Origin of the sequence: Pseudomonas sp. UBA6753, from assembly GCF_002453565.1 — a bacterium.
Lineage (GTDB): Bacteria > Pseudomonadota > Gammaproteobacteria > Pseudomonadales > Pseudomonadaceae > Aquipseudomonas > Aquipseudomonas putida_Z.
Genome location: NZ_DKHD01000007.1, coordinates 1 through 52068 on the forward strand (window position 1 = coordinate 1; position 52068 = coordinate 52068).

General features: G+C 64.2%; 41 protein-coding genes. 22 read left to right on the top strand and 19 right to left on the bottom strand.

What is annotated here, in order from left to right; translation table 11 throughout:
• Nucleotides 1-35: 35 nt before the first annotated feature.
• Nucleotides 36-1100, bottom strand: coding sequence for a 23S rRNA (cytidine(2498)-2'-O)-methyltransferase RlmM (gene rlmM / locus B2790_RS04345; protein ID WP_085693043.1), 1065 nt, complete (start codon nt 1098-1100; stop codon nt 36-38).
• 216 nt (nt 1101-1316) lie between these two features.
• On the opposite strand from rlmM, the gene acnA reads away from it, so the two are divergent.
• From acnA to B2790_RS04360, 3 genes are all read left to right on the top strand, one after another.
• Nucleotides 1317-4058 (top strand): aconitate hydratase AcnA, encoded by a 2742-nt coding sequence (acnA, locus tag B2790_RS04350; RefSeq protein WP_286918334.1) that lies wholly within the window; start codon nt 1317-1319, stop codon nt 4056-4058.
• 158 nt (nt 4059-4216) lie between these two features.
• Entirely contained in the window at nt 4217-4993 is a 777-nt protein-coding gene (locus tag B2790_RS04355; RefSeq protein ID WP_025338304.1) for a CPBP family intramembrane glutamic endopeptidase, read from the top strand.
• Between the two features lie 198 nt (nt 4994-5191).
• Nucleotides 5192-6757, top strand: a complete 1566-nt coding sequence (locus B2790_RS04360; protein WP_025338303.1) for a methyl-accepting chemotaxis protein — start codon at nt 5192-5194, stop codon at nt 6755-6757.
• A gap of 241 nt (nt 6758-6998) precedes the next feature.
• Here the strand turns inward: B2790_RS04360 and B2790_RS04365 are convergent, their stop codons facing one another.
• From B2790_RS04365 to B2790_RS04385, 5 genes are all read right to left on the bottom strand, one after another.
• Nucleotides 6999-7883, bottom strand: coding sequence for a pseudouridine synthase (locus B2790_RS04365; protein ID WP_286918335.1), 885 nt, complete (start codon nt 7881-7883; stop codon nt 6999-7001).
• 51 nt (nt 7884-7934) lie between these two features.
• A complete protein-coding gene (locus B2790_RS04370; protein ID WP_004376097.1) occupies nt 7935-8243 on the bottom strand; it encodes a hypothetical protein in 309 nt (102 codons plus the stop codon).
• A gap of 65 nt (nt 8244-8308) precedes the next feature.
• Nucleotides 8309-8740, bottom strand: a complete 432-nt coding sequence (locus B2790_RS04375; RefSeq protein ID WP_286918336.1) for a D-Ala-D-Ala carboxypeptidase family metallohydrolase — start codon at nt 8738-8740, stop codon at nt 8309-8311.
• 108 nt (nt 8741-8848) lie between these two features.
• Nucleotides 8849-9088, bottom strand: a complete 240-nt coding sequence (locus tag B2790_RS04380) for a glutaredoxin family protein (RefSeq protein ID WP_019096182.1) — start codon at nt 9086-9088, stop codon at nt 8849-8851.
• A gap of 71 nt (nt 9089-9159) precedes the next feature.
• Nucleotides 9160-10368 carry an ammonium transporter gene (locus B2790_RS04385; protein ID WP_025338299.1) on the bottom strand — a complete coding sequence of 403 codons (1209 nt, stop codon included), beginning with the start codon at nt 10366-10368 and terminating at the stop codon, nt 9160-9162.
• 313 nt (nt 10369-10681) lie between these two features.
• Here B2790_RS04385 and B2790_RS04390 point away from each other — a divergent pair, with 313 nt between their 5' ends.
• The 8 genes from B2790_RS04390 (at nt 10682) to dacB (ending at nt 19973) form a co-directional block, all read left to right on the top strand.
• Nucleotides 10682-10996: a DUF883 family protein gene (locus tag B2790_RS04390; protein ID WP_025338298.1), complete on the top strand. Its 315-nt coding sequence runs from the start codon at nt 10682-10684 to the stop codon at nt 10994-10996.
• Between the two features lie 9 nt (nt 10997-11005).
• Nucleotides 11006-11380, top strand: a complete 375-nt coding sequence (locus B2790_RS04395) for a phage holin family protein (RefSeq protein WP_025338297.1) — start codon at nt 11006-11008, stop codon at nt 11378-11380.
• Entirely contained in the window at nt 11377-11706 is a 330-nt protein-coding gene (locus B2790_RS04400; protein WP_286918337.1) for a hypothetical protein, read from the top strand. The genes B2790_RS04395 and B2790_RS04400 overlap by 4 nt, the downstream gene beginning before the upstream one ends.
• A gap of 189 nt (nt 11707-11895) precedes the next feature.
• Nucleotides 11896-13227 (top strand): deoxyguanosinetriphosphate triphosphohydrolase, encoded by a 1332-nt coding sequence (locus B2790_RS04405; protein ID WP_013971681.1) that lies wholly within the window; start codon nt 11896-11898, stop codon nt 13225-13227.
• Nucleotides 13228-13510: 283 nt separating this feature from the next.
• Nucleotides 13511-14128 carry a response regulator transcription factor gene (locus tag B2790_RS04410; protein WP_075044199.1) on the top strand — a complete coding sequence of 206 codons (618 nt, stop codon included), beginning with the start codon at nt 13511-13513 and terminating at the stop codon, nt 14126-14128.
• 8 nt (nt 14129-14136) lie between these two features.
• Nucleotides 14137-17769, top strand: a complete 3633-nt coding sequence (locus tag B2790_RS04415) for an ATP-binding protein (RefSeq protein ID WP_286918338.1) — start codon at nt 14137-14139, stop codon at nt 17767-17769.
• 41 nt (nt 17770-17810) lie between these two features.
• Complete coding sequence (locus B2790_RS04420; RefSeq protein ID WP_004376110.1) at nt 17811-18155, top strand: YggL family protein; 345 nt, start codon at nt 17811-17813, stop codon at nt 18153-18155.
• A gap of 360 nt (nt 18156-18515) precedes the next feature.
• Nucleotides 18516-19973: a D-alanyl-D-alanine carboxypeptidase/D-alanyl-D-alanine endopeptidase gene (gene dacB / locus B2790_RS04425; RefSeq protein ID WP_046616276.1), complete on the top strand. Its 1458-nt coding sequence runs from the start codon at nt 18516-18518 to the stop codon at nt 19971-19973.
• Between the two features lie 136 nt (nt 19974-20109).
• On the opposite strand, the gene B2790_RS04430 is transcribed toward dacB, so the two are convergent.
• Nucleotides 20110-22500, bottom strand: coding sequence for a sensor domain-containing diguanylate cyclase (locus tag B2790_RS04430; RefSeq protein ID WP_286918339.1), 2391 nt, complete (start codon nt 22498-22500; stop codon nt 20110-20112).
• A gap of 94 nt (nt 22501-22594) precedes the next feature.
• Nucleotides 22595-24787 (bottom strand): bifunctional 23S rRNA (guanine(2069)-N(7))-methyltransferase RlmK/23S rRNA (guanine(2445)-N(2))-methyltransferase RlmL, encoded by a 2193-nt coding sequence (gene rlmKL / locus B2790_RS04435; RefSeq protein ID WP_075044197.1) that lies wholly within the window; start codon nt 24785-24787, stop codon nt 22595-22597.
• 561 nt (nt 24788-25348) lie between these two features.
• Here rlmKL and rmf point away from each other — a divergent pair.
• Nucleotides 25349-25564 carry a ribosome modulation factor gene (gene rmf, locus B2790_RS04440; RefSeq protein WP_003248687.1) on the top strand — a complete coding sequence of 72 codons (216 nt, stop codon included), beginning with the start codon at nt 25349-25351 and terminating at the stop codon, nt 25562-25564.
• 183 nt (nt 25565-25747) lie between these two features.
• Here the strand turns inward: rmf and B2790_RS04445 are convergent, their stop codons facing one another.
• Nucleotides 25748-26770: a quinone-dependent dihydroorotate dehydrogenase gene (locus B2790_RS04445; protein ID WP_025338291.1), complete on the bottom strand. Its 1023-nt coding sequence runs from the start codon at nt 26768-26770 to the stop codon at nt 25748-25750.
• 388 nt (nt 26771-27158) lie between these two features.
• Here B2790_RS04445 and B2790_RS04450 point away from each other — a divergent pair, with 388 nt between their 5' ends.
• From B2790_RS04450 to cobA, 5 genes are all read left to right on the top strand, one after another.
• Nucleotides 27159-28373, top strand: a complete 1215-nt coding sequence (locus B2790_RS04450) for a CmpA/NrtA family ABC transporter substrate-binding protein (protein ID WP_274120146.1) — start codon at nt 27159-27161, stop codon at nt 28371-28373.
• Between the two features lie 12 nt (nt 28374-28385).
• Nucleotides 28386-28961: an ANTAR domain-containing response regulator gene (locus tag B2790_RS04455; protein WP_025338289.1), complete on the top strand. Its 576-nt coding sequence runs from the start codon at nt 28386-28388 to the stop codon at nt 28959-28961.
• Nucleotides 28962-29281: 320 nt separating this feature from the next.
• Nucleotides 29282-30493 (top strand): nitrate/nitrite transporter, encoded by a 1212-nt coding sequence (locus tag B2790_RS04460; protein WP_274120144.1) that lies wholly within the window; start codon nt 29282-29284, stop codon nt 30491-30493.
• A gap of 9 nt (nt 30494-30502) precedes the next feature.
• Nucleotides 30503-32173: a bifunctional protein-serine/threonine kinase/phosphatase gene (locus tag B2790_RS04465; RefSeq protein ID WP_085617185.1), complete on the top strand. Its 1671-nt coding sequence runs from the start codon at nt 30503-30505 to the stop codon at nt 32171-32173.
• Nucleotides 32174-32200: 27 nt separating this feature from the next.
• Nucleotides 32201-32941, top strand: a complete 741-nt coding sequence (gene cobA, locus B2790_RS04470; RefSeq protein WP_286918341.1) for a uroporphyrinogen-III C-methyltransferase — start codon at nt 32201-32203, stop codon at nt 32939-32941.
• Between the two features lie 144 nt (nt 32942-33085).
• Here cobA and B2790_RS04475 read toward each other — a convergent pair whose 3' ends face one another.
• The 8 genes from B2790_RS04475 to ppsA form a co-directional block, all read right to left on the bottom strand.
• Nucleotides 33086-34123, bottom strand: a complete 1038-nt coding sequence (locus B2790_RS04475) for an OmpA family protein (RefSeq protein WP_004376136.1) — start codon at nt 34121-34123, stop codon at nt 33086-33088.
• A gap of 111 nt (nt 34124-34234) precedes the next feature.
• On the bottom strand, nt 34235-34801 hold the full coding sequence (sigX, locus tag B2790_RS04480; RefSeq protein ID WP_003248665.1) for an RNA polymerase sigma factor SigX: 567 nt from the start codon (nt 34799-34801) through the stop codon (nt 34235-34237).
• Between the two features lie 112 nt (nt 34802-34913).
• The gene (locus B2790_RS04485) at nt 34914-35738 is read right to left on the bottom strand and encodes a mechanosensitive ion channel family protein (protein WP_004376138.1); all 825 of its coding nucleotides are present in this window, start codon (nt 35736-35738) and stop codon (nt 34914-34916) included.
• Between the two features lie 2 nt (nt 35739-35740).
• Nucleotides 35741-36013: a hypothetical protein gene (locus B2790_RS04490; protein ID WP_004376140.1), complete on the bottom strand. Its 273-nt coding sequence runs from the start codon at nt 36011-36013 to the stop codon at nt 35741-35743.
• 205 nt (nt 36014-36218) lie between these two features.
• The gene (locus B2790_RS04495; RefSeq protein WP_063913854.1) at nt 36219-37214 is read right to left on the bottom strand and encodes a zinc transporter ZntB; all 996 of its coding nucleotides are present in this window, start codon (nt 37212-37214) and stop codon (nt 36219-36221) included.
• Nucleotides 37215-37241: 27 nt separating this feature from the next.
• Nucleotides 37242-37733 carry a ribonuclease E activity regulator RraA gene (rraA, locus tag B2790_RS04500; protein WP_021785500.1) on the bottom strand — a complete coding sequence of 164 codons (492 nt, stop codon included), beginning with the start codon at nt 37731-37733 and terminating at the stop codon, nt 37242-37244.
• Nucleotides 37734-37952: 219 nt separating this feature from the next.
• Nucleotides 37953-38945 carry an alpha/beta fold hydrolase gene (locus B2790_RS04505; protein WP_274079801.1) on the bottom strand — a complete coding sequence of 331 codons (993 nt, stop codon included), beginning with the start codon at nt 38943-38945 and terminating at the stop codon, nt 37953-37955.
• 102 nt (nt 38946-39047) lie between these two features.
• Nucleotides 39048-41423: a phosphoenolpyruvate synthase gene (ppsA, locus tag B2790_RS04510; protein ID WP_075044190.1), complete on the bottom strand. Its 2376-nt coding sequence runs from the start codon at nt 41421-41423 to the stop codon at nt 39048-39050.
• 177 nt (nt 41424-41600) lie between these two features.
• On the opposite strand from ppsA, the gene ppsR reads away from it, so the two are divergent.
• The gene (ppsR, locus tag B2790_RS04515) at nt 41601-42419 is read left to right on the top strand and encodes a posphoenolpyruvate synthetase regulatory kinase/phosphorylase PpsR (protein WP_024086557.1); all 819 of its coding nucleotides are present in this window, start codon (nt 41601-41603) and stop codon (nt 42417-42419) included.
• A gap of 163 nt (nt 42420-42582) precedes the next feature.
• Here the strand turns inward: ppsR and B2790_RS04520 are convergent, their stop codons facing one another.
• Nucleotides 42583-47448, bottom strand: coding sequence for an NAD-glutamate dehydrogenase (locus B2790_RS04520; protein ID WP_286918342.1), 4866 nt, complete (start codon nt 47446-47448; stop codon nt 42583-42585).
• A gap of 274 nt (nt 47449-47722) precedes the next feature.
• Between B2790_RS04520 and B2790_RS04525 the strand changes: the two genes are divergently transcribed.
• Nucleotides 47723-48076, top strand: coding sequence for a hypothetical protein (locus B2790_RS04525; protein ID WP_013971664.1), 354 nt, complete (start codon nt 47723-47725; stop codon nt 48074-48076).
• Nucleotides 48077-48236: 160 nt separating this feature from the next.
• Here the strand turns inward: B2790_RS04525 and B2790_RS04530 are convergent, their stop codons facing one another.
• A complete protein-coding gene (locus B2790_RS04530; RefSeq protein WP_286918343.1) occupies nt 48237-49142 on the bottom strand; it encodes a LysR family transcriptional regulator in 906 nt (301 codons plus the stop codon).
• A 124-nt stretch (nt 49143-49266) separates the two neighbouring features.
• Here B2790_RS04530 and lysA point away from each other — a divergent pair, with 124 nt between their 5' ends.
• The 3 genes from lysA to B2790_RS04545 all read left to right on the top strand — a co-directional run bounded on the left by lysA (nt 49267) and on the right by B2790_RS04545 (nt 51983).
• Nucleotides 49267-50499 carry a diaminopimelate decarboxylase gene (gene lysA / locus B2790_RS04535; RefSeq protein WP_286918344.1) on the top strand — a complete coding sequence of 411 codons (1233 nt, stop codon included), beginning with the start codon at nt 49267-49269 and terminating at the stop codon, nt 50497-50499.
• Between the two features lie 244 nt (nt 50500-50743).
• Nucleotides 50744-51187 (top strand): acetyltransferase, encoded by a 444-nt coding sequence (locus B2790_RS04540; RefSeq protein WP_039614895.1) that lies wholly within the window; start codon nt 50744-50746, stop codon nt 51185-51187.
• Between the two features lie 58 nt (nt 51188-51245).
• On the top strand, nt 51246-51983 hold the full coding sequence (locus B2790_RS04545) for a GntR family transcriptional regulator (protein WP_286918345.1): 738 nt from the start codon (nt 51246-51248) through the stop codon (nt 51981-51983).
• Nucleotides 51984-52068: the final 85 nt, after the last annotated feature.

Here is a 52068-nt window from a genome sequence, read left to right on the forward strand (position 1 = left end):
CAAGAGCAAGAGCAAGAGCAAAGCGGTTCGCTGTGCTAGCGCGGCTTCAAGTCCAACCGGCGCAGATGGCAGGTCACTTCCTCGCGGTCGTGATACAGCTGCTTGCAAGCAATCGATACCTTGATCTTGCGCGCCTTGAAGGTCGCCTCCATGCGGTCGAGCAGCCGGCGTACTTCGGCATAGCGCTGTTTCATCGGCAGCTTCAGGTTGACCACAGCTTCACGGCACAACCCCTCGCCCAGCCAGGTCTCGATCAGCGAGGTAGTACGCGCCGGTTTCTCGACGATGTCGCACACCATCCAGTCCACCGGCTGCTTCGGTTGCCAGGTGAAACCATCGGCCATCAGGTGCTGAACCAACCCGGTGTCCATCAGGCTTTCGGCCATTGGCCCGTTGTCGATGGCGGTCACCAGCATGCCCCGGCGCACCAGCTGGTAGGTCCAGCCACCCGGCGAGGCCCCCAGGTCGACACCGGTCATGTCATCGCCCAGGCGCTGCTCCCACTGCTCGCGCGGGATGAATTGGTGCCAGGCCTCTTCCAGTTTGAGCGTCGAGCGGCTGGGCGCCTCGCGGGGGAATTTCAGGCGCGGGATGCCCATGGGCCACAGCGCACTGTTGTTGGCCGGGGCAACACCGGCAAATACCCGGCGGCCGCTGATGAAGGTGAGCAGCAGGCGTGGGCGGCTGGGGTCGTCGACCAGGCGCCCGGCCTTTTCCAAAGCCTTGCGCAGCGGCACCTCGAACTTGCGGCAGAAGGTGGACAGTTCCTTGCCTTCGTTGCTGTCCAGCACCTCCAGCCACAGGCTACCGAATACCGGGAACCCAGCCAGGTGCGCCAGCAGCACACTGATGCGGTCGCTTTCCGGCAGCTCGACATAACCGCCACAGGCCCACTGCCGCGGGAAAATCAGCTGGTTGAAGCGCAGTTCCCCCATCAACCGCTCGGCACCGCCCTCCTCGCTACAGACAAACTCGGCACTGGCACTTTGCGGCTTGCCTTTGGCATAGCCGGCAACACCCAGGCGGGCGGCATGTTCGCTGATTTCGGCGCACACCTCACCCTCGAAACCGGGCCGGCAATGCATGAACAGGGTATTCATCTCTCACTCCACTACGGCTGGCGCGCCACAGGCGCCGGCAGGGCGGCGATGATAAAGGAAGATCGGAACCTGCGACACGCCCCGCCGGTCCAGAAAAGGGTCAGGTAGCGCAAAGCGGTCTAACCTGACCTTTCAGCCAGGTCCGTGCCGTGCGGATCGATACAGAGCGGTGCCACCGGCAGATCTTGCCAGGCACCGGCGCAGAAGGAGTTGGCAATGCCCTCGCTCGATAGCCTGAATACCCTCAAATCCCTACAGGTCGGCGACAAGACCTACCACTACTTCAGCCTCACCGAGGCCGCCCGCCAACTGGGCGACCTGCAGCGCCTGCCCATGTCGCTGAAGGTGCTGCTGGAAAACCTGCTGCGCTGGGAAGACGGCAAGACCGTCACCGGCGACGACCTGCGCGCCCTCGCCCAATGGCTGGGCGAGCGACGCTCCGACCGCGAGATCCAGTACCGCCCGGCGCGGGTGCTGATGCAGGACTTCACCGGTGTGCCGGCCGTGGTCGACCTGGCCGCCATGCGCGCAGCCATGGCCAAGGCCGGCGGCGACCCGCAGCGGATCAACCCGCTGTCACCCGTGGACCTGGTGATCGACCATTCGGTGATGGTCGACCGCTACGGCACGCCGCAGGCCTTCAGCGAGAACGTCGACATCGAAATGCAGCGCAACGGCGAGCGCTATGCCTTCCTGCGCTGGGGCCAGAGCGCCTTCGACAACTTCCGCGTGGTACCGCCGGGCACCGGCATCTGCCACCAGGTCAACCTCGAATACCTTGGCCGCACCGTCTGGACCCGTGAAGCCGATGGCCGCACCTACGCCTTCCCCGACACCCTGGTCGGTACCGATTCGCATACCACCATGATCAACGGCCTGGGCGTGCTCGGCTGGGGCGTGGGCGGCATCGAAGCGGAGGCAGCCATGCTCGGCCAGCCGGTGTCGATGCTGATCCCCGAAGTGATCGGCTTCAAGCTGACCGGCAAGCTGGGCGAAGGCATCACCGCCACCGACCTGGTGCTGACGGTGACGCAGATGCTGCGCAAGAAGGGCGTGGTGGGCAAGTTCGTCGAGTTTTATGGTGATGGCCTGGCCGAGCTGCCCTTGGCCGACCGTGCGACCATCGCCAACATGGCCCCGGAATACGGCGCCACCTGCGGCTTCTTCCCGGTTGACCAGGTGACCCTGGACTACCTGCGCCTGTCCGGCCGCCCCGAGGCGACCGTGCAACTGGTCGAGCAGTACTGCAAAGCCCAGGGCCTGTGGCGGCAGCCCGGCCAGGAGCCACTGTTCAGCGACAGCCTGGCGCTGGACATGCATGAGGTCGAGGCCAGCCTGGCAGGGCCCAAGCGGCCGCAGGACCGGGTAGCCCTGGGCCAGGTCAGCCAGGCCTTCGACCACTTCATCGAACTGCAACCCAAGCCGCTGGCCAAAGAGGTCAGCCGCCTGGAAAGCGAAGGTGGCGGCGGCGTGGCGGTGGGCAACGCCGACCAGGCCGGGGAGATCGACTACAGCCATCAAGGCCAGACCCACACCCTGCGCGATGGCGCCGTGGTGATTGCCGCAATCACCTCGTGTACCAACACCTCCAACCCCAGCGTGATGATGGCCGCCGGGCTGGTGGCGAAAAAGGCCCTGGAAAAAGGCCTGCAACGCAAACCCTGGGTCAAGAGCTCGCTGGCGCCGGGTTCCAAGGTGGTCACCGACTACTTCAAGGCCGCCGGGCTCACCACCTATCTGGACCAATTGGGGTTCGACCTGGTCGGCTATGGCTGCACCACCTGCATCGGCAACTCCGGCCCGCTGGATGAAGCGATCGAAAAAGCCATCGGCAGCGCCGACCTCACGGTGGCTTCGGTGTTGTCGGGCAACCGCAACTTCGAAGGCCGCGTGCACCCGCTGGTCAAGACCAACTGGCTGGCCTCGCCGCCGCTGGTGGTGGCCTATGCCCTGGCCGGCAGCGTGCGCCTGGACCTGACCCGCGACCCGCTGGGCACCGGCAAGGATGGCCAGCCGGTGTACCTGCGCGATATCTGGCCCAGCCAGCAGGAAATCGCCGCTGCCGTGGCCAAGGTCGACACGGCGATGTTCCACAAGGAGTACGCCGAGGTGTTCGCCGGCGATGCACAGTGGCAGGCCATTGAGGTACCGCAGGCGGCCACCTACGTGTGGCAGGCCGACTCCACCTATATCCAGCATCCGCCGTTCTTCGACGACATCGGCGGGCCACCCCCGCAGATCACCGACGTCCAAGGTGCGCGGATCCTGGCGCTGCTGGGTGACTCGGTGACCACCGACCACATTTCCCCGGCCGGCAACATCAAGGCCGACAGCCCAGCCGGGCGCTACCTGCGTGAGCAGGGCGTGGAGCCCCGCGACTTCAACTCCTACGGCTCGCGGCGTGGCAACCATGAAGTGATGATGCGCGGCACCTTCGCCAACATCCGCATCCGCAACGAAATGCTGGCGGGCGAAGAAGGTGGCAACACCCTGCACGTGCCCAGTGGCGAGAAGCTGTCGATCTACGACGCGGCCATGCGCTACCAGCAGGAAGGCACGCCGCTGGTGGTGATCGCCGGCCAGGAATACGGCACCGGCTCGAGCCGCGACTGGGCCGCCAAGGGCACCAACCTGCTGGGGGTCAAAGCGGTACTGGCGGAAAGCTTCGAGCGCATTCACCGCTCCAACCTGGTAGGCATGGGCGTACTGCCGCTGCAGTTCAAGGCCGGGCACAACCGCAAGCAACTGGGGCTGACCGGCAAGGAGAAGATCGATGTGCTTGGCTTGAACGGCGCACAGATCCGCCCGGGCATGAACCTGCCCTTGCGCATCACCCGCGAGGATGGGCAGCAGGAGCAGATCGAGGTGCTGTGCCGGATCGATACCGTGAATGAGGTGGAGTACTTCAAGGCCGGGGGAATTCTGCATTATGTGTTGCGTCAGCTGATTGCTGGTTGAGGCGGGTATGCTTGGGGCTGCTGTGCAGCCCATCGCCGGCAAGCCAGCTCCCACAGGTAAAGTACAGCCCTTAGTCTTGATGCTATCCCTGTGGGAGCTGGCTTGCCGGCGATGGGCCGCGCAGCGGCCCCAATATTGTTCAACGAGAAGGACCCCTCGTGCCTCGCTTCCACCTGATCGCACTTTCACTCCTGGCACTCGGCTACACCCTCGCCCTGAGCCAGGGCAACCTCGGCATCACCACCCTGCCCACCTTTCTCGCCCTGCTTGCCAGCGCCTTGCTCGCTCGCCGCCCCCAGCGCTGGCAACAAGCCCTCGGCCACACGTTGTTCATCCTCCTGGCCATCGCCCTGGCATTGCACTGGCTGCCCGGCTTCAACGCAGCCAAGGTCATCGACGGCGTTGTCCTCAGCCCCGGCGCCCTGCCCTTCACGATGTACCTGAACCTGGACAAACCGCTGATCGGCGCCTGGCTGCTGCTGGCCTGCCCTTGGCTGTTCCTGTGGCGCAGCCAGGGCCTGGCGACCAGCCTGCTGTACGCCCTGCCCCTGACCCTGCTCGCCTGCCTGGGCGGCGCCTGGGCACTGGGTATGCTGGCCTGGGCCCCTAAATGGCCCGACCAGGCCTGGCTCTGGCTGCTGAACAACCTGCTGCTGGTAAGCCTGACCGAAGAACTGTTGTTCCGCGGTTACATCCAGGCCGGCCTGCAACGGCTGCTGCGCCACCAAGGGTTGGCGTTGTTCGCCGCCGCCTTGCTGTTCGGCCTGGCCCACCTGGGGGCCGGCTGGCAATGGGTGTACCTGGCCACCCTTGCCGGTATCGGCTACGGCCTGGCGTACCGCTGGGGCGGCGTGGCGGCGGCGGTGCTCTGCCATTTCGGCCTGAACCTGGTGCACTTCACCCTGTTCAGCTATCCGATGCTGGCTCTTGGCTAGCTAATCGGTCATCATTCGACTTATACGTCATGAAACAGCAGTAAAAACGCAATAATGACGCCAACTTGCTTGAACGTGCTCGCTAGCTAACCCAGATCAAGTGATGGCTTATTGCCGCAGATCAGGCACATTAATTATTCATTCAATAAAACCAGCGGCTTGCCGATACCTGTCGAAAGCCCTGCGGACTATCAACCCATGCGTAACAACCAGCCGATTACCCAGAGAGAACGGACTTTCCCTGCCCAGCAGCGGTTGATCTCCACCACCAATGCCAAAGGTGTGATCACTTACTGCAACGATGCCTTCATCGAGATCAGTGGTTTCACCCGCGAAGAGCTGACCGGTGCGCCGCACAACCTGGTGCGCCACCCCGATGTGCCGCCAGCGGTATTTGCCCACATGTGGCAAACCCTCAAGCAGGGCCAGCCGTGGATGGGTATCGTCAAGAACCGCTGCAAGTCCGGCGACCACTACTGGGTCAACGCCTATGTCACGCCGATCTTCGACAACAACCAGGTGGTCGGCTTCGAGTCGGTGCGGGTCAAGCCTACCGCCGAGCAGGTCCGCCGCGCCGAGGCGCTGTACCAGCGCATCAACCAGGGCAAGCCGCCGGTACCACGCCGGGACAAGTGGCTGCCGGTGCTGCAGGACTGGTTGCCGTTCATCCTGATCAGCCAGGTGGGCTTCCTGATCGGCAACTGGCTGGGCCATTCCTGGGGCTTCGCCCTGGCTGCCGGGCTTTCCGTACCGCTGGGCCTGCTGGGCCTGAGCTGGCAGCAGCGCGGCCTCAAGCGCCTGCTGCGCCTGGCCGAACAGACCACTTCCGACCCGCTGATCGCGCAAATGTACACCGACAGCCGTGGCGTGCAGGCGCGCCTGGAAATGGCCATGCTCAGCCAGGACGCGCGCATGAAAACCTGCCTGACCCGCCTGCAGGACAGCGCCGAACACCTCAGCGAACAGGCGCGCCAGTCCGACGAGCTGGCGCACAAGAGCTCTTCGGGCCTGGAGCGCCAGCGGGTGGAGACCGAGCAGGTTGCCGCTGCGGTCAACCAGATGGCCGCCACCACCCAGGAAGTGGCCAACCACGTGCAGCGCACCGCCGATGCCACCCAGGAAGCCAACCGCCTGACCAGCCAGGGCCGGCAGATTGCCGGTGAAACCCGCGAGGCCATCGAGCGCCTGTCGGCGGCGGTGGGCGAGACCGGCCAGACGGTGACGCAACTGGCCAAGGACAGCGACGAGATTGGTGGCGTGGTCGATGTGATCAAGGGCATCGCCGACCAGACCAACCTGCTGGCGCTGAACGCGGCCATCGAAGCGGCACGTGCCGGTGAAATGGGCCGAGGCTTTGCCGTGGTGGCCGACGAAGTACGCCAGCTGGCCCAGCGCACTGCCGAATCCACCGGGCAGATCCACGGCTTGATCGCCAAGCTGCAACAAACCGCCAGCAATGCCGTGCTGACCATGGAAACCGGCCATCGCCAGGCGCAGGAAGGCGTCGACCGTGTGATGCAGGCCGACGAGGCACTGGTGGGCATCAGTGAAGCGGTGGCCAACATTACCGACATGGCCACCCAAATTGCTGCGGCGACCGAGGAGCAGACTGCAGTGGCTGACGAGATCAGCCGCAACATCAGCACCATCGCCGACCTGGCCGACCAGACTGCCGAACAGGCCCAGCACTCGGCGCTGCTCAGCGAAGAGCTGACCAGCACGGCGGGTACCCAGTACTCGCTGGTGGAGCGGTTCAACCGCTAGGGCGGCTTCCACAGGTACGGCATGCACTTTATACCTGCGCCGTACCTGTGGGAGTAATTGTCTTGCTCAAAATCCAAAAGATTGCGCGATCACTGTGGGAGCGGGTTCACCCGCGAACACCGGCGAAGTCGGTGCCATCCGGCGCACTGGCTTCTTCGCGGGTGAACCCGCTCCCACAGGGGGCCGCGCAAGCCTTCAGAGTGCATTCCCGGCAGTTGCTCATGCAACGAGCGTGTGAGCATTACCAATCCAGCTGCAAGCAGCTCTCGAAGTAGCGCTCTTCCCCGCTCAGCGGGTCTGCAAAGCGCAGGCTCTGCGCCAGCAACTTCAGCGGCCGCTGGTAGTCATCCTCTTCGTTGACCAACTGCGGATAGAACGGGTCATTGCAGATCCCCGCCCCCAATGCCGCCATGTGCACACGCAACTGATGGGTCTTGCCAGTCACCGGCGACAGCCCGTAACGCCACAGCTCGCCATTCTTCTCCAGCACTTCGGCCAGGGTTTCGCTGTTGGCCTCCCCCTCTACCTCATACATGCGGAAAAACGGCTCGCCATGAACCAGGCGGCTTTTGTGCACCAGCGGGAAATCGTGCTGCGGCATGGCCGCGGCAATGGCCTGGTAGCGCTTGTCGATACGTCGTTCGGGGAACAGCCGTTGGTAGGCACTGCGGCTCTGCGGGTTGGCGGAAAACAGCACAAGCCCGGCGGTATGCCGGTCGATACGGTGCAACGGCACCAGATGCGGGTTGCCCAGGCGACGGATCAGGCGGCGCAGCAAGGTCTGTTCGACGTATTCGCCAGTCGGCGTCACTGGCAGGAAATGCGGCTTGTCGGCTACCACCAGGTGCTCATCCACATGCAGTACGGTCTCCTGCACCGGGATCGGCCGCTCGTTCGGCACCTCACGGAAGTAGTGCAAACGCATACCGCGCTTGTAAGGCAGTGCGGCAGAAACCGCCCGCCCCTCGGCATCCAGCACCCGGCCCCGGGCAAAGCGGTCGAGCCACTGGGCGCGGTCGATGGCCTTGAAATGGTCACACAGGCAGTCAAGCACCGTCGCCCAGTTACCGGGGGGCAGGCACACCGTGCTGGCTTGCTGGCGGGCGGGGTCGAAAGGCGTGGTCATGGCAGGGCTCGAAACGTTCACGGCCGCGCATTATCCCCCAAGCCCGCGCCCTCAACCAGCCTGGGCAATGGCTTCGCAGCGCTCCTTCAGCCAGCGCAACACCTGCACCGGCTCCCAGCGCCCAGGGTCGTAGAGGGCATACAGCAACCCCTGGTACCCAACCACGTCCAGCCCACGGTGGTAGCCGGCACGCTGGAACAGGGCCTCGATCTCGGCGAAGCAGGTATTGAAGTGGACCTTGCCGAACGGCGTACGGTCGTCGGTCACCAGGCCTTCGAGGCGCAGTTCCAGAACAGCGTCGGCCACCCGCTCGACGGGCATGCGGTTGACGCTGTACTTGAGTTGCTCGACATTGAGCATGGCTTCACCTCGATACTGTATTTATATACAGCATACGAATATCCCCTTGGCGCCGTCAATGCGCTTCATTGCAGCCCCGGCAGATAGCCGGTGCCTTTGCGGATGGTCAACACCTGGCGCCGGGGGGCGCTACGCGACACGGCCAGGTGCACCCAGTCATCGAATTCGAGGATCAACTGGTCGAAGGGGATGGCGCTTTCGCTGATCCGGCGCACCACCTCGCGCGGGCTCACTTCAATCACCGTGAAGTCAGCCGCCAGCCCCTGCAGATGCTTGCTCGTCAGCGCCCCGCCAATGCGCTGGTTCACTGCGGGGCTGCGATAGCCGCTGCTGACGATGACTGGTGCACCGAACAGCGCACGCACCTGCTCCAGTGCATTGCACAGCAACTGCAGGTTGGCACGCGCTTCGGCTGGAGGATTGTTGTCGAGCCCTTCCCTGGCGGCGAGCTGCGAAATGATCATTTCATCGAGGGTGAAATGGGGGGAAATACGCATGACTGGGTTCCTGATGACCGGTGAAGGATGCCGGCCTCAACGTGCCGGCAGCGGATCATCACAACGCAGCACACCGCATGGAGCAGGGACAGACCTCCCCTGGCGCGATTACTGCGCGAGAAACGCCACCACCTGTTCGGCATCGAACGGCCAGTGCAGCTCGCCGCCATTGTCACAGCGGCGCAGCACCGGAATGATCAGGCCATAGCGTTCGAACAGGGCTTCGTTCTCGGCAATGTCGACCAGCTCCACCAGCAGGCCATGGTCGACGAAGGGCATCAGCACGGCCTCGGCCACTTCACACAGGTGGCAGCCGAGGGTGCCGAACAGTTGGCATTCAGGCAGCATGGGGGCAAGTCCGCTTTGGCAGGGAGAAACCTATTCTAGGTCCGTCCTGCCGTCCGTGCACCTGACCTGGCTCAATCCTGGCTGGTGGCGCCGATACGGTGCAGCGACAGGTCCGCGCCCTGGAACTCCTGCTCATGGCTCAAGCGCAGCCCATGCAGCGCGCGGATTGCACCATACACTGCAAAACCGCCGGCCAATGCCACCACCACGCCCATCAGGCTGCCCAGCAACTGGCTGACCAGGCTGACACCGCCCATACCACCCAGCACCTCCTGGCCGAAGATGCCGCAGGCCATGCCACCCCAGACACCGCACAGGCCATGCAACGGCCACACACCCAGCACATCATCGATCTTCCAGCGGTTCTGCGCCGCGGTGAAGGTCCAGACGAACAGCGCGCCCGCCACCAGGCCGGTGGCCAGCGCACCAATCGGGTGCATAAGGTCGGAACCGGCACAAACCGCTACCAGCCCGGCCAGCGGCCCGTTATGCAGGAAGCCTGGGTCGTTACGCCCGGCCAGCAAGGCCGACAGGGTGCCACCGACCATGGCCATCAGCGAGTTGATCGCCACCAGGCCGCTGACACCCTGCAAGGTCTGGGCACTCATGACGTTGAAGCCGAACCAGCCGATGATCAGGATCCACGACCCCAATGCCAGGAAGGGAATGCTCGACGGCGCAAACGCCACCAGCCGGCCATCGCGGTAGCGCCCGCGGCGCGCGCCCAGCAGCAGCACCGCCGCCAGCGCCAGCCAGCCACCCATGGCATGCACCACCACCGAGCCGGCAAAATCATGGAACGGCGCGCCGAAGCGTGCCTGCAACCAGGCCTGAACGCCCAGGTTGCCGTTCCACACCACGCCTTCGAAGAACGGGTAGATGAACGCCACGATCAACGCCGTGGCACACAATTGCGGCACGAAGCGCGCCCGCTCGGCGATGCCCCCGGAGATGATCGCCGGGATCGCCGCGGCAAAGGTCAGCAGGAAGAAGCACTTGACCAGCGCATAGCCATGGTCAGCCGCCAGCGCCGCCGCTGGCTGGAAGAAGTTGACGCCGTAGGCGATCCAGTAGCCGATGAAGAAGTACACCAATGCCGAGATAGCGAAGTCGCTGAGAATTTTCGACAAGGCGTTGACCTGGTTCTTGTGGCGCACCGTGCCCACTTCGAGAAACGCGAAGCCGGCGTGCATGGCCAGCACCAGAATGGCGCCCATGAGAATGAACAGGGTGTTGGAACCGTGGACCAGGGAGTCCATCGCGCTGTGCATGTTTTCCATGAAATAGGCAGACCTGCTGAAAAAGGCACCAGGACAGTTCAAGAACCTGCATCCCTGCACCGAATCGGTGCCAGCCCCCTGCCCTGTTTCGGTGATCCGGGCGGAGCCTGCGTGGTTTTTTCTTGGGTTTGTCGTGGATTGGGTTAAGGTTTATCGGTATCCGCTGCGCTGGCGCCCCTAATCGGCGCAATACCTGCCCGGGGCGCCCCGCAACGTGGCAAAGCCTTAGCAAGGCCCATACCAGCGCCCGCACTTGAACCTTCCGCGCGTGCTATCACTCGAACTACCAACACTCATCGACAGGGAGACACCCATGGCCAGCAAATCGGCAAAGACTGCACAAGAGATATTGATGGCTGACTTCCAGGCACTGGTCCGCGACACCGAGAAGCTGCTGGCCGACACCGCCAACCTGGCCGGCGACCAGGCTGACGAGTTGCGTGAACAGATCCACGACCGCCTGGCCCAGGCCCGCGAAAGCCTGCAGCTGACCCAGGACTCGGTGCGCGAGCGCGGCCAGGCAGCACTGGGCAGTGCCGAACAGTACGTGCAGGAAAAACCATGGCAGGCGATCGGCATTGCCGCTGGCGTCGGCCTGTTGATCGGCCTGCTGGCCAACCGGCGCTAAGGGGTTCCCATGGAGAACGACGCCAACGGCGCCAGCGCCTCGGGCAGGCGCCTGGGCGCGGCTGCCCTGGGGCTGCTGCACAGCCATATCGAACTGTTCGGCATCGAGTTGCAGGAGCAGAAGGGCCGCACCTTGAGCCTGCTGCTGTTCGCCGGCCTGGCCCTGGTATTTGCCCTGCTGCTGCTGACGGCGCTGTCCGGGCTGTTGCTGGTATTGCTGTGGGACAGCTATCGCCTGGCCGGCATCATCGGCCTGTGCGTGTTCTACGGCATCGCCGCGCTGTATTGCGGCCTGCGCCTGAAGGCAGCGGTGTTCGACGAGTCGTCGCCCTTCGGCGCCACCCTCGAGGAACTTGCCAAGGACCGGGAGCGCCTGTTGCCATGAACCTGCCAGAACTGCCAAACACCCGAAACCCGCGGGAACTGCGCAAGGCGCTGCTGCGCCTGCGCATGGAAATGCACCGCCAGGAAATCCGCCACGAGTCCGCGCAGTTGCTTGAACCACTGCGCCGCGTGCGCGGCATGGGTAGCTCGTTGCACGACGGGCTGGGCATCAAGCATGCGCCGCTGTGGGGGATTGGCGCCGTGGTGGCGCTGGGTTTCCTCACCGGCAAGGGCGTGCGCAGCGGCAACCTGGCGCGGCTGTTGCGCCTGGGCACCAGCCTGCTGCCGCTGCTGCGCCTGTACCTGCAAGGCAGCCGCCGCCCCTGAGCGTTTTCCGTCGACTGCACCGGCCCTATCGCCGGCAAGCCGGCTCCCACCTCGACCGCATCGGCCTCAAGCCATGTGCAATCCCTGTGGGAGCCGGCTTGCCGGCGATAGGGCCATTACAGGCTTACCCCTTGCGCTGCCCTTCCAGACACCGGAAGCTATACCCCTCGATCCACAGGAGACCGCGCCTTGGACTGGCACACCCTGCTCACCCGCGAACGCCTGGGCAAAGCCCTGTACAGCGCCGATGAACTCGGGCGCAGCCCCTTCCACAAGGACCACGACCGCATCATCTTCTCCGGTGCCTTCCGCCGCCTCGGGCGCAAGACCCAGGTGCACCCGGTTTCCAGCAACGACCATATCCACACACGCCTGACCCACTCGCTGGAAGTCAGCTGCGTCGGCCGCTCGCTGGGCATGCGCGTCGGCGAAACCCTGCGCGACAGCCTGCCGGACTGGTGCGCCCCCAGCGACCTGGGGATGATCGTGCAGTCGGCCTGCCTGGCCCATGACATCGGCAACCCACCGTTCGGCCACTCCGGCGAAGACGCCATCCGCCACTGGTTCCAGCAGGCCGCGGGGCGTGGCTGGCTGGACGACATGAGCGACGACGAGCGCGCCGACTTCCTCAACTTCGAAGGCAACGCCCAAGGCTTTCGCGTACTCACCCAGCTGGAGTACCACCAGTTCGACGGCGGTACCCGGCTGACCTATGCCACCCTCGGCACTTACCTGAAGTACCCGTGGAGCGCACGCCACGCCGACGCCCTGGGCTACAAGAAGCACAAGTTCGGCAGTTACCAGAGCGAACTGCCGCTGCTCGAGCAGATCGCCCGCAAGCTCGGCCTGCCGCAACTGGAACACCAGCGCTGGGCGCGCCACCCGCTGGTCTACCTGATGGAGGCTGCGGATGACATCTGCTACGCGCTGATCGACCTGGAAGACGGCCTGGAAATGGAGCTGCTGCAGTACGCCGAAGTCGAAGCGCTGCTGCTCGACCTGGTCGGCGATGACCTGCCGGAAACCTACCGTCAGCTCGGCCCAGGCGACTCCCGGCGGCGCAAGCTGGCGATCCTGCGCGGCAAGGCCATCGAGCACCTGACCAACGCTGCCGCCCGCGCCTTCGTCGAGCAGCAGCAAGCCTTGCTGGCCGGCCAGCTGGCGGGCGACCTGGTCGAACACATGCACGGCCCGGCCAAGCGCTGCGTGCTGCAGGCCAAGGACATGGCACGCAACAAGATCTTCCAGGACAAGCGCAAGACCCTGCACGAGATCGGCGCCTACACCACGCTGGAGATTCTGCTGAACACCTTCTGCGGCGCCGCCCTGGAACAGCACGGCGGACGCACGCCGTCGTTCAAGAGCCGCCGGGTACTGGACCTTATCGGCAACAACGCCCCCGACCCACACGGCTCGCTGCACAGCGCCTTCCTGCGCATGATCGACTTCATCGCCGGGATGACCGACAGCTATGCCAGCGAAATGGCCCGGGAAATGACCGGGCGCTCCAGCCCGACCTGAGCCCTGCCGGTGCAGCCCGGGCATTGCCCGGAGCTGCACCGTGTATTGTGGGAAACTTCCTACATATATTGGCGACAAGTTAAACAGCACGAATAAAAACAAATGAAAAGTTACCAATCACGCTTTGACATCGAGTTAAACGCGCCTGTCTCGTAGCCCGTTTTGTTTTATCTTGTAAGCCATTTCCCATATAGGGCTAATAGCCCTTCCTCGCATGCCCGATGACTTCCAACTGCGATAAGGTGCCGCCTGTCACCCTCAATAGCCCGCAGGGAAGTTGAACATGCATTCCATATTTATCGTCGACGACCACCCCGTCATCCGCCTGGCCGTCCGTATGTTGCTGGAAAACCAGAATTACAAGGTTGTCGGCGAGTCGGACAACGGCGTTGACGCCATGCAGATGATTCGCGAAACCGCGCCCGACCTGGTCATCCTCGACATCAGCATCCCCAAGCTGGATGGGCTGGAGGTGCTTGCCCGGTTCCAGGCCATGGCCCTGCCCATGAAGGTGCTGGTACTGACCGCGCAGTCTCCCGCATTGTTTGCCGTACGCTGCATGCACTCGGGTGCTGCAGGCTACGTGTGCAAGCAGGAAGACCTGAGCGAACTGCTCAGTGCAATCAAGGCCGTGCTGGCCGGTTACAATTACTTCCCCAGCCAGGCAATCAAGCATGACCAGGCGGTAGATGCCGACTTGCAACTTTTCCGCCAGGTAAATGACCGCGAACTGATGGTACTGCAACTATTCGCCCAAGGCCGCAGCAACAAGGAAATTGCCAAGGGCATGTTCCTCAGCAGCAAGACTGTCAGTACCTACAAGAAGCGCCTCATGCACAAACTTCAGGTCAATACGCTGGTCGACCTGATTGAAATGGCCAAACGCAACGCGCTGGTCTGAGGGTAGTCATGGCGCACCTTATCGTTCGCCTGCTGCTCACCCTGCTCCTGTTCAGCGGCGCGGCACAGGCTACCCATCACGAAGCTTCGTCCTATACCTTGCTGGCACGCTCATCGGCCAGGCCGGCACTGCCTGCCCTCACCAGCGAACAACGGCAATGGCTCGAAGGCCGTCAGGAACTGGTGCTGGGTACCTCGGCACCAGACTACCCGCCGTTCGACATCACCAGTGGGGGCCGCGACTACCAGGGCCTTACCGCCGAGTACGCGAGCCTGATCGGCAAGGCCCTGCAGTTGCCCGTGCGAGTGCTGCGTTTTTCCAGCCGGCAAGCGGCGGTGGAGGCGCTCCGGCAGGGTGACATCGACCTGCTTGGCAGCTCCAATGGCTACGAAGCGGCCAGCGATGGCCTGGCCCTGTCGCACCCCTATGCCATCGACCAACCGGTGCTGGTAACGCGCGAGGACGAAAGCCGGGCGCTGGACATGGGCCTGGCTGGCATGCGCCTGGGCATGCTCTACCACTACCTGCCCCGGCAGGAGGTGAAAAGCGCCTACCCCAAGGCCGAGCTGCTGGCCTTCGGCTCGTCCAGCCAGGCCCTGAGTGCCGTGGCGTTCGGCCAGGCCGACGTGTTCATCGGCGATACCATTTCCACCCACTACCAGCTCAATCGCGGCCACCTGCCGCGTCTGCGCATGGCCAGTTTCGGCAAGCACGAAGCCATCGGCTTCGGTTTTGCCCTGCGCCACGAGGACAGGGTGCTGATGGAGATGGTGAACGCCACCCTGGACAGACAGACCTCGGCCATACGCGCCAGTATCTTCAAGCGCTGGAGCGCCGGTAGCGACCTGCTGCTGACAGACCGCAAGCTGCAACTGACCGACACCGAAGAACAATGGCTGAAAGACCACCCGGTGATGCGCGTGGCAATCGATGACACCGCTGCACCGGTCTCCTATTTCGATGGCTCGGGGCATTTTCGCGGCATCACCGCCGACCTGCTCGAGCTCCTTCGCCTGCGCACCGGCTTGCGTTTCGAAGTGCAGCGCGCCAGTGGCCTTGCCGACATGATTGCCCGCCTCAAGGATGGCCGTGCCGATGTCATCGCTGCACTGGCCACCGGCGGGGTGAACGAAGACGACCTGCAAATCAGCCAGCCCTACCTGGAAAGCGCCTATGTGCTGGTCAGCCGCAAGGACAAACAACCCTTCACCTCGCTGGAACAGCTGCAAGGGCATCGCATCGCCATTACCCGCTACAGCGCCATGGACGCCATGCTGTCGCGGCACTATCCGCAAATCGGCTGGGTCGAGACCGAAAGCTCGTTCTATTCCATGGCGTTGCTCAACAGCGGTGCCGTCGATGCGGTGATCACCACCTTGATCGACGCCAACCACGCGCTGGCCGGCAACCCCGAACTGGTCATCCGGGCCACCGTCGGCAGCGAACCCGCCAACTTCGCCATGGCCACCAGTGCCCCGTCACAGGCGCTGGTGTCGATCCTCGACAAGGCGCTGCTGAGCATCTCGCCGGAAGAACTGGGAGTCATCAACAACCGCTGGCGCGGCTTCAGCCTGCACGAGGATGGCAACGACCAGGGCTACCGCCGGCTGGCGATACAGGTGGTACTGGGCACCGCCGTGCTGTTGCTGCTGGCCTTGCTGTGGAATGCCCGCCTGCGCCTGCAGATTCGCCAGCGGCAACGCGCCGAACGGGCGCTGAACGACCAGTTGGCGTTCATGCGCGCCCTGCTCAACGGTACGCCCCACCCCATGTACGTGCGTGATCGCGAGGGCCGCCTGCAAAGCTGCAACTACAGCTATCTGGAAGCCGTGCAGGCCCGCTCCGAAGAGGTCATCGGCAAGAACCTGGAGGGGAGCCTGTTCGCCGATTTCGAGCAGACCCGGCAGATCCACGCCGACTACCTGAAGGTGATGGCCGAAGGCTCGCCACTGATCATGGACCGGCCACTACGGATCCAGGGCCGGGAGATGACCATCTACCACTGGATTCTGCCGTACCGCGACTCACTGGGTGAGGTGCAAGGCATCATCGGTGGCTGGATCGACATCAGCGAGCGCCGCCATCTGGTCATGGAGCTGCGCCAGGCCAAGCAGCAGGCCGACGATGCGAACCGCGCCAAAAGCACGTTCCTGGCCACCATCAGCCACGAAATCCGCACCCCGATGAATGCGGTCATCGGCATGCTCGAGCTGGCAGTCAAGCGTGCCGACCAAGGCCGGGTAGACCGTTGCGCGCTGGAGCTGGCCCACCACTCGGCCAAGGACCTGCTGGGCCTGATCGGCGATATCCTCGACATCGTGCGCATCGAGTCGGGGCACTTGTCCCTCGCCCCGGAGGCCGTCGACCTGGCGGCCCTGGTCGAATCGGTGGGGCGCATTTTCGAAGGCCAGGCGCGGCAGAAAGGCCTGGCCCTGGAGGTGATGATCGCACCGGCCGCACGCTGCCATGCCCTGCTCGACCCCCTGCGTTTCAAGCAGGTCCTGTCCAACCTGGTGAGCAACGCCATCAAGTTCACCGAGCATGGCCAGGTGCGCATCTGCGTCGGCCTGGTGGACGACGGCAGCACTACCCCCGCCGTGCTGGAGCTGGAAGTGCGCGACAGTGGCATCGGTATCCACGCCGACGACCTGCAACGCCTGTTCAACCCGTTCATCCAGGCCAACCCGCATAGCCAGAGCGCCCGCGCGGGTACCGGGCTGGGCCTGGCCATCTGTCGCAACCTGTGCGAAATGATGGGCGGCAGCCTGACCATCAAGAGCCTGGAGGATGTCGGCACCCAGGTGCGCCTGAAAATGCCGCTGCAGCGGGTTGACGCTGCGGCGCAGCCGGCCCCGCTGATGGAGAACCTCGATGTGCCCGACCCACGGCTGAACGTGCTGGTGATCGACGACCACCCGGCCAACCTGCAACTGATGGCACAGCAGCTTGGCTACCTGGGGCTGGAGCACACCAGCGCCCGCGACGGTCGCGAAGGCCTGGCCACCTGGCGGGCGGGCGACTTCGATGTGCTGGTGCTCGACTGCAACATGCCGCACATGAACGGCTACCAGCTGGCCACCGCCGTGCGTACCGAGGAACGCCATGGCAAGCGGCCGCGCTGCACCATTCTCGGCTACACCGCCAACGCACAGCCGGAGGTACGCCGAAAGTGCCTGAGCGCCGGCATGGACGACTGCCTGCTCAAGCCCATCAGCCTGGGCACGCTCAGCCAGCGCCTGGCCGGCATCCGCCCGCGTCGCCAGCACAAACCGCGGCGCAAGCTGTACCACCTGGACGGCCTGGCCACAGTGGTCGGGCATGACCCGAACGACCGCCAGCGCTTCCTGCAGGCATTGCAGCAGAGCCTGCAGGCCGACCTGGCCACCTTGATGGCATTGCATCCACAGCGCGACAGCGATGCCATTGCCGAACAGGCGCACAAGGTGCTCAGCGCCGCGCGGATGCTGGAAGCCCCCGCGCTGATGAAGGCCTGCGAAGCCCTGGAGGCAAGCGGCTTGCCTCCCGACCAGTTACGCCTGCGGCGCCAGGCACTGGCGCGGCATATGTGCCGGGTAGAACGTGCCCTGGCCAAGGAACTGGCCACACGCACCTGCACACAGGCAGGCAGCCAGGCGTGTTAACTGGTAGACTGCGCGGCGTTATTACCTAAGAGGATTGTTTCATGGCCACAAACCGCTCCCGTCGTCTGCGCAAGAAGCTGTGTGTCGACGAGTTTCAGGAATTGGGCTTCGAGCTGAACCTGGAATTCAAGGAAGATCTGGATGACCAGGCAATCGATGCTTTCCTCGACGCGTTCCTGGCAGAAGCCATGGACGCCAATGGCCTGGACTATGTAGGCGGTGACGATTTCGGCCTGGTGTGCTCGGTCAAGCGTGGTTCGGTCAGCGAAGAACAGCGTGCAGCCGTTGAAGCCTGGCTCAAAGGCCGTAGCGAACTGACCAAGATCGAAGTCAGCCCGCTGCTGGACGCCTGGTACCCGGAAAAGCCGATCAACAAGGCCGAGTAATACCGGCCCGGCTCGATCGCTGAAAAGGCCACCCCAAGGGGTAATGCCTGTCAGATAGCGTTAATGGGGCTGCTAAGCAGCCCATCGCCGGCAAGCCAGCTCCCACAGGTATGCGCAGAACTCAGGAATTGCGCAATCCCTGTGGGAGCTGGCTTGCCGGCGATGGGCCGCAAAGCGGCCCCAATTACTTGACTGACAGGCATTACCCTCAGGGGTGGCCTTTTTTATTGGGGGTGCTATTCCGTCGAACGTGGCGCATCGTCGCTGCGCTTGGGGCATAATGCGTATTCTTTCACCCTGGGGCCATCATCCCTTACAGCCCCAATGCCCTTTTCCCTCGCCGTAGGGTATTTATCGATCATGATCAAAACGCTTCGTCCCCTCGTTCTTGCCGGCCTGCTGTTGCCACTCGCCTTGCCCAGCCAGGCCGCCGCCGTCAACACCACGCTGCCTGCCAAAGTGCAGCAGGCCCTCAAGGCCAACAAGCTGCAGGATTCTGCCCTGTCGCTGGTGATGCTGCCGCTGGACGGCCCCGGCACACCGACCGTGTTCAATGCCGATGTCTCGGTAAACCCGGCCTCGACCATGAAACTGGTCACCACCTACGCCGCCCTCGAACTGCTCGGCCCGACCTTCCAGTGGAAAACCGAGTTCTACACCGATGGCACCCTGAGCAACGGTGTACTCAACGGCAACCTATACCTCAAAGGTGGCGGCGACCCGAAACTGAACATGGAGAAGCTGTGGCTGCTGATGCGTGACCTGCGCGCCAATGGCGTGCGCACCATCACCGGCGATCTGGTGCTGGACCGCAGCCACTTCGTGCAGCCCAACCTGCCGCAGTTCAACGACGACGGCGGCGATGTGAACAAGCCGTTCCTGGTCAAGCCCGACTCGCTGCTGGTCAACCTCAAGGCCCTGCGCTTCGTGGCCCGCAACGATGGCGGCAAGGTCACCATCGCGGTCGAACCGCCGATTGCCAGCATCCGCATCGACAACCAGGTCAAGGCGGTGGCCTCCAAACAGTGCTCGGGTGATGTGCGCTACAACCCGGTGCAGCAGGCCGATGGCATCAGCGTAACGGTCAGCGGCCAGCTGGGTGACGGCTGCAACTCGCAGACCTACCTGTCGCTGCTCGACCACCAAACCTACGCCGCCGGTGCCGTGCGCGCGATCTGGAACGAGCTGGGGGGCAGCATCCAGGGTGGCGACCGCTTCGAGAACGTGCCCAAGGGCGCTCGCCTGCTGGCCCGTGCCTTCTCGCCAGACCTGGTGGAAGTGATCCGCGACATCAACAAGTACAGCAACAACACCATGGCCCAGCAGCTGTTCCTGAGCCTTGGTGCGCAGTTCCGCACCGATGCCGACGGTGACGACGCCCGCGCCGCCCAGCGCGTGGTGCGCCAGTGGCTGGCGAAGAAGGGCATTACCGCGCCGCACCTGGTGATGGAAAACGGTTCCGGCCTGTCGCGTGCCGAACGGGTCAGCACCCGGGAAATGGCCGCGATGCTGCAGGCCGCCTGGAAGAGCCCCTATGCTGCCGAGTTCATGAGCTCGATGCCGCTGGTGGGTATGGACGGCACCATGCGCAAGCGCTTGAAGCGCACCGCCATGACCGGCGAAGGGCACATCAAGACCGGCACGCTGAACACCGTGCGGGCAATTGCCGGCTTCAGCCGCGACAGCAACGGCCATACCTGGGCGGTGGCGGCGATCCTCAACGATCCGAAACCGTGGGGCGCCTCGCAGGTGCTCGACCAGGTGCTGCTGGACCTTTACCGCCAGCCGAAACTGGCCGGCAGCACAGCGGCCAACTGATAGGTATAGGTAGCCAGTACCGGCCTCTTCGCGGGCTTGCCCGCTCCCACAGGTATTGCACCAAGTTCAATCACGGTGCAGTACCTGTGGGAGCGGGCAAGCCCGCGAAGAGGCCGGTACCGACAACCAAAAACGATCAGGCCAACTCCCCCTCCACCCGATCTCTACCGGCCTGCTTGGCCGCATACACGCCTGCATCAGCCCGCAACAGCAAGGCATCGGCCCCTTCCCCCGGTCGCCAGCCCGCCACACCAAAACTCGCGGTCACCCTGCCCACGCCTTCCACCGGCACATTGCGCACCCCTTGCCACAGCTCCAGCGCCAACAGCCGCGCCTGCTCGGCATCGCTGCCCGGGCACAGCACCATGAATTCCTCGCCGCCCAGCCGGCAGAACACATCGGTACGTCGCAAACGCTGGCCGATACGCAGGCACAGGCTGCGCAGCACGCGGTCGCCGACGGCATGCCCGAAATGGTCGTTGATGCGCTTGAAGTGATCGATATCGAGCATGATCACCGCCAGTGCCTGGCCATCGCGCTGGGCCCGTTCCAGTTCGAGCTTGAGCCGCTCCTGGAAGTAACGGCGGTTATGGATGCCGGTCAGCGAGTCGGTCACCGACAGCGCACGCAACTCTTCCTCCACGCCCTTGAGGTCGGAAATGTCGGTCAGGTAGCCATGCCACAGGGTGCAGCCCTGCTCGCCCACCTCCGGTGTCGCCTCGCCACGCACCCAGCGCAGCCCGGCACGCGGCAGGCAGACCCGGTATTCTTCGCGCCAGGGCGACAGGTGTTCGGCCGAGTAACGCACCGAGCGGCGCACGCGCTCCAGGTCATCCGGGTGGATACGCTCGAACACCGCCGTGGCATCCTCGCGCAACTGCTGCAGGTCGACTTCGTAGATGTCGTACAGGCCCATGCTGGCGTACGGAAAGCAGGAATGGCCGTTGCCATCCAGGCGGTACTGGTAGATGCCGCCCGGTACCTCGGCACTAAGCTTTTCCAGAAGGCGGTCACGCGCCGCCAGCGCCTCATGCACCCGCCGCCGTTCAGTGACATCGATGCAGATCGCCAGGTAACCGATCCACAACCCCTGTTCATCGAGCATGGCGGTGACCAGCATGTTGGCCACCAGTTGGCTGCCATCGGCGCGCAGCAAGGTCCATTCCCCCGGCTCGGCGCCATGCTCCTGCACCGTTTCGGCAAACATGGCCTGGCCACCTTCAATCGGCCGGCCGTAACGCAGGCTCAAGGCATGGGCACGCAGGCTCAACTCCTCGGGCAGCACCAGGTCCTCCAGGCGCAGCTGGCCGATCGCCTCACTGGCGGGGTAACCGAGCATGCGCTCGGCGCCGGCGTTGAAGGTGCTGACCACACCCTTGAGGTTGGTGGCGATGATCGCCACCTGGGTTGCGGCATCCAGCACGCTGCGCAGCTGGTTGTGGGTGCCACGCAGGGATTGCTCGCTGACCCGCAGCTCGGCGGTGCGCTGCTCGACCAGGGCCAAGGCGCGCTGGCGCTGGCTGAACAAGCTGTAGAGCAAGACACTGAGCAGCAGGCTCAACAAGCCGCCCAGCAGGCTCACCGCCAGCACTGCGGAGGAACGGTTGGCGCGCACGAAGGCCAGGCTCGGCCGGATACTCAGCTGGAAGTGGTGATCAGCCAGGTGCAACAGCTGGTTGGTAGCCAGCGGCAGGGGTGCGACCGGGTTCTGCGAGTCGAACATCACCTCGGGGCCATGCAGCCCGGTGGGGTCGACGATACGCACCACCAGGTTATCGTCTGCCGAAACCGGGCGCCCGTCACTGACCAGTTCACGCATGCTCAGCAAGGCCATCACATAGCCCACTGCCGCGCCGCGGGGGTTGGCATCGGAAAACACCGGCGCCACCATCAGCAGGCCACGCGCATCCGAGCTGGTATCGAACATGGGCAGTGGCTCGGACACCGCCATGCTGCCCGGTCCCAGCGCCCGCGCCAGTGCCGCCAGGGGCACTTCCTGGCCGGCGAGGTCCAGCCCATAGGGCAGCCCGGGCAATTCACCCGACTGGGTATAGAGCACCGGGAAGTAATGGTCGCGCTGGGGAGATGGCCGCCACTGGCCTTGCTCATCCTGGTCGCGGATCACATAGCCCGGGCCGGAATGCGCACTGGCCTGGCGCTCGAACTCGGCGCGTTGCGCGGCTTCGACACGCGGCGCCCAGGCGTAGGCCAGGGTCCGCTGCAGCAATGGCCTGGCGTAGCCGTCGAACTCGTGTGAGGTGATTTCGTTGGAAAAGCTGAAAAACCGCCGCAGCCCGTCCAGGCGCTGCTGCTGTTCGTCAAACCGCTCGGCGATACGGCTGAAACGCTCGCTGGCCAGCAGCTCGAAGCGCTGGCGCAGCTGCTGCTTGTAGAAGGTTTGCGTGGCTAACGCCAGGACGGCCGTCAACAGGCCGCCCACGACCAGGGCGACCAGGGCCACCGCCCAGGCGGACACCGCCTCTGTGCACAGGCCAAGCAACCGCGCACGCACGCCACCCTTTGACATACACCCATCTCGTCACGTCAGCGTCCTGCGGATTATCTTGCCCTGCCCTCAGTTATAGCTATTGGCCATTAGCCGCGCAATGTACCTCGTCGCCTCAACGAAGCTGCAGACGCCAGGCGCGATGGATACGGTTATTGCGGGCGAAGTCCGGGTCCAGGGTCTGGGCCGTGATTTCCTCCACCGCGTAACGCGCCATCAGGTGCTCGTCCAGCTGGAACTTGCGGAAGTTGTTGGAGAAATACAGCACGCCACCCGGCGCCAGGCGGGCCATGGCCAGGTCCAGCAGCTGCACGTGGTCACGCTGCACGTCGAACACGCCTTCCATGCGCTTGGAGTTGGAGAAGGTCGGCGGGTCGATGAAGATCAGGTCGTAGCTGTCTCGGTTGCCCTCTAGCCAGGCCATCACATCGCCCTGCTCCAGGCGGTTGCGCTCGGAGAAGCCATTGAGCGCCAGGTTGCGCCGCGCCCAGTCCAGGTAGGTTTTCGACAGGTCGACGCTGGTGGTGCTGCGCGCGCCGCCCTTGGCCGCATGCGCGGTGGCCGTGGCGGTGTAGCAGAACAGGTTGAGGAAGCGCTTGCCGGCTGCTTCGCGCTGGATGCGCATGCGCATCGGGCGATGGTCGAGGAACAGGCCGGTGTCGAGGTAGTCGGTGAGGTTGACCAGCAGCTTGACGCCGCCCTCGTTCACTTCCTGGAAGCGGCCTTCGGTTGCCTGGCGCTCGTACTGGCGCGTGCCGCTCTGCCGCTCGCGACGCTTGAGCACCACACGCTGCGGCGAAATGCCCAGGGCCTGCGGGATGGCTGCCAGCGCGTCGAGCAGGCGTGCCTGGGCCTTGTCCGGGTCGACCGAACGTGGCGCGGCGTATTCCTGCACGTGCACCCAATCCTGGTACAGGTCGACCGCCAAGGCGTACTCGGGCATGTCGGCATCGTACAAGCGGTAGCAATCGACCTGCTCGCGGCGGGCCCACTTGCCCAGTTGCTTGAGGTTTTTCTGCAGGCGGTTGGCGAACATCTGCGCCCCTTCCGACAGGCGCGCCGGCTCGCTGGCCGGTGCTGCCTGCTGGCGGCTTTCCGCGCCTTCAGGCTGCGCCTCGCGGCGCTCGCCGGTAACGAACTGGTCGGGCTGCACCTTGAACAGCAGCAGCTTGCACGGCAAGGCGCCGTTCCAGAACGCGTACTGCTTGTGGCTGCGAATGCCCATGCGCTTGCCCAGCTGCGGCGCGCCAGTAAATACCGCCGCCTCCCAGCCCATGCAGGCCTGGCGCAGGCGCTCGCCGAGGTTCTGGTAGAGGTACAGCAGGCTGGCTTCGTCACCCAGGCGCTCGCCATAGGGCGGGTTGCTGATGACCAGGCCTTTCTGGTTCTGGTCCGGGCGCGGCTCGAAGGTGCTGACTTCGCCCTGGTAGATCTTCACCCAGTCGCCCAGGCCGGCACGCTCGACGTTGTTGCGGCCTGGCTGGATCAGCCGCGGGTCGGCCTCGTAGCCACGGATCCACAGTGGTGGCCTGGCCAGGCCGGCCTGTGCCCGCGCCTGCGCCTCGTCATGCACCTTGCGCCACAACGCCGGTACATGGCCGAGCCAGGCACTGAAGCCCCAGCGTTCACGCTTGAGGTTGGGCGCGATATCGGCGGCGATCATCGCCGCTTCGACCAGGAAGGTACCCACACCGCACATTGGGTCGGCCAGCGCGCCACCTTCGGCGGCAATGCGCGGCCAGCCGGCGCGGATCAGCACCGCCGCCGCCAGGTTTTCCTTCAGCGGCGCGGCACCTTGCTGCAGGCGGTAGCCACGCTGGTGCAGGCTGTGCCCGGAAAGGTCGAGGGAGAGAATGGCTTCGCCACGGTCCAGGCGCAGGTGCACGCGCACATCTGGGTCGATCTTTTCCACCGACGGGCGCAGGCCTTCGCGGTTGCGCAGCTTGTCGACGATCGCGTCCTTGACCTTCAGCGCACCGAAGTGAGTGTTGTCGATGCCAGAGCCATGGCCGCTGAACTCCACCGCCAGGGTGCCGTCGGCTGCCAGGTGATCGGCCCAGTCGACCGCGTGCACGCCGTCGTAGAGGTCGTCGGCGTTCTTCATGGAGAAGCGCTTGAGTACCAGCAGCACCCGGTTGGCCAGGCGTGACCACAGGCACAGGCGGTAGGCGGTTTCCATGTCGGCGGCGCCGCGAATGGCCGAGGTGTGCTCGCGCACGTCATCCAGGCCGAGGCCCCGCGCCTCTTCGGCAAGCAGGCCTTCCAGGCCTTTGGGGCAGGTGAGGTAAAGTTCGAAACGGTCCGACATGAGTAATCCAGCGCCTTGGGCTATTTGACTGACGGGGCGACGCATCGCCCCGCGATGTTTGCCCGCACACCTTTCCAGCAGGCGTGCGGGTGGCCTTTCCCGGCACGCGAGCGTGCGGTGAAAGGCCGGGCCGCCTGACCGATCTGCGCTTGGCCCAGTGGCAAAGACAGCTTAGATCATCAGGCAGTACGAAAAATTCTGGCGATACCGGGGCCGATGTGACCCTTCGTCGCATTTCAAATTATTACCGTCATCCGCGAGCAACGCTGGCGAAATGACGTCAATGATCGGCAAAGCCTGATCATAGCGGGCTCAACGCTAAACAAGGTTGAGTCGCATTTATTTACTTATCCCCTCACCCTTGGAAAGGTTACGTGCTTATGACAAATCGATCATTCACACGGTGACTCGCATTCGATAGAACTGGACTCAGGCCACTTCGCAACGAGGTGGCACTTTCAGCTCGCCACGCCGGCAGCGAGCGCACACCGGCAGAAAGACTCTGCCCGGCCTCGGAGAGGCCGACGGGACATTACAGTCAACAAGTGAGGGCAACACCCTATGAGAAGACTTAAGCGTGATCCGTTGGAAAGAGCATATTCACGTGGCTACCAATACGGGGTCACCGGCAAATCCCGCGAACTTTGCCCCTTCAATCTTCCTTCTGTTCGCCAAGCCTGGATCAACGGCTGGCGTGAAGGTCGCGGTGATAACTGGGACGGAATGACTGGCACCGCTGGCATCCATAGACTCAACGAAAATCACGCCGTTGGCTGAACGAGGACACTGAATTCGATTTACCATGCACGCCCTATCCGGGCGGCGGGCGAAGGCCCAGGGGCCCCTTGATGGGGCCCTTTTTTATGACTTCGAATCCATATCCGCGCTGGCTTCTTCGCGGGCTTCAGCAGTGCGCTGAACCCTGTGGGAGCGGGCATGCCCGCGAATGGGCCGCCCAGGTCACCGCGGCATCGCAGCGATAGCGTCCACCGCCTCGCGAATCAACGCTGGCCCTCTGTAAATGAAGCCCGAATAAATCTGCACCAGGCTCGCCCCGGCAGCGATCTTCTCGGCGGCATGGCGGCCTTCGGTAATGCCGCCAGCGGCAATGATCGGCAGCTTGCCGCCCAGCTCGCCCGCCAGCACCTTGACGATATGGGTGCTCTTCTCCAGCACCGGCGCGCCCGACAGGCCACCCGCCTCGCCACCGTACGGCAACCCTTCTACACCTTCACGGCCCAGTGTGGTGTTGGTGGCGATCACCGCATCCATGCCCGACTCCATCAGCGCGGCGGCCACCAGGGCGGTTTCTTCGTCGCTCATGTCCGGGGCAATCTTGATTGCCAGAGGGACGCGCTTGCCATGCGTGCCGGCCAATTGCTCGCGGCGCTCGGCCAGGGCATCGAGCAACTGCTTGAGCGAATCGCCGAACTGCAGGCTGCGCAGGCCCGGGGTGTTTGGCGAACTGACGTTGACCGTGATGTAACTGGCGTCGGTGTACACCTTGTCCAGGCAGATCAGGTAGTCATCGACGGCTCGCTCCACCGGGGTGTCGAAATTCTTGCCGATGTTGATGCCCAGCACGCCGTTGTAACGCGCAGCCCGCACCCGGCCGAGCAGGTGATCAACGCCCAGGTTGTTGAAGCCCATGCGGTTGATGATGGCCGTTGCCTCCGGCAGGCGGAACAGCCGCGGCTTGGGGTTGCCCGGCTGCGGGCGCGGGGTGACGGTGCCGATTTCGACGAAGCCGAAGCCCAGCTGGGCGAAACCGTCGATGGCCGCGCCGTTCTTGTCCAGGCCGGCCGCCAGGCCCACCGGGTTGGCGAAGTTCAAGCCCATGACCGTAACCGGCAAAGCCGCCGGCTGCTTGCACAGCATGCCGTTGAGGCCAAGACGGCCACCGGCGCCGATCAGGTCCAGGGACAGGTCGTGGGAGGTTTCCGGGGAAAGCTTGAACAGCAGCTGGCGGGCCAGGGTATACATGGGCGGGCAAGGCTCGGGGTGAATGAGGGGGCGATTATAGCCAGCGCGAGGCCGGCATGACAGCAAATCGTGGGGCTGCTGCGCAGCCCATCGCCGGCAAGCCGGCTCCCACAGGGGCAACACAAGAGCTGAAACCTGTGCTGTATCTGTGGGAGCTGGCTTGCCGGCGATGAGGCCAATGCAGGCGGCACAAGGCAGTTGCTCCACAGGGATGCTCCCACAGGTACAACACAAGGGCTGAAACCTGTGCTGTACCTGTGGGAGCTGGCTTGCCGGCGATGAGGCCAATGCAGGCGGCACAGGGCAGTTGCTCCACAGGGATGCTGCCGATGGCACATCGGTTGCACCGGAAAAGCCCACAGCCTTATCAGTACGGGCGAGGAACCTTGTGAACACTGTACCCCGAGCAACGCCCCTGGCCTGGGTCAACGGCAGCGACGCGCCGGAAAAGCCCAGCCTGAACATCGGCTACATGGCCCTGACCGACTGCGCCTCGGTAGTAGTCGCCGCCACCCAGGGCTTTGCCCAGCAGCACGGCCTTACCCTCAACCTCAAGCGCCAGGGCTCCTGGGCCGGGCTGCGCGACAAGCTGGTCAGCGGCGAGCTGGATGCCGCGCACTGCCTGTATGGCCTGGTCTATGCCGTGCACCTGGGCATCGGCGGTGTACCGGCCAGCGCCATGGCCGTGCTCATGGGGCTGAACCAGAACGCCCAGGCCATAAACCTGTCCCCGGCCCTGCAGCGCAAAGGCGTGACCAACCCTGAAGCATTGGCGCGCCTGGTGCACCAGCATGGCGCACGCCTCACCTTCGCCCAGACCTTCCCCACCGGCACCCACGCCATGTGGCTGTATTACTGGCTGGCCAGCCAGGGCATCCACCCATTGCGCGACGTCGACAGCGTGGTGGTACCACCAGCGCAGATGGCCGCGCATATCCAGGCCGGGCGCATCGACGGTTTCTGCGTGGGCGAACCCTGGGCTGCCGATGCCGTAGCCACGGGCCAGGGCTTCACCCTGGCCACCAGCCAGTCGATCTGGCCGGACCACCCGGAAAAGGTCTTGGCCTGCGCCCGCGCCTTTGCCGAGCAATACCCCAACAGCGCCCGCGCGCTGATCAAGGCGGTCCTCGCCGCCAGCCGCTTCATCGAGCAAAGCCCGGAGAACCGCCGCAGCACTGCGCAACTGCTCAGCGGCAGCGCCTACCTGGCCACCCCGCTGGCAAGTATCGAACCACGCCTGCTCGGCAGCTATCACGATGGCCTGGGCAACTACTGGCAAGACCCGCACGCCCTGCGCCTGCACGATCATGGCCGGGCCAACCTGCCGTACCTGTCCGACGGCATGTGGTTCATGACCCAGTTCCGCCGCTGGGGCCTGCTGCGCGACGACCCCGACTACCTCGGCGTGGCCCGCCAGGTCCAGCAGCTGGCACTGTATGGCGAGGCGGCACAAAGCCTCGGCGTGGCCTGCCCCGAGCAGCCGATGCGCAGCAGCCTGCTGATCGATGGCAGCCGCTGGGACGGCAGTGACCCCTACGGTTATGCCCGCAGTTTCAGCCTGCATGCACTGGGCGACCTGCCTGATGCCCGTGTCGGCGCGTGAGGGGGACCATTCATGTTGCGCATCCTGCTGATCGACGACACCCAGAGCAAACTCGGCCGCCTCAAGGCGGCCTTGAGCGAGGCCGGCTTCGAGGTCATCGAAGCCCCGGACCTGACCATCGACCTGCCCGCCTGCGTCGAAACGGTGCGCCCGGACGTGGTGCTGATCGATACCGACTCACCGGACCGCGATGTGATGGAACAGGTGGTCCTGGTCAGTCGTGACCAGCCGCGGCCAATCGTGCTGTTCACCGACGAGCACGACCCTGGGGTAATGCGCCAGGCGATCCAGGCAGGGGTCAGCGCCTACATCGTCGAAGGCATCCATGCCGCGCGGCTGCAACCGATCCTGGACGTGGCCATGGCCCGCTTCGAAAGCGACCAGGCGCTGAAGGCGCAGCTGCTTGCGCGCGACCAGCAACTGGCCGAGCGCAAGCGCATCGAGCAGGCCAAGGGTTTGCTGATGAAGATGAAGGACTGCAACGAAGAACAGGCCTACACCCTGATGCGCCGCCAGGCCATGAGCCGGCAGCAGAAGCTGATCCAGGTGGCCGAGCAGATCATTGCCATGCACGAGATGCTGGGCTGACGCTTCGTTCAAAACCTCACGCGATCCATGTGGGAGCGGCCTTGTGTCGCGAAAGGGGCGCGTAGCGGCCCCCGAATTTCCAGCTTCGCCGCAGACATTGCCGGGGCTGCTGCGCAGCCCTTTCGCGACACAAGGCCGCTCCCACATAACCCGAGTCAACCCACGGTCCGAGTTGGCCCATCTCTTGCTGAACAAATATCACCGGTAGCCAACGGCGGTTGCCCACTTGATCCCGACAAAGACGTCGCTCTCCCCTCCACCCACGTGGAGCGGGTAGCGGCGTCTTTTTCGTTCCGTTGCATTGCCGAGTGAGGTGTTCGATGAGTACCAGCTTCTGGAAATCCGGGCATGTGCCCACGCTGTTCGCCGCGTTCCTGTACTTCGACCTCAGCTTCATGGTCTGGTACCTGCTTGGCCCACTGGCGGTGCAGATTGCTGCCGATCTGCAGCTGAGTGCACAACAACGGGGCCTGATGGTGGCCACGCCGATCCTGGCCGGGGCGATCCTGCGCTTTGCCATGGGCGTGCTGGTCGACCGCCTGTCGCCCAAGACCGCCGGGCTGATCGGCCAGGTGGTGGTCATCGTCGCCCTCGCCGCTGCCTGGAACCTGGGCGTGCACAGCTATGAACAAGCGCTGCTGCTGGGCGTGTTCCTCGGCTTTGCCGGCGCTTCGTTCGCCGTGTCACTGCCGCTGGCCTCGCAGTGGTACCCGCCACAGCACCAAGGCAAAGCCATGGGCATTGCCGGTGCCGGCAACTCCGGCACGGTGTTCGCCGCCCTGCTGGCCCCGGCGCTGGCTGCGGGCTTTGGCTGGAACAATGTGTTCGGCTTCGCGCTGGTCCCGCTGTCGCTGGCCCTGTTGGTGTTCGCCCTGCTGGCACGCAATGCTCCGCAGCGGCCCAAGCCAAAAGCCATGGCCGACTACCTCAAGGCCCTGGGCGACCGTGACAGCTGGTGGTTCATGTTCTTCTACAGCGTCACCTTCGGCGGCTTCATCGGCCTGGCCAGTGCCCTGCCCGGCTATTTCAGCGACCAGTATGGCCTGAGCCCGGTCACCGCTGGCTACTACACCGCTGCCTGCGTGTTCGCCGGCAGCCTGATGCGCCCGCTCGGCGGCGCTCTGGCCGACCGCTTCGGCGGCATCCGCACCCTGCTGGGCATGTACAGCGTGGCGGCTATCTGCATCGCTGCAGTCGGCTTCAACCTGCCTAGCGCCGCCGCCGCACTGGCGCTGTTCGTCAGTGCCATGCTCGGCCTGGGCGCCGGCAATGGCGCGGTGTTCCAGCTGGTACCGCAGCGTTTCCGCCAGGAGATCGGCGTGATGACCGGGCTGATCGGCATGGCCGGCGGCATCGGTGGCTTCCTGCTGGCCGCCGGGCTTGGCACCATCAAGCAGCACACCGGTGACTACCAGCTGGGGCTGTGGCTGTTCGCCAGCCTGGGCTTGCTGGCCTGGTTCGGCCTGCACGGCGTGAAACAGCGCTGGCGCACCACCTGGGGCTCGGCTGCGGTTACCGCGGCACGGGTCTGAGGCACAGCCATGAGCCTGCAACTGAACTTTGCCCAGGCCAGCGCCACCGGGCCGCGCGAGGAAAACCAGGATGCCCTGCGCCTGGTTACCCCGGCGCCGGAGCTGGCCGCCAGCAAAGGCTACCTGTTCGCCCTCGCCGACGGCGTCAGCCAATGTGCCGATGGCGGCCTGGCAGCCCGTGCCAGCCTGCAGGCGCTGGCCCTGGACTACTACGCCACCCCCGCGACCTGGAGCGTGGCCCAGGCCCTCGACCGCCTGTTGCTGGCGCAGAACCGCTGGTTGCGTGCCCAAGGCAGTGGCCAGCCACTGCTGACCACCCTCAGCGCGCTGGTGCTGCGTGGCCGGCGCTTTACCCTGGCCCACGTGGGTGACTGCCGCGTGTACCGCTGGCACGCTGGGCGCCTGCAATGCCTGAGCGAAGACCATGTATGGGACCAGCCAGGCATGCAGCATGTGCTTAAACGCGCGCTGGGCCTGGACCAGCACCTGCTGGTGGATTATCTGGAAGGTGAGCTGCAGCCGGGCGAGAGCTTCCTGCTGTTGAGCGATGGCGTATGGGCCAGCCTGGGCGACCAGCACATCCAGGCGGTACTGCGCGAGCAACCCGACCTGCAACTGGCCGTCGACACCCTGGTCGCCAGCGCGCACCTGAACGGCAGCCAGGACAACGCCAGTGCCTTGCTGGTGCAGGTCGAGCAACTGGGCACGGCCAACCTGGGCGACACCTTGGCGCAACTGCAGCAATGGCCAGTGCCCGGCCCGCTGCGTGAAGGCCAGGTAATCGATGGCTGGCAAGCCGAAAAGCTGCTTTCGCAAAGCCGCCAGTCGCTGCTGTACCGGGTACGCGATGCCCAGGGCCAAGCCTGGCTGCTGAAGACCCTGCCCGCCGCACGCGAGCAGGAGCCCGGCGCGGCGCAAGGGCTGTTGCTGGAAGAATGGTTCCTGCGCCGGGTCGCTGGCCGGCACTTCCCCGAGCTGCACACCGCCAGCCAGCGCCAGCACCTGTACTACGTGATGCGCGAATACCCCGGCCAGAGCCTGGCAGCGCTGCTGGCCGAGCACGGCCCGCTACCCATGCCGCAGTGGCTGGAGCTGGCCCGGCAGCTGCTGCAGGCGGTCGGCGTACTGCACCGGCGCAACCTGCTGCACCGCGACATCAAGCCAGAAAACCTGCACCTGGGCAGCGATGGCCAGCTGCGCCTGCTGGACTTCGGCCTGGCCTACTGCCCGGGGCTGTCCGAAGACCCGCTGCACGAGTTGCCGGGCACGCCGTCATACATTGCCCCGGAAGCGTTCGACGGCCAGCCGCCCAGCCCACGCCAGGACCTGTATGCCGTGGGCGTGACGCTGTATCACCTGCTGACCGGGCATTACCCCTACGGCGAAGTGGAGGCTTTCCAGCGCCCGCGCTTCGGCCAACCGGTCAACGCCGCGCGCTACCGCCCCGACCTGCCGGAATGGCTGCAACATAACCTGCAGCAGGCACTGGCAGCGGACCCGGCGCAGCGCTTCGAAACCGCCGAACACTGGTTGCTGCTGCTCGAACGTGGCGACCGCCAGGAACTGCCCAGCCGGCCACGGCCGTTGCTGGAGCGCGAACCGTTGAAGGTCTGGCGCACCCTGGCGCTGCTGTCCTTGCTGTTCAACCTGATATTGCTGCTCACCCTGCTCAAGGGCTGAACGCACCTTGCTAATGAGGAAACCCTGATGAATGCGAAAGTCTGGCTGGTTGGTGCTGGCCCTGGTGACCCCGAACTGCTCACCCTCAAGGCTGTACGCGCATTGCAGCAAGCCGCTGTGGTGATGATCGACGACCTGGTCAACCCGGCGGTGCTGGAGCATTGCCCACAGGCCCGGGTGATTGCCGTGGGCAAGCGCGGCGGCTGCCGCTCCACGCCGCAGGCATTCATCCAGCGCCTGATGCTGCGCCATGCGCGGCAAGGGCGCTGCGTGGTCCGGCTCAAGGGCGGCGACCCGTGCATCTTCGGCCGTGGTGGTGAAGAGGCGCTGTGGTTGCAGGGGCATGGCGTCGAGGTGGAAGTGGTCAACGGGATCACCGCCGGCCTGGCTGGCGCCACGCAATGCGGGATTTCCCTGACCTCACGGGGTGTGAGCCGGGGCGTGACGCTGGTCACGGCACATACCCAGGACGACAGCGAACTGAACTGGGCGGCCTTGGCCCAGGGTGGGACGACGCTGGTGGTGTACATGGGCGTGGCCAGGCTGGAGCAGGTGCGCCAAGGGTTGCTGGACGGGGGCATGGCACCGGCGACGCCGGTGGCGATGATCGAAAATGCCTCGTTGCCGCAGCAGCGGGAGTGCAGGAGCGATGTGCGGGGGATGGTCGAGGATGCGCGGGGGTTTGGCTTGCGTAGCCCGGCGATTTTGGTGATTGGGGAGGTGGTTGGGGAACAGGTGGTTCAGGAATTGGTGGCAATTGCAGGATGATGCAGTGCCTGTAAAGGCCCCTTCGCGGGCTTGCCCGCTCCCACAGAGATTGCACACAGCCTGCGAAAGGGGCGGCACACCACACAAATCCCAGGCAAAGAAAAACCCGGCCGAGGCCGGGTTTTTCATGAAGCTTCAAACCAATTACTTGGCCTGGGCTTCTACCTGAGCTTCAACGCGACGGTTGACAGCACGGCCTTCTTCGGTGGCGTTGTCGGCAACCGGACGGGTTTCGCCGTAGCCAACCGAGTCAACACGGCTGGATTCCACGCCGTACTGCTGGGTCAGGACCTGCTTGACAGCGTTGGCACGACGCTCGGACAGCTTCTGGTTGTAAGCGTCTGGGCCGACGGAGTCAGTGTGACCTTCCACGGTGGTGGTGGTCTGTGGGTACTGCTTCATGAAGTCAGCCAGGTTCTTGATGTCGCCGTAGCTATTTGGCTTGACGACCGACTTGTCGAAGTCGAACTTGACGTCCAGCTCAACGCGAACGACTTCGGCAACAGCCGGGCAGCCATCAGCGTCAACGGTAACGTTGGCTGGGGTGTCTGGGCACTTGTCGACGTTGTCGCAAACGCCGTCGTTGTCGGAGTCGGAGCACACTTCGGCAACTGGAGCCGGAGCGACTTCAGCTTGCTTCGGGCTACCGCCGAAGTTCAGACCAACACCAACGGTCGGGCCCCACTCGGTGTTGCCGTTGTCGATGTTGTACATGGCTTCTACGCCAGCACGGGCGAAGAACATGTCGGTGATGTACCACTTGGCGCCAGCGCCAACGTTGGCGAAGGTGGAGTGGTCGCGGCCGCTACGAGTGGCCTGGCCCAGGCTCTCGTGAGCGAAACCGGCGGAAACGTACGGACGCAGAGCGTCGCCCACGGTACCGAAGTGGTAGGTAGCGTCGAGCTTGGCCTTGGAACCTTTGATGTCTTTGTTGAAGACTTCACCACGAGCGTTGTGGGTCTCGTTGTAGCCGAGGTCCAGGGAAACGTCGTCGGTCAGGAAGTAGCCCAGGCGAACACCAGGATTGGTGCCGTCGTTCTTGAAGTTACGTTCGCTGTCGTAGTACTGCTTGGTAACGTTGCCTTCGATTTCCACAGCGCCTTGGCCTTGAGCCAGAACGCCGAACGAAGTAGCAGCGACGAGCGAGCCAATGGCCAAGCCCAAGGTGTTTTTCAATTTCATCCGTTAAATCCCCATCTGGTGATAGTTAAGCAGTCCCACCACAAACAAGGGGGACAACTCGACGGCAAGTCTAGCAGAACTCGCCGGTTCGTTAGAGATATTTGCACGCCACTAAGTTTCATCGAGGCCGGCAAATTTCTCCCGAAGCTTGTCTAGCGCGCGCTTGTAGCGCATTTTTGTCGCGCTCAGGCCCATGTGCATGATGTCGGCAATTTCCTGAAATTCCAGCTCTGCGACAAAACGCAGCACCAGGATTTCCCGATCAATCGGGTTCACATGCACCAGCCACTTGTCCAGCCCGCCTTTTTCTTCCGGCTTCGGAGCCTTGTCTTCGGACGCCTCTTCAACAGGGTCCAGACTCAAGGCATCCATCAACCGACGTTTACGGCGCTCCTTGCGGTACTGGGTAATACATTCGTTGTAGGTGATGCTGTAGAGCCAGGTCTTGAACTTGGACTTACCCTCGAAGTTCTTCAGCCCGTACAGCACTTTCAACATGACTTCCTGACAGACATCGTCCGCGTCACGGTCGTTCCCCAGATAACGCGCACAGACGTTGAACAGGGTCCGTTGGTAGCGCCGCATGAGCTCTTCATAGGCGCGGGTAACGTGGTACAGCTCCTCATGCGAACGCGCCACCAACTCTTCGTCGGTGAGCTCGCGGGGGTCATAACGCATGGGCGGCGAATGAACTTTATTCAAAACGGATCTGGCCGACAGTCAGGTCAATGTCGCCGCGCGACCCCGTGGGTCGATTTTCGCGGCGGCATACATTAACAGCTTTGTGCGGTTAGCGGCTATTGACTCGCTGTTCAAGCAGCTCACGATTGGACAGCGATACCAGTTCGCCATCATCGGTCAGCAGCGTCGTCTTGACCGTACCGATCTCCTCGATATGCCCTTCGACCTCGCCAATCCGCACCTGCTGGCCTACCTGGTACAGCTCGCGCACGTAGATGCCGGCCAGGATCTGCCCGGCGATTTCGCGGCTGCCCAGGCCCATTGCCAACGCAACGGCCAGACCAACGGTAATCAGCCCGATCACGATCACATGGTTCAGCAGGTCGGTTTTCACCTCCAGCTGGCTGATGGCCACCGAGATGCTGATGATGATCACCAGGCCCTGGGTGATACGCCCCAGGCCTGCCGAGTATTCCAGGCCGATGCCTTCGGCTGCGCCGCGTACCAGGCCGTTTGCCACCTGGGCCAGCAGCACGCCAGCCAGCAGCACCAGGGCTGCGCCGAACACCTTCGGCAGGTACAGGGCAAGCATGTCGAGGGTTGCCGAGACCCGCTCCAGGCCCAGCGACTCGGCGGCCGAGACCAGGAAGATGAGCAACACGAACCAGTAGACGATCTTGCCGATCAGGGTGGAGATGGGTACCTGGATGCCGACCCGGCCGAGCATCTTGGTCAGGCCGGTGCCGGCCATCAGGCGGTCCAGGCCGAACTTGGCCAGCAGTTTGGACAGCAGCGTGTCGAGCAGCTTGGCCACCACGAAACCGAGCAGCACCACGACCAGCGCGCCGAACAGGTTGGGGATAAAGTTCGCTACCTTGGTCCAAAGGGCAGTCATGGCGGTGACCAGGCTCTGGGTCCAGAGATCGAGTTCCATATTCAATCGGCCTTATCTGCTTTGCTGCCGTTGGCAGCGTTGCGGGAAGAGTGTCGACGCACCGGCGCAACATGCGCCGCGCCATTGTTCACGGCGATTAGCAGCGCCTGGCTCCAGCGGCCAAGCAGGCTGAACAGATCGCCCGCGCCAACCTGGCGGTTGGCGGTTTTCAGCACGCGACCCAGGCAAGCGGCGTCGTCCCGGTCGTCCCGGTCATTGCCGGAGGGTGACGCCTTGAGCAGGTCGCGCAGGGATTCTTCAAACGGATCGTGCATGGGCACCTCGCGCAGTGTCAGTCAGAGACGAGATGGCCGGTCGATGGGTCACACATCGCATTGGGACGAGTGTTTCAAAATGAATGCGCGTCGGCTTCTTCGCGGGCACGCCCGCTCCCACAGGGACACCACAGCCTTCAGGTACTTTGGGATCCCTGTGGGAGCGGGCGTGCCCGCGAAGAGGCCAGAGCAGGTCAATGAGCATCTATACCCACCGCAACCGCCGGAACAGCCACCACTGCCCCACCGCCAGCCCCAGCACGACGATGCAGGCAAACAGGAAGCCATAGGGGTTTTCCGCCCCCGGGATGCCGCCGACATTGATGCCCAGCAGCCCGGTGATGAAGCTCATGGGCAGGAAGATGCAGGTGATGATGCCGAAGCGGTACATGGTGCGGTTCATGCGCTCGCTGCGCCGGCGATCCTGGCTTTCCAGCACCAGGGCGGCCCGCTCGCGGGTCAGTTCCAGCTCTTCGAGGTAGCGGATAAGGCTGTTGTTCAGCTCGTTCCAGTAATCGGCGTCGGCATCGACGAACCAGCTCCATTTGCTACGCGACAGCTGGGCGTAGATCTCTCGCTGCGGAGCCAGGAAACGCCGCAGACCGGCGGCACGCCGGCGAATCTGCTGCAGGCAGCCATTCTCTGGAGTGTACCGTTCGTCGGATTCGACCTTTTCTTCTTCCAGGTCGACCAGTTCGGACAAGTCGCTGACCAGGCCCTGGACCTTTTCGGTCAGCAGTTCGCCCATCAGCAGCAACAGCTCGGAAGCCGATTTCGGGCCCCTGCCCTCTTCGAGCTGCTGGAGAATCTCGTCACTGGCGCGCAACGGCCGCAGGCGCAGCGAGATAACCCGCTGCGCCTCGGCGAAGATGCGCACCGAGACCATGTCTTCGGGCTCTGCACCCGGGTTGAGGTTGACCCCACGCAGGAACAGCAACAACTGTTCATCGGCCATGGGCAGCAGGCGCGGCCGGGTATTTTCTTCCAGCAGCAGCTCGCAGGCGAATGCGCTCAGGCCGCTGTCGTGCAGCAGCCAGGTGCGGGTTTGCGGATGGCTGCGGTCCCAGTGCAGCCACAGGCTCTGCTCGGGTTGCAGCTGCAGGTCGTCCAGCTCGGTACGGGCAATCGAGCGCGCGCCGCCTTTGCCATCGAGCACCAGGGCGTGTACCAGCCCCCACTGCGCGTTGTCTTCCTCGAACATCAAAGCTCCATCAGCGCGGGCGGCGCATCACTCCGGCATTTTCAGCGGGCTTGGCGAGACCAGCACGCCATTGTTGTCGGCATACACGTACTCGCCCGGGCGGAAGGTCACCCCGGCGAAGGTCACTGCCACGTTGAGGTCGCCGATGCCGCGCTTGTCGGTCTTCATCGGGTGGCTGGCCAGGGCCTGCACGCCGACGTCGGTCTGGATCAGCACGTCGACGTCACGCACGCAGCCGTAGATCACCAGGCCTTCCCAGCCGTTCTTGGCAGCCTTCTCGGCGAGCATGTCGCCGAGCAGTGCACGGCGCAGCGAGCCACCACCATCGACGACCAGGACCTTGCCCTTGCCATCGAGCTCGACCTGCTCCTTGACCAGCGAGTTGTCTTCGAAGCACTTGATGGTGACGATCTGGCCGCCGAACGAATCGCGGCCGCCGAAATTGCTGAACATCGGTTCCAGCACCTGCACCAGGTCCGGGTAGGCATCACACAGGTCGGGCGTAACGTAATGCTGCATGGGAAGCTCCTGTCAGTCACAACGAAAGCGGGTATCGGCCAAGGCTACACCGTAGAGCCCATTGCAGTCATCCGGGACCAAGCAGTCAGTTGTGTTTTGCCTGTACCGGCCCTTTCGCGGGCACGCCCGCTCCCACAGGGACCACACAGGGGCTGAATGCTGTGAGGTCCCTGTGGGAGCGGGCGTGCCCGCGAAAGGGCCAGCACAGGCGCAACCCATTCAACCGACAGGCACAGGCTCCGCCACCACCGTGGACTCATGCACCGGCACCAGCGGATCCCGCAGCCAACGCTCCACCAACGGCCACACCTGCACCTGCGCGGCCTTGCTCACCAGCATGTCGACATGCCCGAAAGCCTCGAAGCCTTCCTCGGGGCCCAACCGCAGAAACTGCTTGCGCTCACCGCCCAATTGCTCGAACAGCTTGCGGCAGGCCCACACCGGGTCCTGGAAGTCCCCCGCACCAGCCACGGCCAGCAGCGGCACATCCACCTTGGCCAGCCCCGCCCACCAGTCGCTCTGTTTGTCGCCAAAGCGCCCGAACAGGCCATGCCAGCGCATGCTTTCCAGGGCCAGGCCGATCGGCTCATCCTCCGGCCCACGCTTGAAACGCGGCCCGGAAATCTGCCCCCAGCGCTTGAGCAGCAGCTTCGCCCCCCAGGCCAGCGGCGGCACCTTCAACGGCCAGTACACGCGGCTGATCTGGGTACCGAACAGCGCCACGCTGGCCACCTGCTCGGCAGGCAGAAAACCACCGCCCAGCGCTGCCGCCAGGGTCGTACCACCCAGGGAATGGCCGACCCAGTGCGGCGCCTGGCCCGATTGCTCGCGCACGAACGCGGCAATCAGCGGCAGGTCATCGCGGGCATAGGCGGCGACGCTGTTGTGCTTCCAGTCATGGTTGCGCGGCGACAGGCCGTGGCCGCGCATTTCCGGGATCCACACATCGAAGCCGGCGCGGGCGAGATAGGCCCCCAGGCCAACCCCTTTGGGCGAGTACCAGAAGCGGCGGTTGGAGAAGCTGCCGTGCAGGAGAATCACCGGCACGCCCTGGGCCTGGCCCTGATCGGCCAGCCCCAGGCGGGTGACAGCCAGCTCGACGCTGGGGTCAGGGCTGTTGCCGGCCTTGATCCGGTACACGTCTTCGCTGAGGTCGCCGCGGCGTTCGGCACTGAGCAGGGCCACGGGGAATAGAGTGCTGCTGCTTTGCATAAGGTTGCTTGGTGCACAAAAAAGGGCGGGATCCATTGCTGGAGCTCGCCCTGGAAAAAACCAGGCGGGGGTACGCCAGACGTACCCCCGCGTTTTACTGCATCAGACCGCGCCCTGCCCTTCGGCCAGGTAGAACCAGGTTTCGAGTACCGAGTCCGGGTTCAGCGACACGCTGTCGATGCCCTGTTCCATCAGCCACTTGGCCAGGTCCGGGTGGTCCGACGGGCCCTGGCCGCAGATGCCGATGTACTTGCCAGCCTTGTTGCACGCGGCAATGGCGTTGGCCAGCAGCTTCTTCACCGCAGGGTTACGCTCGTCGAACAGGTGGGCGATGATGCCCGAGTCACGGTCCAGGCCCAGGGTCAGCTGGGTCAGGTCGTTCGAGCCGATCGAGAAGCCGTCGAAGTATTCCAGGAACTCTTCGGCGAGGATGGCGTTGGACGGCAGTTCGCACATCATGATCACGCGCAGGCCGTTTTCGCCGCGGGCCAGGCCGTTTTCGGCAAGCAGGTCGACGACCTGGCTGGCTTCACCCAGGGTGCGTACGAACGGCACCATGATCTCGACGTTGGTCAGGCCCATCTCGTTGCGCACGCGCTTGAGCGCACGGCACTCGAGCTCGAAGCAGTCACGGAACGATTCGCTGATGTAGCGCGAAGCGCCACGGAAGCCCAGCATCGGGTTTTCTTCTTCCGGCTCGTACAGCTTGCCGCCGATCAGGTTGGCGTACTCGTTGGACTTGAAGTCCGACAGGCGCACGATGACCTTTTTCGGGTAGAAGGCCGCAGCCAGGGTGCTGATGCCTTCGACCAGCTTCTCGACATAGAAGCCGACCGGGTCGTTGTAGCCGGCGATACGCTTGTCGACGCTGTCCTTCAGGTCGGCCGGCAGGCCTGCGTAGTTCAGCAGTGCCTTGGGGTGCACGCCGATCATGCGGTTGATGATGAACTCCAGGCGCGCCAGGCCGACACCGGCGTTGGGCAGCTGGGCGAAATCGAACGCACGGTCCGGGTTGCCGACGTTCATCATGATCTTGAACGGCAGGTCAGGCATGGCGTCGACCGAGTTCTGCTTGACGTCGAAGCCCAGCTCGCCCTCGAAGATGAAGCCGGTATCGCCTTCGGCACAGGATACGGTCACGCCCTGGCCGTCTTTCAGCACCTGGGTGGCGTTGCCGCAACCGACCACGGCCGGAATGCCCAGCTCACGGGCGATGATCGCCGCGTGACAGGTACGCCCGCCACGGTTGGTGACGATGGCGCTGGCGCGCTTCATCACCGGTTCCCAGTCCGGGTCGGTCATGTCGGAGACGAGCACGTCGCCCGGCTGGACCTTGTCCATTTCCGATACGTCGTTGATCACGCGGACCTTGCCGGCGCCGATGCGCTGGCCAATGGCGCGGCCTTCGACCAGTACGGTGCCCTTCTCTTTCAGCAGGTAGCGTTCCATGACGTTGGCGCTGGAGCGGCTCTTCACCGTCTCGGGGCGCGCCTGGACGATGTACAGCTTGCCGTCGTCACCGTCCTTGGCCCATTCGATGTCCATCGGGCGCTGGTAGTGCTTCTCGATGATCATGGCCTGCTTGGCCAGCTCGCTGACCTCGGCATCGGTCAGGCAGAAGCGCGCGCGCTCGGCGCGGTCCACTTCGACGGTCTTGACCGAGCGGCCGGCCTTGGCTTCTTCGCCGTAGACCATCTTGATCGCCTTGCTGCCCAGGTTACGGCGCAGGATGGCCGGGCGGCCGGCCTCCAGGGTTTGTTTGTGCACGTAGAATTCGTCAGGGTTGACCGCACCCTGCACCACGGTTTCGCCCAGGCCGTAGGCGCCGGTGATGAACACCACGTCGCGGAAGCCCGACTCGGTGTCGAGGGTGAACATGACGCCGGCAGTGCCGGTTTCGGAGCGGACCATGCGCTGCACGCCGGCGGACAGGGCTACCAGCTTGTGGTCGAAGCCCTGGTGCACGCGGTAGGCGATGGCACGGTCGTTGAACAGCGAGGCGAACACTTCCTTGGCCGCGCGGATCACGTTGTCGACGCCGCGGATGTTGAGGAAGGTTTCCTGCTGACCGGCGAACGAGGCGTCCGGCAGGTCTTCGGCGGTGGCCGAGGAGCGCACGGCAACTGCCATGTTGTCGTTGCCGGCAGCCATTTCGGCGAAGGCCGTACGGATTTCCGAATCCAGGCGGGCCGGGAAGTCGGCTTCCATGACCCACTGGCGAATCTGCGCGCCGGTCTTGGTCAGGGCGTTGATGTCATCCACGTCGAGTGCGTCGAGCGCGGCGTGGATACGGTCGTTGAGACCACTCTGTTCGAGAAAATCGCGGTACGCCTGCGCCGTAGTGGCAAAGCCGCCCGGCACCGATACACCAGCACCTGCGAGGTTGCTGATCATCTCGCCCAGGGATGCGTTCTTGCCCCCCACATGCTCCACATCATGGACGCCGAGCTTATCGAGGGAAACTACGTACTCTACCAAGGTGATCTCTCCACTAACTGTATTGGAAAAGCTCAAGGGCGCCCGCCTGCCTTCGTTGACTTGGCCGGACGCTTGTGGCCTGTACCTGGAAAATAAGTGAGAATGCCGACAGCCGCATTCGGCAAACCGAACTTATCATATCCAAGAAACGTCATCAGCTTAAGGCCCAGATCGCAAATGAAACGAACCGCGTTCTTCATCTCCGACGGCACCGGCATCACTGCCGAAACCCTGGGCCAGAGTCTGCTCGCTCAATTCGAGAGCATTCCGTTCAATAAATTCACCCGTCCCTACATCGATTCGCCGGAAAAGGCGCGGACCATGGTCCAGCAGATCAACGCCGCAGCCGAGCGCGATGGTGTACGCCCGATCATCTTCGACACCATCGTCAATCAGGACATCCGTGAGATCCTGGCTACCTCGAATGGCTTCATGATCGACATCTTTTCTTCGTTTTTGTCCCCGCTTGAACAAGAATTGACTGCCCATTCGTCGTATTCCGTCGGCAAGTCGCACTCGATCGGCGGCAATTCCAACTACATGGAACGCATCGAGGCGGTGAATTTCGCCCTGGACAACGACGATGGCGCGCGCACCCACTACTACGACAAGGCCGACCTGATCCTGGTAGGCGTATCGCGCTGCGGCAAGACACCCACCTGCCTGTACATGGCCATGCAGTTCGGCATCCGCGCCGCCAACTACCCGCTGACCGAGGACGACATGGAGCGCCTGCAGCTGCCGGCGGTGCTGAAAAAGCACCACAACAAGCTATTCGGCCTGACCATCGACCCCGACCGCCTCACCGCCATCCGCCACGAGCGCAAGCCCAACAGCCGCTATTCCAGCTTTGCCCAGTGCGAGTTCGAAGTGCGCGAGGTGGAAAACCTGTTCCGCCGGGAGAACATTCCCAACATCAATTCCACGCATTTTTCCGTGGAAGAGATTTCGGCGAAGATTCTGGTGGAGAAAGGGGTGGAGCGCAGGTTCAAGTAAGCCTGTACCGGCCTCTTCGCGGGCGCGCCCGCTCCCACAGGTATCGCACAAGACTCAAGGTTGGTGGGGATCTGTGGGAGCGGGCATGCCCGCGAAGAGGCCAGCACAGGCATACAAAAAAGCCCCGGCATCACTGCCGGGGCTTTTCATTTCAGCTCATGGCTCAGGACGGCACCACCGCCGCCTGCCCGCTCATGGCCAGGTCGACCAGCTCGCGGTTGGCCACCGCGTACATCGCATAGTCGGTACCGGTGGCATTGCGCAGGTCATCCAGCATGGCGCGCCAGCGCTCCACCATCACCCGGTGCTGCTCGGCCCACAGCGCCACGCGGGCGTCCATGTCTTCCGGTGCATCGGCCATCTGCAGTACCGAGATGGTGATCGCCCGCTGCTGCAGGTCGATGTCATCGCGGAATGCCTCGCGAGCCAGCGCCTGCCAGTTGTTCTCCACCGGCAGGTTGCTGATTTCCTGCAGGTACCAGGTCAGGTCCAGTGCGCTGCCCACGGCGAAGAACGCCTTGGCCACCTGCGCCGGGTCATGGCCGGTAACATCCGAAGCCTCGATGATCGGCAACAGGGTGTACAGGTGGGTAGTGCCAGCCACCATGCGCGCCAGCAACTCCGGCACACCAGCCTCGACGAAGCCCTGGTAGCGCACCATCCAGCGCTCGCGGGTCGGGCCTTCGAGCAACTCGTCGAGCTTGAGCCCCAGTTGCGCGATCTTCGGCCCGAAATGCGCGGTGTCGCGCCCGGCGTCCTGCTCGTTGCGGCGGCTGCGCAGGAACCAGCGGGTGGCACGGCGGCCCAGGCGCATCAGCTCGTCCATCAGGGTCAGCTGGATTTCCGCCGGCACCTGGTAGTCCAGTGCCTCGATCTGGCGGAACCAGTGCGGCAGATGGAAGATGTCGCGCACGATCACATAGGCCCCGGCCACGTTGGCCGGGCTCATGCCGGTCGACTCCTTCAGGCGCTGGACGAAGGTGATGCCCATGTTGTTGACCAGGTCGTTGGCGATCTGGGTGCTGACGATTTCGCGCTTCAGGCGGTGGCGGCGCATGGACTCGGCGAATTTGCTGACCAGCGACGGCGGGAAGGCGGTTTCCATGTCGCGGGTCAGGTAGTCGTCGTCCGGCACCAGCGACTTGAGCAGCTGTTCCTTGAGGTCGATCTTACTGTACGAGATCAGCACCGACAGCTCGGCGCGGGTCAGGCCCTGGCCGGCGGCCAGGCGCTCGGCCAACTGCTCTTCGGACGGCAGGAACTCGATGGCGCGGTCCAGCTTGCCTCGGGCCTCCAGGTCGGCCATCAGGCGCTTGTACTCGGCAATCCGCTCGCGGGCGCGGCGGGCCGCCAGCGACAACGCCTGGGTCTGCTTGTAGTTGTTGCCCAGCACCAGGCCGGCCACTTCGTCGGTCATGCTGCCCAGCAGCTGGTTGCGCTGCTTCTCGGTCATGTCGCCACCCTGCACCACTTCGTTGAGCAGGATCTTGATGTTGACCTCGTGGTCGGAGCAGTCCACGCCGCCGGCGTTGTCGATGAAGTCGGTGTTGGTGGCGCCGCCATGCAGGCCGAACTCGACCCGGCCAAGCTGGGTCATGCCCAGGTTGCCGCCCTCGCCCACCACCTTGCAGCGCAGTTCGTTGCCATTGACCCGCAGCGCGTCGTTGGCCTTGTCACCGACGTCGGCGTGGCTCTCGGTGCTGGCCTTGACGTAGGTACCGATGCCACCGTTCCACAGCAGGTCTACCGGTGCCTTGAGTAGCGCATTGAGCAGCTCGGTCGGGGTCAGGCGGTCGGCTTCGATGGCGAAGCGCTCTTTCATCTGCGGGCTGATGGCGATGCTCTTGGCACTGCGCGGGAAGATCCCGCCGCCTTCGGACATGATGCTGGTGTCGTAGTCGCTCCAGGCCGAGCGCGGCAGGTCGAACAGGCGCTTGCGTTCGGCAAAGCTTGCGGCTGGCTCCGGGTTCGGGTCGATGAAGATGTGCAGGTGGTTGAACGCCGCCACCAGTTGCAGCTTGTCGGACATCAGCAGGCCGTTGCCGAACACGTCGCCGGCCATGTCGCCGACGCCAATGACGGTGATCGGGTCTTCCTGCACATTGATGCCGCGCTCGCGGAAGTGGCGCTGCACGCCCACCCAGGCACCGCGCGCGGTAATACCCATCTTCTTGTGGTCGTAACCGGCCGAGCCGCCCGAGGCGAAGGCGTCGCCCAACCAGAAGCCGTAGTCGATGGCGATGCCGTTGGCGATGTCCGAGAAGGTCGCGGTGCCCTTGTCGGCCGCCACCACCAGGTACGGGTCGTCATCGTCATGGCGCACCACGTTGGCCGGCGGTACCACGCCACCGTCCTTGAGGTTGTCGGTGATGTCGAGCAGGCCGGAAATGAAGATGCGGTAGCACGCCACGCCTTCGGCGGCGATCTCGTCACGGCTGCCGCCCAGCGGCAGGCGGCGCGGCAGGAAGCCGCCCTTGGCACCGACCGGCACGATGACCGAGTTCTTTACCTGCTGGGCTTTCACCAGGCCCAGCACCTCGGTGCGGAAGTCTTCCTCGCGGTCGGACCAGCGCAGGCCGCCGCGGGCGACGTTGCCAAAGCGCAGGTGCACGCCTTCGACCCGTGGCGAGTAGACGAAGATCTCGAACTTGGGCACTGGTTTAGGCAGTTCGGGGATCAGCTTGGGGTTGAACTTGAAGCTGAAGTACGACTTGTTGTGGCCGTTGGCGTCCGGCTGGTAGAAGTTGGTGCGCAGGGTGGCCTTGATCAGGTCCAGGTAGCGACGCAGGATGCGGTCTTCGTTGAGCACCTGCACGTCGTCCAGCGCGGTCAGGATGGCTTGTTCCAGGCGCAGTTGCTTGTCATCCAGGTCTTCCTGGGTGAGCTTGCGCGCCAGGTAGAAGCGGGTCTTGAACAACCGGGTCAGCTCGCGGGCGATCTCGGTGTGGTTGTTCAGGGTGCTGGCGATGTAGCCCAGGTCGAAGCCCAGGCGAATCTGCTTCAGGTAACGGGCGTAGGCGCGCAGCAGCGCCACGTCGCGCCATGGCAGGCCGGCGGTCAGCACCAGGCGGTTGAAGGCGTCGTTCTCGGCATCGCCGCGGACGATGTGGATGAAGGCATCCTGCAGGGTGTCGTTGAGCTGCTGGATGTCCAGGCTCAGGCCTTCGCTGTAGGTGAAGGCGAAGTCGTGGATCCAGTAGCCGCGGCCACTGGCATGGCGCAGGCGATACGGGAACTCGCCGAGCACGCGCAGGCCAAGGTTCTCCAGGATCGGCAGCACGTCGGACAGCGCCAGCGGCGTGTCGGCGTGGTACAGCTTGCAGTGCAGGGTGCGTTCCCCGACCTGGGTCAATGGCTGGTAGAAGCTCATCGCCAGCGGCTTGCTTTCCGACAGGTTCAGCACGTGCTGCAGGTCGACCACTGCCGAGTGCGCGGCGAAGCGCTCGCGGTAGCCAGCCGGGAAACCTTTGGGGAAGTCGGCGAGGATGTTGGTGCCCTGGGCTTCGCCGAAGTTCTCGATCACCAGTGCCGAGTAGTCGTCATGCCACGAACGGCAGGCCTGGATCACTTCGCGTTCCAGCTGCTGCGGGTCGATGTCGATGCGGTTTTTCGGGTCTACCCGCAGAATCAGCTGAACCCGTGCCAGCACCGATTCGGAGAAGAAGGTCCAGAACTCGCAGTCGCTGGCCTTCAGGCGCTCCATCAGCACCTGCTGGATCTTCTGCCGCACTTCGGTGGAGTAGATTTCCCGCGGTACATAGGCCAGGCAGTAGCAGAAGCGGCCGTACGGGTCCTTGCGCAGGAACACGCGGATCTTGTTGCGTTCCTGGATCTGCACGATCGACATGACGGTGCTGAACAGCTCGTCGACCGGGGTCTGGAACAGGTCGTCGCGCGGCAGCACTTCCAGCACCTGGGCCAGTTCCTTGCCCAGGTGGGCCTTGGGATCGAAGCCCGAGCGGCGCTCGACTTCGGTGACCTTCTGCCGGATATAAGGGATGGCATGCACGCTTTCACCGTACACCGACGAGGTGTACAGGCCCATGAAGCGGTGCTCCTTGATCACCTTGCCGTCGGCGTCCAGCTGGCGGATCGACACGTAGTCCGGGTAGGCCGGGCGGTGTACGCGGCTTGGCAGCGCGGCCTTGGCGAACGACAGCAGCAACGGTTCGTTGAGGTAGGCCACGGCGTAGTCTTCGATGCGCAGCTCGTCGCTCGTCAGGCCCACGCGCAGGCGGCGCGGCAGGCCGAGGAACGACTGCTCGTCGTAGACCATCTGGCCGCCATCGGCGTCGCCCTTGACGGTGAATTCTTCATAGCCCAGGAAGGTGAAATGGTTGTCCAGCAGCCACTCGAGGAACGCCTTGACCTCGCCCTTTTCGTGCTGCGCCGGGCCAAAGGCGGTCTGCTCCACCTCCGCCACCACTTCACGCAGCTTGGCCTTCATCGGTTCGAAGTCGGCAACCACCACCCGCACCTCGGCCAGCACCTGCTCGATCTCGCGGGCCAGTACCGTCAGCTCGGCGGCGTTGGCGCAACGGTCGATCTCCAGGTACATCAGCGACTCATGGCGTACGCCCTCGCCCTGGGTGCCCTTGGGCAGCAGTTCAAGCAGCTCGCCCTTGGCGCCGCGGCGCACGCTTAGCACGGTGGTCTGCAGGGTGTGGATGCTGTAGCCGCGGCGGTTGAGCTCGGTGCGTACCGAGTCGACCAGGAACGGCAGGTCGTGGTGCAGCACTTCGACCACGCTGTGGGTCGATTGCCAGCCATTGCGTTCGTAATCGGGGTTGTACACACGTACTTGCGGGTATTCGGGGTCGAAACGCTCGATGATGCGCCAGGCTGACAGGGTGCAGCCGGCCAGGTCGGAAAGCCTGCGTTGGGTGAGTTCGTCCAGAGAGATGATGCCGAAGAACTGCTCGGCGAACAGCGCGACTTGTGGCAGGGACTGTTCGCTGATGTGCTGCGCCAGGGCCGCTTGCAGTTGATGCTGGAAGTCGGCTTTGCTGGCTGCGGTGAAGAACGCCATCTGTGGTACTCCGCTTGGGCTTTGTAATAATTGAAGCGTCGCTGCGTGCGCCGTGTACGGATCAACGATAGCCAACCCGTGGCAAGGCGGACGGTAAAACCAGGCGTTGAACGTGCGCAGGCACGCCCAGGGCTCGCCGAAGCTTAACGACTGATCGGTCATCAAGGCTTGCAGCGCTGCGACAATTTCGGTCAAGGGGGGGTAACTTTACGTTTATGCCTGTCGGCAAGACTGTCAGAATTCCCTTCCGTTTCCTTTGATCCGAGCCTTGTCCATGCAAATCAATACTGCCCTGCTGTTCGCCACCCCTTGCGATGACGAGGAAGACAACATGGCGACCCTGTGCTGTCACAGCGACAAGGGTCAGATGTTCCTGCTGACCCGCTACCCGGACGAAGACACCGTCGACCTGACCCTGGATGACGAGCCGTCGACGCTGGATGGCCTGAAAGTGACCCTGAGCGCCAAGCGCCTGCTGATCGAAGTGGCGGCCGGCGACCGGGATGCGCTGAAGGGGGATGAGGTGCTGGAGATCAACCTGACCAGCGAGTTGAGTGACATGGATGAAGTGAAGGAAACCCTGGAGAACATCCTGGCCGGGACCGGCACCTTCGTTTGCGAGCTGTGACGAACTGAATACCGGCGCTGCCCCTGTGGGAGCGGGCATGCCCGCGAACACCGGCACAGCCGGTGCCATCCATCGCGTCGCCTGCTTCGCGGGCTTGCCCGCTCCCACAGTGATCGCGCCAATTTTTTAGGTTTTGTGCAAGGCAGTTCCCCCACAACGATCATGCCAGCGCCTGCTGCATCTCCAGAGCCTGCACCCGCAACGCCTGGCAAAACGGCTCCACCGCCGCCGACGCCGGCCGGTGGTCCGGCCTGATCAGCATCACCTGGTACGGCACCGACACCCGCAACCGCCGGATCGGCAACCCGCCCTGCGCCGCCTCCAGCCCGCTCAGCGGGTTGATGATCGCCACCCCGAGGCCCTGCCTGACCATGGCGCACACCGAGGCAGCACTGGTGGTCTCGATGACCGTACGGCGGTTCACCCCTGCCGCGCGAAAGTGCTGGTCCAGGCGCTGCCGGTAGGTGTCCAGGCTGGCCAGGTTGATGAAGTCGACCTCGTGGAAATCGCTCAGCTCCAGCTCGGCCCTGGCCTGCAACGGGTGCCCGTCGGGCAGCACGCACACCATGTTGGCGCTGAACAGCAATTCGCCGTAGGCGCCACGCGGTATCTGTTCTACCTCGGTCAGGCCCAGGTCATGCTGCTGGGCAACCAGCGACTCCTCCAGCAACGGCGATTCCTGCGCCAGGATACTCACGCTCACGCCCCGGTGCTGCTGGTGAAAGCGCTGGCAAGCCTTGGGCAGCAAGGTCTGGGAAAACAGCGGCAGGCAGGTAATGGCCAGCCGGCCCTGCTCGAAATTGCGGATGGCCTGGGCAAAGCGGTCGATGCGCTCCAGCCCTACGTAGGCCCGTTCAACCTCCTCGATCAACAGCAGCGCCTGGGCCGTCGCCACCAGGCGGCCACCTTCGCGCTCGAACAGGTTCAGCCCGGTTACCTGCTCCAGCCGCGCCAGCTCACGGCTGACGGTGGGCTGCGAGGTAAACAGCAGGCGCGCAGCACCGGTGACGCTGCCAGCGGCCATGATGGCGCGGAACACTTCGATATGGCGGACGGACAGTTTCACGGGCAACACCTGGCAAGTCGGCAATGGTCATATCAGATATGAATGGCTGACAGAAAAATAGCTATTTTTCTGAATTCCTGCTTTGGCTCATCCTCGTGGCCTTCCTTATATGAGTAGCGCCGCCATGACTGCACCCTTCACTCTTCTGGCCGAGGCTGTCCGCCAGCACGGCTCGCCGCTGTGGGCCTACGACGCCGGCACCATCGCCGAGCGTGTCGAACAGCTGAAGGTGTTCGACACCGTGCGCTTCGCCCAGAAGGCCAACCCCAACCTGCATGTGCTGCGCCTGATGCGAGCCCACGGCCTGGTGCTGGACGCAGTGTCGCTGGGCGAAATGGAACGGGCGTTTGCCGCGGGCGCCATCGTGGGTGGCGACCCTGCCGGCGTGGTGCTGACCTGCGACGCGCTGGACCGGCCGACCCTGGAGCGGGTGGTGGCCTCGAAGATCGAAGTCAACGCCGGTTCCATCGACATGCTGCGCCAACTGGGTGAACGCTCACCCGGCCACCGCGTGTGGATCCGCATCAACCCCGGCTTTGGCCATGGCCACAGCCGCAAGACCAACACCGGCGGCGAAAACAGCAAGCACGGCATCTGGCACGAAGAGCTGGGCGAAGCGCTGGCCTGCGTGAAAACCCATGGCCTGCACCTGGTAGGGGTGCACATGCACATCGGCTCGGGGGTGGATTACCTGCATCTGGAGCAAGTGGCGCGCTCGATGATCGAGCTGATCGGCCGCCTGGGCGTGGACATCGAGGCGTTTTCCATTGGCGGCGGCCTTTCCACCCCGTACCGCAGCAGCGACACACCGGTCGACCTGCAACGCTACGCCCGGACCTGGGCCGTGGCCCGCAAGGAAATAGAAGCGATGCTGGGCCACCCCGTGCGCATGGAGATCGAGCCAGGGCGCTTCCTGGTGGCAGAATCGGGCTACCTGGTGGCCGAGGTACGCGCCGTGAAGCAGGCGGGCCGCAACACCTTCGTCATGATCGACGCCGGTTTCAACGACCTGATGCGCCCGGCGATGTACGGGGCCTACCACCGCATGACCCTGCTCGACGCCGACGGCCAGCCGGTTGACCGCCCACGGCAGCCGACCGTGGTGGCCGGGCCGCTGTGCGAGTCGGGAGATGTGTTTACCCAGGATGACCAGGAACTGACCCCGCACGACCTGCCCCAGGCGCAGGTGGGTGATCTGCTGGTGATCCACGACGCCGGGGCCTATGGCGCGTCGATGTCGTCGAACTACAACAGCCGGCCGTTGCTGCCGGAGTTCCTGATCGAGGATGGAGCGCTACGGATGATTCGCCGCAGGCAGACGGTGCAGGACCTGCTGGGCCTGGAGGCAGGCTTCTAACTATCGACGTGGATTGCAGTCGAGCCCATCGATGGCACGGGCTTCGCCCATGTTCGCGGGTAAACCCGCTCCCACAGGTACGGCGCCGGGCTCGAGGGCAGTGCCGTACTTGTGGGAGCGGGTTTACCCGCGAAAGGGCCGGCCCGGGCAACACATCAGCTGATGCCCTGCCCCACCGTCCATTGCCCCGCCCCACACAATCCGGGTACCCTTTTTTCCTCCCGGTCTCCCCAGGCATGACTGCATGATCATTCGCCAAAGCATCGCTGCAGACCACCCGCAACTGCTCGATATCTGGCTGCGCGCCGTGCGCGCCACGCACCACTTTCTGCAAGCGTCCGACATCGACGCGCTGCTGCCGCAATTGCGCGACGTCTACCTCCTGGCCGTCGAGCTCTGGGTCGCGGTTGACACCGAAGACCGCCCGCTGGGCTTCATCGGCTTCAATGGCAACCACGTGGAAATGCTCTTCGTCGCCCCCGAGCGCCATGGCCAGGGCATAGGCCGCGCGCTGCTGGATTTCGGCCGCCAGAAGCACAACGTTATGAGCGTCGATGTCAACGAGCAGAACCCGCAGGCGGTGGGGTTCTACCGGCACTATGGTTTCATCCAGACCGGCCGTTCACCGCTGGATGGCGAAGGCCGGCCGTTCCCCTTGCTGCATATGAGCCTGCCCGCACAGGCTTGATTTCCGGGGCCGCATTGCGCCCCGCCGCTGTTACAAATTCGCGAGACAGACCAAAGGTATGAACCCGACGCGCTATAGCACCGTGGCCAAGGACTTGATGGAAGGCATCGCCAGTGGCCGCTACCCGGTGGGTAGCCTGCTGCCGACCGAGTTCGAGCTGTGCGACCTGTACGATGTGAGCCGACACACGGTGCGCGCGGCGATCAACCAGTTGCTCAACCAAGGGCTGGTATCGCGGCGCAAGCGCGTGGGCACCCGGGTGGAGGCCAGCAGCCCGCGCGGTGGCTACTCGCAGTCACTGGCCAGCGTGGCGGACCTGGCGCACCTGGCGGAAACCCAGCAACGGGAAATCCAGGACGTGCGCCACTTCGTCGCCGACCTGAGCGAGGCGGCGCGGCTGGGGCTGGTACCGGGCGAGCACTACTTCTGCGTGTCGAGCATCCGTGTCGACCGCGTGCACAACGCGGCGCCGCTGTGCTGGACCGATGTGTACGCGCAGCGCGACTATGCCGAGGTCATCGAGTTGGCCCGCGAGCACCCCGACCAACTGATTGCGGGGCTGATCGAGCAGCACTATGGCCGGGCGATCGCGGTGGTCGACCAGCAGGTGCGGGCAGTATTGCTGACTGCGGAAATGGCCCGGGTGCTGAAGGCCGAGGCAAGCGCGCCGGGGCTGAAGATCATTCGCCATTACCGCGAGGAAAACGGCGACCTGATGGCGGTGTCCGAGACGGTGCACCCGGATGATCGCTTTACCCTGATTACCCAGATGCGCCGGGATCGGTCGCCGTCCTGATCGGGCCATCGGGGCCGCTATGCGGCCCATCGCCGGCAAGCCAGCTCCCACAGAGATAGCGCCTGGCTTGAGGACAATGCGATCG

What these genes read in the sequence shown, in the direction of transcription:
- sigX (WP_003248665.1), bottom strand. Translation starts at nt 34,801, where the DNA reads ATGCGTTATGACCCCCGCGAGCTCACCGACGAAGAGTTGGTGGCGCGT.
- B2790_RS04390 (WP_025338298.1), top strand. Translation starts at nt 10,682, where the DNA reads ATGGCCAGCAAATCGGCAAAGACTGCACAAGAGATATTGATGGCTGAC.
- B2790_RS04495 (WP_063913854.1), bottom strand. Translation starts at nt 37,214, where the DNA reads ATGTTCGAGGAAGACAACGCGCAGTGGGGGCTGGTACACGCCCTGGTG.
- B2790_RS04370 (WP_004376097.1), bottom strand. Translation starts at nt 8,243, where the DNA reads ATGCTCAATGTCGAGCAACTCAAGTACAGCGTCAACCGCATGCCCGTC.
- B2790_RS04360 (WP_025338303.1), top strand. Translation starts at nt 5,192, where the DNA reads ATGCGTAACAACCAGCCGATTACCCAGAGAGAACGGACTTTCCCTGCC.
- B2790_RS04545 (WP_286918345.1), top strand. Translation starts at nt 51,246, where the DNA reads ATGAACCCGACGCGCTATAGCACCGTGGCCAAGGACTTGATGGAAGGC.
- B2790_RS04485 (WP_004376138.1), bottom strand. Translation starts at nt 35,738, where the DNA reads ATGGAACTCGATCTCTGGACCCAGAGCCTGGTCACCGCCATGACTGCC.
- B2790_RS04460 (WP_274120144.1), top strand. Translation starts at nt 29,282, where the DNA reads ATGAGTACCAGCTTCTGGAAATCCGGGCATGTGCCCACGCTGTTCGCC.
- B2790_RS04415 (WP_286918338.1), top strand. Translation starts at nt 14,137, where the DNA reads ATGGCGCACCTTATCGTTCGCCTGCTGCTCACCCTGCTCCTGTTCAGC.
- rlmM (WP_085693043.1), bottom strand. Translation starts at nt 1,100, where the DNA reads ATGAATACCCTGTTCATGCATTGCCGGCCCGGTTTCGAGGGTGAGGTG.
- B2790_RS04490 (WP_004376140.1), bottom strand. Translation starts at nt 36,013, where the DNA reads ATGCACGATCCGTTTGAAGAATCCCTGCGCGACCTGCTCAAGGCGTCA.
- ppsR (WP_024086557.1), top strand. Translation starts at nt 41,601, where the DNA reads ATGAAACGAACCGCGTTCTTCATCTCCGACGGCACCGGCATCACTGCC.
- B2790_RS04520 (WP_286918342.1), bottom strand. Translation starts at nt 47,448, where the DNA reads ATGGCGTTCTTCACCGCAGCCAGCAAAGCCGACTTCCAGCATCAACTG.
- acnA (WP_286918334.1), top strand. Translation starts at nt 1,317, where the DNA reads ATGCCCTCGCTCGATAGCCTGAATACCCTCAAATCCCTACAGGTCGGC.
- B2790_RS04465 (WP_085617185.1), top strand. Translation starts at nt 30,503, where the DNA reads ATGAGCCTGCAACTGAACTTTGCCCAGGCCAGCGCCACCGGGCCGCGC.
- B2790_RS04430 (WP_286918339.1), bottom strand. Translation starts at nt 22,500, where the DNA reads ATGTCAAAGGGTGGCGTGCGTGCGCGGTTGCTTGGCCTGTGCACAGAG.
- B2790_RS04400 (WP_286918337.1), top strand. Translation starts at nt 11,377, where the DNA reads ATGAACCTGCCAGAACTGCCAAACACCCGAAACCCGCGGGAACTGCGC.
- B2790_RS04365 (WP_286918335.1), bottom strand. Translation starts at nt 7,883, where the DNA reads ATGACCACGCCTTTCGACCCCGCCCGCCAGCAAGCCAGCACGGTGTGC.
- B2790_RS04380 (WP_019096182.1), bottom strand. Translation starts at nt 9,088, where the DNA reads ATGCTGCCTGAATGCCAACTGTTCGGCACCCTCGGCTGCCACCTGTGT.
- B2790_RS04540 (WP_039614895.1), top strand. Translation starts at nt 50,744, where the DNA reads ATGATCATTCGCCAAAGCATCGCTGCAGACCACCCGCAACTGCTCGAT.
- B2790_RS04455 (WP_025338289.1), top strand. Translation starts at nt 28,386, where the DNA reads ATGTTGCGCATCCTGCTGATCGACGACACCCAGAGCAAACTCGGCCGC.
- dacB (WP_046616276.1), top strand. Translation starts at nt 18,516, where the DNA reads ATGATCAAAACGCTTCGTCCCCTCGTTCTTGCCGGCCTGCTGTTGCCA.
- B2790_RS04375 (WP_286918336.1), bottom strand. Translation starts at nt 8,740, where the DNA reads ATGCGTATTTCCCCCCATTTCACCCTCGATGAAATGATCATTTCGCAG.
- rmf (WP_003248687.1), top strand. Translation starts at nt 25,349, where the DNA reads ATGAGAAGACTTAAGCGTGATCCGTTGGAAAGAGCATATTCACGTGGC.
- rraA (WP_021785500.1), bottom strand. Translation starts at nt 37,733, where the DNA reads ATGCAGCATTACGTTACGCCCGACCTGTGTGATGCCTACCCGGACCTG.
- B2790_RS04395 (WP_025338297.1), top strand. Translation starts at nt 11,006, where the DNA reads ATGGAGAACGACGCCAACGGCGCCAGCGCCTCGGGCAGGCGCCTGGGC.
- B2790_RS04385 (WP_025338299.1), bottom strand. Translation starts at nt 10,368, where the DNA reads ATGGAAAACATGCACAGCGCGATGGACTCCCTGGTCCACGGTTCCAAC.
- rlmKL (WP_075044197.1), bottom strand. Translation starts at nt 24,787, where the DNA reads ATGTCGGACCGTTTCGAACTTTACCTCACCTGCCCCAAAGGCCTGGAA.
- B2790_RS04525 (WP_013971664.1), top strand. Translation starts at nt 47,723, where the DNA reads ATGCAAATCAATACTGCCCTGCTGTTCGCCACCCCTTGCGATGACGAG.
- lysA (WP_286918344.1), top strand. Translation starts at nt 49,267, where the DNA reads ATGACTGCACCCTTCACTCTTCTGGCCGAGGCTGTCCGCCAGCACGGC.
- B2790_RS04445 (WP_025338291.1), bottom strand. Translation starts at nt 26,770, where the DNA reads ATGTATACCCTGGCCCGCCAGCTGCTGTTCAAGCTTTCCCCGGAAACC.
- B2790_RS04410 (WP_075044199.1), top strand. Translation starts at nt 13,511, where the DNA reads ATGCATTCCATATTTATCGTCGACGACCACCCCGTCATCCGCCTGGCC.
- B2790_RS04505 (WP_274079801.1), bottom strand. Translation starts at nt 38,945, where the DNA reads ATGCAAAGCAGCAGCACTCTATTCCCCGTGGCCCTGCTCAGTGCCGAA.
- B2790_RS04475 (WP_004376136.1), bottom strand. Translation starts at nt 34,123, where the DNA reads ATGAAATTGAAAAACACCTTGGGCTTGGCCATTGGCTCGCTCGTCGCT.
- B2790_RS04420 (WP_004376110.1), top strand. Translation starts at nt 17,811, where the DNA reads ATGGCCACAAACCGCTCCCGTCGTCTGCGCAAGAAGCTGTGTGTCGAC.
- cobA (WP_286918341.1), top strand. Translation starts at nt 32,201, where the DNA reads ATGAATGCGAAAGTCTGGCTGGTTGGTGCTGGCCCTGGTGACCCCGAA.